Genomic DNA, 57,671 nt, shown 5'->3' with positions numbered 1-57,671 from the left:
CAGTTTAATGATTATACAGTAGAGAATCTACGGTTGTTGCCGGATTCTGTTTTGAATAATCCAGATGCTAACCTACCTATTGCTTCAGATTATGATTACGGAGATCAGCCGTATGTAAGTTTGGAACACCAATACATTGATAACAAACTAGGTGTAAAAAGTAGATTAGGACCTACATTCTGGTCAGGTTTTATGCGTTACAGGTATCAGAAATACCAACAAAGAACGGCTCAAGATTTCCTACCTGTTCCTGTAGATAATCAACTTTTTGTGGGTGGTGATGTTGAATTTTTATTACCGAAAAACCTTGGAGCTGTAACAGGTCATGCTGAATTTGAAATGTTAAATGGGGATGCTTATAACATTAATGCAAAGGTAGATGCTAAGTATTTAAAAGGTGGCTTTACTTTAGAAAGGACTTTAGCTCCTCTTATGGCACAGCATTTTACTACTGTATTTATGTCATGGAATGAGAAAAAGGATCCTATTGCAAAACAGCAGATATATGTGGCTCCTCAACTTCCATTGGGAGAAAGAGGAAATGTGGAAATTTTTGGAGAGCTGAATAATATCAACAACTATATTTACTACGATAAATTTGCTAGACCACAACAGCATAATGAGGCTTTAACTTACAGCCGATATGGTACACGATTCAAATTAAGACTTGGAAGTTTACAACAGATTGCTGAAATCATTTATACTCAAAATTCACATCAGGATGTGATGCCAACACCAGACATCTTCGCCACTTATGAGATTTCTTATTTCAAAGAATTCCGCGAAGGTATGATCAGTGTTTATACTGGTTTGGATACAAGGTTCATTTCTTCTTATTACGGAATGGCATATAACCCTGTGACACAGCAGTACCATATTCAGGATGATTACGAAACTGAAGGGTACATTAACGTGGATTTATTTGTGAACTTCAAAATGAGAAGAGCGATGGTATTCGTTCGTGTTGCAGATATTTTCAACATTATTAATCAAGCTAGTGGATATTGGGCCACACCAGGATATATGGGACCAGGTTTTGGTATTTCTTATGGTGTAAGGTGGTTGATGTTCGAATAAACCTAAAATAACAAATCATGAAAAAGACAATACTTCTGTTTTTCTTATTCTTAACCACTGCCCCACTTTTTGCACAAAAGTTTTTGGCAGTTGATAATTACGGTCGCAATAGAAAAAAAATATATGAAGGTGAGCGAATCATCTTTAAAATGAAAGGAGAAAAAGCGGTGTATAAAGACGAGATTCATGCTCTGAAGGATTCTTCTTTTGTATTATATAAATCTGGAACAGAAATTCCTTTATCAGAAGTGGAAGTAATCAAATTTCCAAGAGCTTATCCAAGAGTACTATTTGGTGGTTTTGGCTTGATTGGTACAGGTTTCTTAATATCTGGAGCTGTTCATCCTGTTGTAGGTGATGCTCAATATGATCAAACCCAACATTTCATTCAAGGTGCTGCATTTTGGGCTTTGGCGTTTGCAATGCGTCCATTTTTCTGGAAAAATTATAAACTAGGGAAAAACAGTCAGGCACAGGTATTGGATGTAACTATTCGAAAATTACCTTGATCCTTTGTGAAAACATTAGTAAGTTAATGTTGAATTTTTTTTAAATCCCTTATGCAAAAAATCAAACTTACAGTCTTACTTTATTTTCTTAGTTTACTTTTAAATTTCGCTCACGCAGAAAAATCAATTCAGATTGATTTTATGACAGAAATTCAAGGATTTAAACTTCTAGAATTAGCCAAAGATTCTACTAACATAAGTAAGTTAAAAGAATTAGGTGCTAATATTTATATTGGTTTGACTGACTTTTCTTCAGAGAGAGTTGAAGCATTGAAAATCTTCCAAAATAATGGAATAAATTGTCATGCCTGGTTACTATTGTCCAAGGGAGAACACTATTGGCCTAATGCACATAATGGATCGGCAGTGCTGAAACGTTATGAAAAGTTTAGAGAATGGACACTTTCCAATCAACTTTCATGGGAGTCTCTAACATTAAGCTTAGCTCCTTATGGAACAGATACAAGAATTGTAGAAAATGGTCCTCTTTCGATTAGTAAAGTAATACTTAAAAGATTGATTAGCGGTTCAGTACAAGAACACGGAGATTTAAATTACGCTCGCTTAAGAGCCCTTTCTAAAGGGGATAATCTAAAATTGGTAAGTATTATATCTCCTTATGAGGTAGATAGCAGAGAAGTAAATGTAGAGACTTGGAAGCAGATTACGGGTACATTCAACATTTTGAATGATCAAGAGGTGTTATCTATTTTTAATTCTTATGAACCTTCATCTTCCTTGACACTTGCTCAGTTAAAAGAATATCAACCTGGTTTTTCAACAATTCTCATTGGATCAGCAAATAAAACAAAACCATTAAGTAATATTGAAAATGACAGGGTTTTGAATTGGGATGAAACCTGCAAGTACATTACGCTTGCCCGTCAATACGATAAAAGTATCATTATTTACGGTCTTGAAGGAGCAATTAAAAATAATATTCTTGATCAGCTTTCTAATCACTTGACAGATGTTAAGCTTCCGAATTTGCAGGAAGCGGAAAAACAAATTGCATTAGAAAGAGAAAATACTCAAATCCTTTTTACAATTTTAGCGAGTCCAGGTTGGGTTGCATTTGCATTTTTCTTTATTGCAGTAACTTTTGGAATTGCAATCTTAAGAACCTTAAAACTAATCATATAATGCATATTAAGGAGCATTTTAAAACTTGTCCAAAATGTCAAAGCAACACTATCCACTTTCAAACTAAACATTTTGTCTGTTCAGATTGTGGTTTTGATTTTTACATCAATGCTTCAGCTGCAGTAGCGGTTCTTATTACAAATCCAAAAGGAGAATTGTTGTTGACGGTTAGAAAATTTGATCCCTTCAAAGGAACCTATGACTTACCTGGAGGTTTTGTTGATATTAATGAAAAGGTTGAAGATGCAGCAATAAGAGAAATTAAGGAAGAATTGAATTTGGAAATTTCTGATCTAGATTATTTCTGTAGTTTTCCAAATACTTATACATATAAAGAAATTGATTACTATACTTTAGATATGGTTTTCAAAGCAAAGGTAAAGGACTTATCCCCTCTTCAAGCCAATGATGATGTGGTAAGTGTAGAATTTATCGCTCCCAAAAAAATAGATACAACAACCATTGGCTTAACGTCCATAAAGGCTATTGTATCTAAATATATTGAGTCAGCAGGTTAATCTAGCCTAGTTGACATGTACTTCTTTAAAATACTGAGCAAAGATATTCTTTGCTTTTTCTATTTCTTCAGCTGTTGGAGGATTGACACCTTCTAAGTCATACTTCAAGCCCAAAGCTTCCCATTTGTGTACACCTAATTTGTGGTAAGGCTGAATTTCAATTTTCTCAACTGTTTTATAGTCTTTGAAAAACTGTCCTAGCTCATGAAGGTACTCTTCTTGATCAGACCAACCCGGCACAAGAACATAACGGATCCACATTGGTTTACCTTGTTTCTCTCTCATTTCAGCAAGTTTTAAAGTTGCTGAGTTAGATACCGTTGTTAATTTATGATGCCAATCGTCATTGATATGCTTCACATCCAACATCAATAAATCTGTGTATTCCAAAAGCTCTTCCACTTCCTTATTTACAAGTCGACCATTTGAATCTAAACAAGTATGGATACCCTGTTCTTTTAATCTTTTGAAAAGTGTAATTAACTTTTTACGATGCAATAATGGTTCCCCACCTGAAACTGTGATTCCACCTTCATCACCAAAATAAGGACGTTGTCTTAATACTCTTTTCTCAATTTCATCTAACTGTATATGCTTTCCTCCTTTTACATCAAAAGTATCAGGATTATGGCAGTAAAGACATCTAAATTGACAGCCTTGTACAAAGACAATAAAACGTATTCCTGGGCCGTCGTGTGTACCGAAAGTCTCAATGGAATGAATTCTTAACAATTCAGGGTCTTTATCATTTAAGATAGATGGATCTTGTTGTGGGAAAGTGCTCATATATAATTTTCGTTTTTTCTAAACAAATTTACTTATTATATATCAGTTTTTAATTACTGAAATCAAATAAAATCTTAAGTATTTCTTAATGATATGAGGTAAACACAGTGTTAGAAAAAGAGGCAAAAGTAATCTTTAATTTCATCCCCAGAAACATTGAATTAGTTCTTACTGTTCCATTGCTTTATGATGTCTATCATATAAGGAATTCCTTCTATGATAGTGGCAGGTCCAGGTTGCAACATGAAAATTGGATCTACTTCATGTATCTCATTATTTTTGAAAAAGGAAATGGATTGAATATTAGGTCTTTTTAGTACAGCTTCTTTATCAAATTTTTTCCCGCACCAGCAAAACAAGCCAATGTCTGGATTTTTCTTTACAACGGGTTCGAAACTAGCCAATACTCTACCTTGAGCACCTTGTTCTTCAGCATGTTCAATAAATGCATCTTCACCACCACAAAGCGTAATGATTTCAGATACCCATTGAATGCCCGTAATAATGGGGTCATCCCACTCTTCAAAATAGATTTTAGGTTTTCTTTGAAGTGATGCACTGAAACTTTTCGCTTCCGCAATTGCACTATTCATGTGTTCTAAAATGACTTTAGCTTTTTCATCAGCTCCAACCATTCTAGCAATCATCATTAACGTGTTGATGATTTCAGAAATCGAACGTTGATTAGTAATTAATGTAGGGATTCCCTCTTTTATAAGTCTTGAAGCTATATCTGCTTGAAGATCAGAGAAACCAATGACTAAATCAGGCTGAGTGGCTAGTATTTTCTTATAGTTTGCACCCGTAAAACCACATACCATTGGTTTTTCTTTTTTAGCTTCTTCAGGTCGGTCTGCAAATGCAGAAATTCCCACTATTCTGTCTTGTTCGCCTAACAGATATAACCATTCGGTGACTTCATCTGTAAGGCAAACAATTCTTTTGGGATATTGATGGTCCATAAATCAAAAAAATATTGTTATTGCTACCCCAATTTAGCACCAATAACTAAAATATCATCAGTTTGTTTGTGATGATTCTCATCAACGTTCATCCAATTATCCAAAGAACGTTCTACAATTTCTTTTTGCAAATCAAGTTCAAGAGCAGTGTTTTCTTCTAACAATCCTCTGAAATTTTTTGATCCAAATTTTCTGTCCTTAGGCCCACCAAATTGATCTTGGTAGCCATCAGAATACATATAAATTGTAATTGGCTCTTCTATTTTAATCACATGTTTTGTAAATGAGACTTGCGGTTTGGTAGAGCCAATTGAGTTTCTATCCCCTTTAATCATTTTGAAACTACCTTTTTCTGTATACACTAAAGGGTTTCGGGCTCCGGCAAACTCCAACTCCTTTGACACATCATCAAAAACAATCAAACTTACATCCATACCATCTTTTAGTTGATAGTTCTCTTGATAGAGACTTTTTAGAATTTGTTGATGTAAAGCCTGTAATATTATTTCTGGTGATGTGATTTTGGTTTTTACCACAATATCTTGAAGCAGATGATAACCCACTAATGACATAAAAGCACCAGGAACACCATGTCCAGTACAATCCACAGCCGCTAATATCTTTTTGTTTCCAACTTTTGCACACCAGTAAAAATCTCCTGATACGATATCTTTAGGTCTAAAAACTAAAAATGAATCGGGAAATAGTGATTGTAAATGGGACAATGAAGGAAGCATAGTCGCCTGAATACGCTTTGCATAATTGATACTAGCTTGAATTTTATCTTTTGATTCAACAAGATGAATTTTTTGCTTTTCAACCATGTCTCTTTGACTTGCAATTTCTTCATTTTGCTGTTCCAGTTCAATGTTTTTATTATTGATTTGTTCAAAGGCTTCTTTCAAAGAATTGGTGTTGAATTCCAATTCAACTTGCTTTTCTTGTAATGCGGCTGTTCTTTCATTTACCTTTTCTTCAAGTTGGGCATTGGCCTGTAATTGTTGCTCTAAAAGCTCTTTTTGAGCATTTTCTTTTTCTCGCTTATAGAGTTTATACTTATCACTTAGTGCCAATGAAAGGAATATTACCTCAATAATACCACCGTATGCCAAAACATTTTTAGTGAAATTATTTTGTTCAATAAAGTTATATTTCATTAAGGCAAAAATAAAGGTTCCAACCAAGTAGGCGGTCCAAGCAAGAATAAAGAAACGTGCAGATTTGTTGCCCTTATACCATATCATCAAGCCTGCAACAAACATTACCAATGAATTCACTAAAGTAAGTTTGCTATTGACTCTCACTGCAAATCCATAACTGCTGATAAATGGTAAAAGTATTCCAACAGCTCCCAAAATCATTGTAACAATTAAAGCAATATCAGCTGGCTTTGAATATTTTTTTGACTGTAAGGAAGATTTAGCATAAAATGAAGAAGTCAAAATCCAAGCGGCTATAGATATCACTGTCACATTGTTAGCGACAGCAGGTGAATTTGGAAATAGGTATTGAAAATGATGTCCGGTTAATGACAGGAAAAAGGTAGAGTTGGCTAAAATTGGAAAGGCATAGTACAGATAATTTAGGTCTTTGAGTGATAAAAATATTAGAATATTATACAGTACCATGACTAGCATTATTCCTATATAAATACCGTATGCTGTTTCCGTTTTTAAGTGATTTATAAAAAATTGAATAGGTGTAGAAATATTCAGCGGTACCTGCAATGCACCATTGGTCTGAATTTTTAAATATAATGATTTTTCAGTGTTAGCATCAATATGAAATGGAAACAGGTTTGTTCTGAATGGAAGTATACGTTCAGAAAAAGGAATTTGATCTCCGAGTAATTGATAATTCGATAGTTCCCCTCCATCTATTTCATAGATTTCAATGATATCAAGGTTGCTGTTGCCAATTTCTAATATGAAGTCTTTGTCTTCATCCAATGCCATATTTACGAGATCAAGTTTTAACCAAAGAGATGCTGCATTAAAACCAATATTTATAATCTCTTGATTATTAGGTGTAAAAGATTTCGCTTGGAGAATTTTCTCAAAGGGAATAGCATTACTAGAGTCTAAAAAAATTTCTACATGTTCAGAAACATTTTCAATGTCAGTAGTGGAAGCATCTATTAAGATTTCATTTTCAGAATATGCAAGACTAATATTTAAAAGTAGTAATATTGTAGTTAAGAGTCGCATAAATAAAATAGTCATTTAAAAAATGGGATATATTATCCCTGTAAAAGTCTGACTAAGTTATAATAAAAAAGTCACATTCCAATATTTTGGAATGTGACTTTTGAGAAGGTCCAAAAAGCAATGATCTAATTACTTTCCTTTGATTGTTTCCATTACTCTACCACAGTGTAACATTTCATCACCGAAGTAAGGGTTTACCACTTCTTTTGTAGCACTTAACCAATCAGCCCCTGTGTTGTTGAAAGCCATTGGACAATGTACCAAGTAAATGTCCATTCCTGCTTCACCTTTTTTAGCAATATCAAGGAAATAAGCGGTTACTGCTTCAAAGCTTTTACGCTGTGCCGCCAAATCTTCTGTATTCGCAATTGCCTCAATAGATTTCATTACTTCCTCAGTGCCTTCAGTAGGCATAACAGATTGTAATCGCTTTGCATATGTTTGAGCAGCTGTAGGATTGCTGGCAATTAAGCACTCCGATAACTTCATATAAGCCTGAGGTGCTTTTGCTTTATCAGCATCATATACTACTGCTGTTAATTTCTCTTCTTCTTTAGCCGTTTCTTGCTTTTGATGAGACTTTTGCTCTCCCCCACAGCTCATTAGGAACGCTCCTAAAATGAATGATAATACTATTGTTCTCATAGGTTTATAATATAATTAAAATAGATCGCTTGATAAATATTTGTCTCCTCTATCGCATACAATAAATACAATGACGCCTTTGTCAATTGTTTTAGCCGTTTCAATTGCTGCATACGCTGAACCACCACTGCTCATTCCAGCAAAAATACCTTCTTCAAGTGCTAGCTTTCGTGTCATTGCTGTTGCATTTTCCTGGCTCACATCAATGGTTTTATCTACTCTTGACGCATCAAATATTTTAGGTAAATATGCTTCAGGCCATCTCCTAATACCTGGAATTCTTGCACCTTCAGCGGGCTGTGTTCCTACAATTGTGATATCAGTGGATTGTTCTTTCAAAAATTTTGAAGTACCCATTATGGTTCCTGTCGTACCCATGGCTGAAACAAAATGTGTGATTTCTTGATTGGTGTCTCTCCAAATTTCAGGACCAGTAGTTTTATAATGGGCCATGTAGTTATTTGGATTGTCAAACTGATTCAACATCAGATGACCACCTTCTCTAACTTTATTCAAAGCATAATCCCTTGCACCTTCCATAGAAACCGCAGCAGGAGTGAGTGTTACTTTTGCACCATAAGCCTTCATTGATTTTACTCTTTCAATTGTAGCACTATCAGGCATTACCAATTCAATTTCAACTCCAAAAAGAGAAGCCATCATGGCCAATGCTATTCCTGTATTTCCACTAGTAGCTTCAATCAATTTCATTCCCTTTTTGAGCTCACCACTTTTAATTGCTTCATTGATCATATTAAAAGCGGCTCTATCTTTCACACTTCCACCAGGGTTTTGTCCTTCCAATTTTGCATAAATTGTAACGTTAGGATTAGGATTAAGCTTTTCAAGCTTTACTAATGGAGTATTTCCTACTAGAGATAATACTGATGACATAATTAATATTTGTTGATAGTTTAGAGATCAAATACAAAGTAATCTTTGAATAATTTGAACAAAGATACACTTACTTTATTTACATTAAATACATCTAAAACAGAAATTTGTTTTTTTAAGTACTAAGTCAAAAAATAAATCATAGTTAATTCTAATATATTTTTTGTAAGCATAACGCTAAAAAACGTATTAATAGTCGTTCTAACAAAAGTTTTTTGAAGGCAGTAATCGCAAAACAATAAATAGCATTAGATAATTTTGAATTTGTACTTAGATTTAAAAATGAATAAAAAAAATGAGCCTACGAATTACGTAGAGCTCATTTCTGATTTAAATTAATAGTAATTGGGTTATTGAAAAATCTTCTAGTACTATTTTATGTGAACAGTGTATTGTAAAAATTTTTTCTTAAGAGATTCACCCGTTCTCCAATTGAACTTGTTTTTTCTTCAGGAACAGGTACAAACTTTTTCTTACTCATTTTTATTCTGCAAATTTTCGCATAATGAGTAATAGAGTTATCAATTCTGATTTGAAGTTCATTTAGTGAGACTGGCTTTTCTATAAATCCAGCTACTCCTTTGTTCAATAATTCTCCTTTCTGAGCCAAATCAAATTGTCCAGAATAAACAAGAATTGGAATATCAGTGTAATTTGGTGATTTTCTTAAGTTGAGGATAAAGTCAAAAGTAGTTTCCTGATCTAGGTTTAAATCAGTAAGCACTAATTTTATTAATTCCTTTTTGAGTATCTGCTTTGCTTCATCTAATGTCTGAGCAGAAAATACTTCATATTTATCTTTTAGCGTGTTAATTGTTAATTCACGCATAAACTGATCGTCTTCTATGATAAGTATAGGGTACTTCATAAATGCTGATTTGGGTTTGTGAGGTTATTTTACTTCTAGAACATCAATAGTATTTTATAAGTTCAATAAATTTTAATATTAACAAATTGATAATTATGCTGATTTTTTGAACTTAATTAAGTTGATGAGCCACCTTCTAAATTGAAATGTATCTTTCTTTTTTTGCATTTTAGGAGGGTTGTCTTGTATGAGAACATCTTTGATTCTGATTTCAAGTTCGTTCATGTTAAAGGGTTTTTGAATATAATCAGCTATTCCATGGTCAATATAATTGTCCTTTATAATAGGGTCTTGGTTGCTTGAAAATACAATAACTGGTATTTCTTTTTCTTTTTTTTGGTGGATGTCATCAAATAGAGATTCACTTGATTCCTTCTCTAATTTTATATCTAATAGAATAAGATCAACGTTCTTATTCTCAATAATATTCCTTGCATTTTCCACGTCTTGAGCTAATAAAATGTCATTGTCTACTCCCAAAACATGTGAAGTGATGTCTCTGATAAATAGATCATCATCTACAACTAAGATTGATTTTCTCATTATGTAAAAAAATGTACTATGGGAATATAACAATCTTAATTGATGATAGTTGTGTCTTTAATATATAAATACAAGACATTTCACAAAAAGTGCTATTATCAATTATTCTAGGTGGAATACCAATGTTAACTCTCAGAAAAATGATGTAAGAATAGAACTTATTTTAGAAGGATTGTGTTGAAACGAATAGCTGGTATAAGGCGTTTTATTAACTCAAATAACCTAATATGTTTAACGAAATATTACTTTTGGATGATGACAGGTTCATGCAAAAGTTTGTTAGAAACCTATTGTCTAAAAAATACACTGTTTATTGTTCAAGTACTATTGAAGAAGCACTATCAATTTTGGATAAGCATCAGATTGATTTGGTGATTACGGATATTAATCTGAAAAATGAATCTGGAATTACGTTTATTGAAACAGTGAAAGATAATCCCCTTAAGTCACATTTACCTATTATCACACTATCAGCAGAAGATGCATCGGCCAAAAAAATACAAGTACTTAACCTTGGTGTTGATGACTATATCTCCAAGCCCTTTAATCCATCTGAACTAGATGTCAGAATCAAAAACGTACTGAACCGTTACAGAAAGTACAAGGAACAAGTGAAAGTGGAGGTAGAGAAAAGGAAAACATTTGCTGAGACTCTAAATTTTATTTATGAAAATAAAAGCCTGATAGGGAAACGTGGATTTGATATTGTGTTTTCTTTATCACTAATGATTTGTCTCTTACCAATTTACCTTCTAATAGCCATTGCTATTTACATTGAAAATCCTGGCCCTATCTTTTATGTCTCAAAAAGAATAGGGAGAGATTATGAGATTATTCCATTTCTGAAATTCAGGTCAATGAAGGTGAATGCTGATCAATTGGTTGAAGGACTAATGAAGGAAAATAGCTACACTGATACTTTTGATGCAAATACAGTTACGGCATCTGGGACTATGATCACAGGTGATGACGGTTTTATGATCGATGAAAAAATTTACAAAGCAAAGAAAAATCAATCTACTTTTTTCAAACTAGAAAATGATCCAAGAATTACAAAAGTTGGATCTATCATAAGAAAAACGAGTTTGGATGAACTGCCTCAGTTGGTCAATGTATTGCTAGGTCAAATGTCAGTTGTAGGAAACAGACCTCTACCATTGTATGAGGCAGAAAAATTGACGACTGATAATACTGTAGAAAGATTCAGTACTCCAGCAGGTATTACTGGACTTTGGCAAATACAAAAATCTGTAGATCCATTTATGAACAGTGATAAACGTATGAAATTGGATAATAAATACGCAGGAACTCGAAATACTATTATGGATTTTAAATTGATATTTAAGACATTACCAGCTATGATGCAAAAGGAAGAGTAAATTAATACTGATGTATTTTAAATAGAGAACCAGCCTCGTTTTTGAAAAAGAAAACGGGGCTTTTTTAATCCAAAATGAGGAAAACATAGGTAGATCTTTAGCATTTTAGCATGGGTAAGATATTCTGTTAGATTAGATCTATTATTATCACGGTTTTGAATGTGCTATAACTTTTTTTTAAAAAGACATTTTCATGATTTATTACTTTTCACATATGATCTATTTTTAGACTAATAAATCAATAATTGGTGTAAGTATATTTTAATACCTTTATTATCTCTCTAATAATAAGAGTGGTATAATGATGATACACCTTGGCATGTCTATGGCCTTTCTGATAAGTAATTGGATAGTATTTCTATAGCCTTTCAATAAATATACTAGAATAAGTATTATTTGTTGTGAAATCATATGCAGTACTATAGAATAATATTGGCACTATAGTACTGCATGAATATTTTTAGTTTATTAGAAGGTATGAAAAAAGACCATCAAATTATGATGGCCTTTCCATTACACATTATGAAACTTGAAATCTATTCTTCAACTTCTTCAAGGTCTAAATACATTTTATCTGTATTTCTATTCCCTTCATCATCGGTATACCAGTTTCTGAAGGATAAACCATTTGAAGTAACAAATCTGACAAAGTTGTTATAAGCTATTGTGATGTCTATATTCTCTTTTGGAGGATGAAACTTGTGTGTAATACTTAAGCCCCAAGGGTGTCCTGAACCAGTTCTATAGTCACCAGCATCAACACCGGCTGTTCTGTAAGCAGTATTAAATTTGATGGTTGGTTCGTGGCCAGGTAAATGGATTTCCCTTGCTCTTTCTTGAGCAAAAATGAATGGGTTGAAATCTGCAAAACCTAATGTTTCTACTGAAATAGGTGAAGTAAAGACCATTTCCATATCAATAGGGTCGCTGAATTTGATGTCTCCTGTATTTTTAACAATGGCATTTTGATTATCAAATACAATAATTACAGGATGATCATCACTCACGCCTGTTTCAGTTCCTTTCCCATTCAATGATACAAGGTTGGTGTTTATTACAGATCCAGTTACTGAGGCTAGAGAATCGATGTGGAATGGCATGGCAATTCCAAAACCAGAATTAAAAGCTGCTTTCACACTTTTAGCAACATATTTTGTTTTTACCTTCACTACTTCATTTCTAGCATTTGTAATATAATTATGTCTGTAGTGGACAATTACATCATTGAAGTCATAGTCACCTTCATTCGGATATAAATCTTCAAAAGCATATGTGCCAAAACCATTTCTACCTGGATAGAAATTATTGAATGCCATTGTTGAATCGTTAGGAAATTCATCAAATCCATCGCTAATACCATCACCATCGGCATCATCACTTACAAAATCATCTTCAGAGCAGATAAATGCCGCTAAATCATTAATATTTCGTGTAAACCTTTTTACAATGGCATATGAGCCATCATTTTTATCCATTCTGATAATTTTGGAATTCTTTCCGTTTGTAGAAACATAAATATTATCAAAGCGATCAATGGCTACACCTGTTAAATAATATGGGAAATTATCAGCACTGATTCTTGTTGCTGTATAAACGGTAGTATCAGAATTCATATCTAATCTGTATAAACCACCACTACATGCTTGATATAAATCTCCTTTCGAGTCAAAAACTAAATCACCACCCGCATTTTTGTTGTCTGGAAGGTTTTGAACAGTGATATTTTTAAGAACAGCACCGGTAGCTGGATCAAGAATAGCGTATGCACCTTTGGTCCCTATGTATAATTTGCCATCCTTTAGTGTCATTCTTGGGTAACCATTATTTAAATTTGTATCAATTGTTCTCATTGTATCGATCAACACAGAAACACCTGTTGATAGTGTATGGCTGTAAAGGTTTCCTTTTACGTCATAATACATGATGTCATTTTCTTGATCGTAAGCCATTGCGTAGCTTTTCTCATAGATATCAGGATATTCTACGAGGTTGTAATCGTTTTCTTGGTGGATAGTAAATGCTTTACCTTTTCCATTTATAGCTACCAAATAATCTTCACAAGCATTTTTTGTTCTTTGGTTGGATGAAAATTGATCATAAGCAAAAGCATCTATCACATTTGAATTTTCATCAAAAGTAAAACTCAAGTAATTGGAAACGACATCTACTTCCTCTTCCCAGATCAAACCAACAGCATTTTTTGTCATGTAAAGTTTCTCTACATAAGAGGGAACTGTGATTTTTGTAAGAAATGCTCCTTCATCACTTGAAACAGCATTTTGAATTTCGACCTTTTGATCGTTGTTGTCTACATAATATAGACGCAACATACTTTTTTTTGGATAGTTTGGTGATGTTACTTTAATATGTAAGTCTCTGTTTGTTTCATAATTGAAACCTTCAGGTACAGTTACGTCAGCAAAGCTTGAATTAGCATCTTGATCGTCATCATCCACTATTGTGGGTGCGTCTTCGTTGATGGTCGTTGTACAAGACCAGAAGAGAAGCAGTGGTAATAGGTATTTCAGATATTGGGTCTTCATAAGGTTATTTTCTAATATTATCGAACACACCTCTAAAACCTTAGTTGAGTAATAATAATTCATCAGAGAGAAATTACTTATGTAAACTGAATCAGTGAATTACCATATAAAATGTTATTGAAACCTCGAAATAGTATTAAAATATTAGATCAGTGCAATTTATTATCCCTATTGTGTATGTAATAAAAGTGTGTACTTACCTCACTTTTAGTCAAAAAAAGACAAAAAAATAAAACTAAAAGGGATGGACCTACTTGAGGTAAAGGTTTGTTTATTGTTTAAAATCAAATTCATCTTACTTAGGCACAGAGCTTTTGGAGCTTTATTAAAGTAAATAATAGAGTTGTAATGAAAATGGGGCTAGTTTAGGTGAAAGCTAGTATGGTCTCAATTATGGAGATCGATAATTTATCTATACAGTTAATTATATATAATTCCAAAACACAAGACTTTCAAATAATTAACTCATTTGAAAGTCTTTTTCATTCAATAGTAACATCCTCTAAGCAGTGCCATATTTATCAAAAATGATAAATAATTACCTATTTAAAAGATACATTTTTACCGTTTCTCTTTTGAAATACCGCTTTTAAAATAAAATTTACCTATTCCTCCTATCCTTCTCGAATAGATTTGTAATAGATACAATTCTAACTTTTTAATTTAATAAGTATGCCGATGTCTAAATACTACCAACTACAACTGATCACAGCTATATTAAGTATTAGCTTAACTTTTTTAACCTCTTGTCATAAAGTAAATCAAAATACTAAAATGAATAAACAAACCATTTCCCTATTGGATCATTGGGAATTTAAACAAGTCGAAAAGTCAGAGTGGATGAAAGCGGAGGTACCGGGAACTGTACACACGGACCTTATGAATAATGGTAAAATTGAAGATCCTTATTACCGCATGAATGAAAGAGATGTACAATGGATTGATAAAGTAGACTGGGAATATAAAACGACATTCAACATTGAACAATCTTCTTTAAATAATCAACATATCCATCTTCATTTTGATGGAATTGATACGTATGGCATTGTCTATATCAATGATCACAAAGTGGGAGAAACTGACAATATGTTTATAGAATGGGATTTTGACATCAAACCATTTATTACAGAAGGTCAAAATACTTTAAGAGTGGTGTTGGAGTCTCCTATTCAAAAAGGATTAGAAGAATTAGAAAAGCATGGTTATGGCCTTCCTGCTGTCAATGATCAATCTGAAATTGGTGAATTAGGTGATAAACAAGTTTCTATTTTCACGCGTAAAGCGGGTTATCATTATGGTTGGGATTGGGGTCCTAGGTTAGTTACCTCAGGTATTTGGAGAGATGTAACGGTTCAGTTATGGGATAATAATAAGATTGACAATGTATTAGTACATCAAAACACAAATCAAGAGAAAGCAGATTTAACCATTATAACGGCATTAGATCAACCTTCAAAAAAGGCATTGAAAGTAGTGGCTAAAATTGATGGTAAAGTAGTGAACGAAACTACATCTGAAGCTAATGCAACTTCTATTTCTCAACAATTTACCATTGAAAACCCAGAGTTATGGTGGCCTGCTAATTTGGGTGAACCACATTTATATCAATTGGAAATTGAGCTTTATGAAGATGCTGAATTATTAGACATTCACAAAGAGAGAATTGGACTAAGAACCATCAAAGTTGTGCAAAAACCGGATGAAGACGGCAAAGGGAAAAGTTTCTATTTTGAAGTAAATGGTCGCCCTGTATTTGCCAAAGGTGCCAACTATATTCCTAATGATTTATTCCTCCCTAGAGTTTCAGACTCTACTTACCATCATATGATTCAGTCTACTTTGGATGCCAATATGAACATGCTTAGAGTTTGGGGTGGCGGTATTTATGAAAATGACATTTTCTATGATTTATGTGATGAAAAAGGTATTTTAGTTTGGCAGGACTTTATGTTTGCCTGTTCGATGTACCCTGGTGACAAAGCCTTTTTAGAAAGTGTGAAACAGGAAGCGATTGATAATGTAAAACGATTGAGAAATCATGCAAGTATTGCCCTTTGGTGTGGTAATAATGAAATGGAAATGGCTTGGGCTCCAGGTCGTGAAGATATGGGTTGGGGTTGGAAACAACAATACACTCCTGTACAACGAAAAGACATTTGGGGTGATTATGAAAAAGTGTTCCATGAGTTATTGCCTGAAGTAGTAGCTGAATATACGGATGATCAATTCTACTGGCGTTCTTCTCCTACTGGAGGTGATGGTGAAATAGCACATTATGAGCATCGTTCTGGAGATATGCACTATTGGGGTGTTTGGCACGGTGAACATCCCTTCTCAGATTTCAGAAAATACATTGGACGTTTTATGAGTGAATACGGTTTCCAATCTTTCCCTGAATTCAAATCGGTGAAGAAATATACTATTCCAGAGGATTATGATATTGAGTCTGAAGTGATGGCATCTCACCAAAGAAGTGGCATTGGTAATTTGAGAATCAAAAAATACATGGAAGATCATTATCAAGTGCCTACTGATTTTGAGGATTTCCTTTATGTTGGGCAACTTTTACAAGCGGAAAGTATTTATTCAGCAATACAGGCACATAGAGAAAAAATGCCTTATTGTATGGGTTCTTTGTATTGGCAACTCAATGATTGTTGGCCTGTAGCTTCTTGGTCTTCCATGGATTTTTATGGTGAATGGAAAGCCTTACAGTATTTTGCTAAGGACGTAAATAAGAATACTTCATTGATTGTGAATCATGATGATGAAAAGCTTTCGGTGAAAATTGCTTCTGATATTGATGTTGCAAATGAATCAGAATTGAATATCAAATTGATGAATTTTGAAGGGAAAATATTATTTGATATTTCGAAAACAATCAAATCTATTAATGCAAATAATACAGCTGAGGTATTTTCAAACCCTATAGCTGAAATCATAAAACAAAGTAAATCTGATGAAATCCTATTGGTGACTACTCTAAAAAATAAAGAAGAGGTAGTAGATACAGATTATCATTATTTTGTATTGCAGAAAGAATTGAATTTACCTCAACCTAAAGTAGAATTTGCATTTACTGAGAAAGGTAATGATTTGTTAGTGACGGTCTCATCTGATCAGTTGGTTAAGAATTTATTTATTGAAGTAAATCAAGAACAAGCAGAATTGACGGACAACTACTTTGACGTCTTACCAAATCAAAAAGTAGAGGTATTAATTTCAAGTCGCAAAAACGAGAAAATTTCAAAGAATAACTTGAGATTTAAGCACCTTCAACAAACTATGGTTGAGGTTGTGAAATAATTTCATCCATCATTCAACCCATCAATAGCCTATAATCTAAAGTATCGGTTATTGGTGGGTTTTGTGATTCAGAGAACTCCTCTTAACTTTGGCTCTCAATAAATAAAAAATGAAATATGAAAATTAAATACTTCACTATCTTACTTACTTCCCTCCTGTTTTTTAGATGTTCTAAACCAAGTGAAAAAGAAAAAGTAACGGATCTGTATGAACAACAAGCCAAGCAACTCATTGGCTTTTTTGATGATCATGCATGGTCTGAAGAGCTAGGAACCTATTATTCTGAAATTGATAATGAAGGAAAGGTAGTTTCCAATAAAGTATATACAGTAGCCACAAGTAGGTTGATCTACGGCCTTTCATTTGCATCAAAATATGATCCTGCCTACTTGGAGAAAGCCCAAAAAGTCGCCGAATTCCAAAAGCAAAATCTTATTGGAAAATCTGATAAGGGATCTTTCTCCCATTCATTTATTGAAGAAGAAAAAGCAGGTATTCAAAGTACTTTAGATGTTTGGCAACAGGCCTACGGATTATGCGGATTGTCAGAGTTATACCGACAAACTAAAAATCCCGAATTATTGCCTATTCTTCATGAACTTCATCAAGGGTTTATTGCTCGATTTAGAGATACAGAAAAAGGTGGTTTATGGGGAAATTATGATGTTGAAAAAGGACAAGTTTCCGGTTCAAAATCATTACAATCTTTGATGTATCCATTGACGGCTTATATGATCAACTTATGGGAAGCTGATCAAGAGCATAAAGAGCTTTATGAAGGTCAGATTAAAGAAAACTTATCTCTTTTGTATCAATACGGATGGAATCAAAATACAGAATGGGTAAATGTGCAACTCAATGATGATTGGTCTCCAAAAATTAAGGAAGATGGGACAATGGATTTTACCGTTACTGTAGGACATAATTTTCAGCTATCCGCTTTATTACTCAGAGCTTCAAAATTTGAATTTTTAGATCATGAAACACAAGAGCATTATAAGAAGCTTGGACAACAAATTATTGATATTACTTTAAAGAAAGATATTTTTAATCAGCAAAAAATACAAAAGGGATTTTATTCAGAATTTGACCCGAACACTTCTAAAGTATTGGACGACAGAAAGACGTGGTGGCAACATGCTGAAGCGATCATAGCACTGTCATTGTATGAAGGAAAATATAGTGACGAAGAACATTTGTTTGAACAATATTTCTTTGATACCTTTGTTGACCGTAAATATGGAGGTGAGTATTTTTATGCTTCAAAAGATGATCAACCGATCACTTCTGAGCTGAAAGGAAGCATAGGAAAATCTACCTATCATACAATAGAAATGATACGATTTTTAAATAAGAAATAATAATTAGACCTATAAATAAAATGATGAAACTAAATGATGGGAATCAAATCCCAAGCCTAGGTTTTGGTACCTATTTATCAAAAGACGAAGAAGTAAAACAAGCGGTATTAGCAGCTTTAAAAGCAGGTTATCGTCACATTGACACCGCTATGATTTATGAAAATGAGGAAGGTGTGGGTCAAGCGATCAAAGAATCTGGTATTCCAAGAGAAGAATTGTTTATCACAACTAAGCTTTGGAATGAGGATATTAGAAATGAGAATGCTGAAGAAGCATTAAAATTAAGTTTGAAAAAACTACAGTTAGATTATATCGATTTATATTTGATCCACTGGCCTGCAAAAGGTTATGTGAAAGCATGGGATCAATTAATTGAATTACAAAAATCAGGTTTAATCAAATCTATTGGTGTTTCTAACTTCAACCCTCATCATTTGAAAGATTTAGAGGAATCTGGAGTTGTTCCTGCCATCAACCAAATTGAAATTCACCCTAAATTACAGCAAGCGGATTTGATTGCTTACTGTAAAGAAAGAGGAATTCAAGTACAGGCTTGGGGACCATTGATGCAGGCGGCTTTATTCCAAGATGAAACGCTAACAGCAATTGGTGAAAAGTACAATAAATCTACTGCTCAGGTGATGTTGAGATGGCACTTACAAAGAGGTGTGAATGCATTGCCGAAGTCCGTTACTCCATCAAGAATTGAAGCGAATTATCAGATCTTTGATTTTGAATTATCAAAAGAAGATATGGATCAAATTGCTGAAATGAACGAAGGTAAACGTGTGGGACCAGATCCTGAAACGTTCGACTTTTAATAGAATATATTGATTGATAACAAAAAATCCACTTCAAATATTGAAGTGGATTTTTTTATAACTTAAACTACTAAATTTATATCTAATGTTATCATAACAACCTAATTGTTTGCTCATTATCCATAGTACAAAAGTAGTAGTTTTGAGAGGGAAATGTTTTACACGAAAGCTTTAAGAGTTTACACAAAAGCTCTAAATTGAAAGAAAATAGGTTGATATGTATAATAAGGAAAAAGAAATACGCTTTAAGGTAAAAGAGGGTGATATTAGAAATTATATTGATTCATTTTTAGAGCACCTAGGTGGAACTTTGAAGGGAAATCATTATATCCTGGATAACTCTAAAGGAAAAATAGATTGGCTGTTGTATGAATTTATCCCTGGTTTTCAATTAGTGATTGGTGATGTGTATATGAAACAATCAACTGTTGTAGAAAGAGAATTAGAAGCCAACACTGATCACTTACATATTGGAATCTTTAAATCTGGTGTTATCCATCATCAATTTGAAGATGATTCTGAAGTATTGGGACCTCAAGAATCTAAAGATATTTTCATTTCTAATGGTCTATTCCCTATTGAAGCCCACTTGCCTACTCATCAATACAGTGCTGTGGGTATAAAAATAAAAAGAGGTACTTTTTCACAGTTACTCCCTCATTCCGATGCTTTGTTGGAAGAGCTTTTTCCAAGCAACACCCCAATGAGATATCACCTCAAAAAGAATAATGAGGTGGAAATGTTGATGGAAAAAATATTCCATTCTATGACTTTAAAGGATTGGAAAAATCCATTAGTGATGGCGAAAGGGTTAGAAATTTTTACTTTTGTCATCCAATCCATTCAAGCATCAAAGGGAAGTGACGAATTATATGGTTTACATATTGAAGACTACAATCGTCTGATTGAAATTAAAGAAAAACTGCTTTCTAATTTTGAGCAGAAAGTGGTTTTGGAAGAGCTAGCAACTGAATTCGGAATAAGCGTATCCAAACTAAAAAGAGATTTCAAAATTTTATTCAATAGTTCCGTCTATCAATATTTTATGAATGCAAAAATGGATGAGGCCTATAGAAGGTTACAGTCTGGTAAATATAGTGTCAGTGAAATTGCCTATGATTTGGGATATAAAAACTTGGCTACTTTTTCTAGGATGTTTAAAAAAGTGAAGGGAATAAGCCCTACGGATGTAACTATAATGAAATAAAACAGCAACCGAATTTCTTCAGCTGCTGCCTTAGTATACACTTAAACAAAAATGATTGAAAAGTTATTTTGCATTGTACCAAATTGGCGATGCATAAGCTCTCTCTTGTGTTTCTAATTTAATACCCTCTCCTACTTCAGAACCGAAGAATACTTTGTCATAAAGTGTCCAACGTGGAGTTGGAATTTCTAAAACTCTTACATAGTAGAATGCATTTTGTGAAGCGTCGAACTCAGGATCTTCCCAGTAAGTTGTTAATTCTTCAGCTCCAATATCGTTAGTATAAGTTGCCTTATCGTAATCGATAGTCGATCCAACATTTGTCTCACAAACACCTGCATTATTAATCTTACGGTTATCTGATACTGCTGCATCAAATACTTTCTCGAAAGTGTTACCATCAGCATCGATCCAACCTTTAATCACTTGAACACGGTCTAAGTTTGCACCGTCAGGGTCTTTTTGAGCTCTGATCATGAAACCTGGAGTTTGACCATTTGCCTCAAGATCACCACCCATTGGTACACCTTTAGAGTAACCGTTATCTACTAAGTTATCAAGATCGTTGTCAGAGAAATCAAATCCACCGAATACACGAACTGACATACGAGTACCAGAAGTAGCATACACTTCTTTACGCTCCATTGCATCGAAGATAGACTCACGGTTGTTTTCTTTTGCCCAAACTGCACAAAGACCACCTGCACCGTTTTCGCCACGGAAAATAGAAAGTTCTTCTTTATAACCTTTTACCATAATACCGTCGCCACGTCCTGGACTTGGCTCCATAAAAGCACCTTTACCAAAGTAGTTCTCATTTCTTTGAGAAGAGATACCACCGTGGGCATCAGTTGAACCAATCATACCAAATTTGTAAGGGTTCACACCAATTTTACGTTCGATTTTAAGGCCTTCTAAGTAAGCATAACGTGCATATTCTTTGTAAAGCATGTCATCCGTTTTTTCAACTGAACCCATCATGTTACCACGAGACATCGTCACGAAATCAGCAAACTGATCATCAGGTGAAATATTAGGGTGAGCTTCAGAATCACCTTTCATCTGTGAAACTTCTACAATCGTTTCAAAACGGCTTCTTGTTTCTACCCATTCTTTCGTTAACTCATGACCTTCGTAAGTCTTATCATCAAACATTAATCCGTTTGAAAAGTTCGGGTTGTGAGGAATAGCCAAAACACGACCTCCAGTTGTTTCTTCATACTCCGCTAAGAATTTCCACATATCTTCTGGATTTCCAGAATCAAAAGCAGAATAAGGGAAGTATTGCAATGCTTCCTCTGCACCGTCTCTAAAAATTAAATTTCTGTGTAAGTTATTTGAGTTTGGTGCTGACGTAAATTCATAACCAATGAATGTAGTAAATTTACCTGGCTCATAGTATTTTTCAGCATTATCAACCACACGTCCCCAAATAGTCTCTACCATTTCTGGTACATTAATTTGATCGGTATTGATATTACGTGCCCATTCTAAATAAGCATTGTAACCTTCACCATTTTTAAACATTTCTAACCAACGCTTACCCGCTTCACTTTTCTGTAAAAGTGGATCTTCGTTACGGATAAAATCTGAAAGACCTAAGTTTTCTGCATGATCAGAAAGTAAAACGAAGTCTAATGGACGAATTAATTTAAATTTAAATCCTGACTGAGCTGTCACTTCTTCACCTCTTGCCGCACGGTATGCAATGTCTGGACCTGGCTCGATACCTAAGAAACCAGCATCTGTCGACCAAAATGTATGGAAGTGAGTGTCACCAAAAAGTGGTTTATCATAATTTTCAGGAAGTGGACCTGGATCAAAATCACCAATATACGGAGAGTATTCTTTAACTTTCTCTTGCTGTACTTCTTGAGCTGTACTAGACAAGAACGTACCTGCAGCTAGTACAAGTGTCAATAATTTTTTCATAATCTATTTGTTTTTGATAATTAGTTTTCAACACGATTTATAAATGATAAATAAATTTTCGTTTATCTCTTTTTATCAATGTTGATATTACAAATGTAGTAGCTGCACACCCCTAATTCTCTTCCAAAAAGACCAGTGTAACTCCCAAAAAGATCATGTTATTTTAATGGATCAGGCTACATAAATAGTTTAACTTTTGTTCTAAAAATAGTCTCCATTATTAAGGAACAATCTATCGTAATTGCCTAAATTAGATTATTCAAAATAATAAGTAATATGGATACATTTAATCTCAACTTTAAAGAAGGCATGACCATTAACTTAGTAGACAATCTACTTCAAGAATTTGGTGGGGAGTTCCTCGATAATCATCAATACAGATATAATAAAGGCAAATCAAAAATTGAACTTGATATTTATATGTATTGGGAAAAGTTTGAGATTCTATTAATTGACTTTCTGTCAGACCTCCACTTTACTACTTCTAGGACCACTGATGAAGATCCCGAGTTATTGCATATTAATCTGATTAAAAATGGAGAAATCAATCATTTCTTTGATGACAAAGAAGAGTTTTTAAAAGCTGATAGTAATAAAAGAGTATTGATGCACAATGGATTATTTGAGATCAATAATTTTGCTCCTGCCAATACAAAAATTCAAACTGTTGGATTTCGTGTTTCTAAAAAAGTAATTAATGAAATTATGCCTGAGTATTTGGAAGAAATAAACCAACTTTTTCCCGAAGATACAGGTATAGCCTATCATACTCCCCTTCCTGCTGAACTTATTATTTTGATGGATGAAATGTTCATCATCAAAGAATCGGCTACTAAGCCAACACCTTTAATACTTGCTAAAGGAATAGAAATACTAAGTAAACTTTTCGACTCTGTCATTTACTTAAATAAGGAAGATGATTTGAATGGATTACATATCAGTGATTATCAACGTTTGTTGGAAATTAGAAAAAAACTGGTCAATCAACTCAGTGAAAAAATTGTCTTGAATGACCTCGCTCAGGAATTTGGCATGAGTGTTTCTAAGCTTAAAAGGGATTTTAAAACCCTTTTCAATACTTCAGTTTATCAATATCATCTTCAAGTAAAAATGGAAGAAGCAATGCGTAGATTGAAAAGTGGGGAATATTCTATTTTAGAAATAAGCCTCGATTTGGGATATGAAACACCTTCAAAATTTTCGCAGATGTTTAAGAAAATCAAAGGGGTGAATCCTAAGGAGATTTTACCATCCAAATAACACATCCTCAAAAACCCATGAATTAATTCATGGGTTTTTGAGGATGAGGGTTTATGGAACACCCTAAACGTGCACCATAGTTAAAACTATGGGCAAGTAATATATAAAACTATCAAGACTAAAGTCTCTCGGTTTTATAACTGAGATATTACTTGAGTGATATTGCACAAAATTTTGAATTTATTATTTCATTGCCATCAACCCAAACTTCTGCTTTTTATAGCTTTTTGAAGTCTTCTTTATAGTTGACCAATTGTCGTTATTGGTTGATTCAATTTCTTCTAGTGAACATTCTGTTCTCTGTTCTTCATTTTTTTGATTCATCTCAATATTTACAATTCCTACAAGAAATAGAATACTGAAAATCAATATATATTTATTACGTAAGTAGCTCATGATTGTAGTATTTATAATTTTCTAACCCAAATAAGTATTCCTGTGATCGGTAGAGAACATCCAATCAAAGTCACAATGAAATAGAATATCACTCCAGGAAGTCCTAGGATTTCACCTGTATGCAAAGGAAGAGAAACTGCTTTAAATTGATCGGATAATGTCAAATCAGAGAACAAAACTTCCTTTTTAAATTCTCCATTTTGGTTATAAGTGATTTTGTCTGGAGCGATAATATTTAACCATCCCTCTTGATTGATTTTAGTAACCTCAATTTCTGTTTTATCATTGATAGCTAATGCGATAGATCTGCTTCCCTTGTAGGGTAATCGCTGATTTACATCTTTAAGAAGTAGATCTATAGAAACGACTTCTGCCATTTCTTCTTGATGCACATTCAATGATTCTTCTAAGAAGGATGCAAATTTATTTGACAGCTCTTCTTGCACCTCTTCTTTATTGGATTCATTTAATACAGGTTGACCTCCCAATGAAACCAAAACTACACTTTTCATCCATGGATAAGCAACATACAAACCTGTAATTGAAATAAACACTAAAGGGAATAAGAAATAGAATCCAATCACTCTGTGTAGATCATAAATTACTCTTGGCAATTTTGCTGACCATTTTATATTCAAACTATTCTTTAGTTGTATCTTATTTTTTGGAAACCAAAGTACAATTCCAGACAACAATAAAAAGACAAAAATGAGTACCGAAACCCCAACAATCTGTTTTCCAACTTCACCTAACAAGAGGTTTTTGTGCAAGGCTTTTACTGTTTGAAAAAAAGAAGCTGTAGATACATACTGTTTTCCTACTACCTCTCCGTTTGATGGATGGATGTAAACGCTTCCTTTTTGATTAAGAGTTGAATTTTGATACGAAACTAAAATATTTCTTTTAAAATCAGCAGGATAGTCTATTGAAATAATTTCAAGTCCTTTACTTATGAAATTATTATTGATATCATCAGGACTCACCCATTCTTTAGCACTCTTATCTTTATTGAAAACAACATCATAATTCAATAATTCAGTGATTTGATTTTTAAAAGCAAACACTGCACCTGTTAAGCAGACTACGATCAAAACGACAATGGAAAGTAGTCCAAGCCACAAATGTGACAAGGACATAAAGTACTTTAACAGTGATTCGTTTTTTCTCTTTTTTCGAAGTAAAGATTTAGAGAGTTTCATTATTTTGATGAGAATTGTCCTCTATAACTTTCCTTCGTTGTCAGTTCAATATATTGAGCGTATTGCTCCTGTGAAAATAACTTTTTCAAGGCATACTTTCTTGATTCGTTATATTGATTCCAGTACATTGAAGCTGTTTGTTTGTTTCCGTGGAACTTGTCATGCGAATCATGGAATGCTTTTACAAATGCATTATTGATAGCTAAATATTGTTCTACCTGTACTGAATCTAAGGCTAATGTTTCGATTACTTCAGCTTTCAATTCATCAGAATAATCCACTACGCCTGGCATATATCTTTTGATAAATTCATGAGCAATTATTTTTTGCTCTTCATTCAAGATATTTTCTAAAACGTGCTCTTGGTATTGATAAGAGATTTGCAAAAGCTTATTTTTCTCTTTCTTAGAATCATTTCCAGTAGCTTCTAAATCCTTTAATAAGGACGCTCTATCTTCTTCAAAATATTTGATAATTTCATAATATTTTAAAGTCTGTTCGACTGATAGATTTAATTCTAATTTTAATTTTTCAAAGTCCATTCCAGACTTTTTAGTTTTCTCTTCTGTACACGAGAATAGTACCGTGATCGTAGTAAGTATAATAAGTATCTTTTTCATTTTGATTGATTTTGAATTGTTAATTTGTTATTTGAATGTCTTTGTGACGTATACCCATGACTGAAGTCATGGGCTTGTGATGCTAACTCCGACTACACTGAAGTGTAGTCTTCGTATTTTGTTGTTTTACTTATAAATTCCTTGGACGTAAATATTCCCTCCGTCTAATTTTGCTCCTTTTTGAGCTTGATTTCCTTCAAATTCCCAAATGTAGGCATCTGAACCGATTGGGCTAACTGCCATATAGAATTTACCTTCATGAACAGCTCCTGATTGATAGAACCACATATTTGATTTTGGTACATCATATAGTATTTCTAGTTCTTGTTTATCAACATCTATATAAGCCATATTATAAGAATTGTTGTGGTCAATGCTGATATCATCGATTGCGAGATAGCCTTTACCATTACCTACATGATGCCAGTTGACCGTTCCAACTGTTTTTCCTAACTGATTGGAGATATTAAAGACGTAATCCTGATCATATTCTCCTTCTCTATTCAATCTTGCAATAACTGCGTCCGAACCTTCTGTAGTCATATTCACCTGATAGACATGTTGATTATGAACATACATTGACTTTCCTCTAAAACCGTAAGTATCTCCTCTTGATACATCAGATGTGACGATTTTAAAACCATCTAAACTAGGGTAATCAACTACTAAAGTTGCCATTTCTGATGGGCGTTCAGTACTTGGTTCACCATTATTAGGTTGGCCTAACAAACGGTATTGTGCTCCGTAGAAGAGTTTATTTCCCATAATTACAGGAGCATCTACTCTATTAATATAGGCATCTCCTATTTTATAAGTTCCCAAATCATGTTCTACAAAATCTGTAGCAACATTAAAGTACAAACCAGGAATACTGATCTTTACAATTTGTAAGGTTACAGTAACTTCTGTGTTTTCATTATTAAAAGTTTCAACAACATTATGTGCCAAAAGCATATTATCACTTACTTCGGCATATCTTGGGTGAGTACCTACCAAATGGCTGATGTCAATCTCACTTACTTTATTATAACTTGAGGCTCCATTATGTTCCAACTCATAAATCTGACCTGTTCCATAATTCAAATTATAGATTCTACCACCTGCGGTTAATACTCTTGCAGAACGTTCACCATCCATTTCATAACCATTATTGATAAACGTTAAAGTAGTATCTGTAACATTAGATGTCGGTTGCATAAAAACAGAAACATTTTCATCTGGGTCAGTTACGTCTGCTGCTACATGAAATACATCTTTATCAATTGGTCTTTCACCTTCATAAGGTTGATCATCCTTAGAGCAAGATGCAAACGTGCTTAAAACTGCCATTGCACCGATGGCTAATTTTTTTGTTGTATTAATTTTAAACATGGATTAATTAGTTATAATTTTCCTATCTATTTTTCTATTCTTAGGTCCCAAGACTGAAGTAATGGGCTATTGATGTTGTTTCTAAAATATCGAGTAGTTTACTTTGAAATAAACTCCTCTTCCAGGTTGTTGAATGGCGAAGTTGTCAAACACCTGTGTATTAAACATATTCTTTAAGTCAAGGCTCAATGCCAATTTATTGTTTGGTAATCTGTAAGAAACACCAAAATCATTAATCAACTGACTTGGAATGATATCCTTGTTGTCACTTCCTATGTTTTCCCAATGTCTGTAGTAATCATAGACATAGCGCATATTCCAAAACATGGTTAATTCCCCTTTTTTGATCCATTGTCTACTAAATCTATATCTTACACTGGAATTAAACTGAAGGAAAGGTTCGTTTTTCAAACGGGATCCATAGTACATATTTTCCCTTCCATAGATATCATAAAGCGACATATACCTTGTGTCATTATAAGCACCTGACAGCGTGATTTCAAACTGACGTTTATAGTCATAATCAATTTGAAAATCAATCCCTTTTGAAATGATTTCACCAAAGTTTTCATTGACAAAAATATCTACACCATCCACTACCTGAGTGCTCTGCTGAATCATATTTGACACCGAGCGATGGAATAATGTTGTAGAAAATGTCATTGAATGCTCATTCCAATAATATTCCCCAAATCGAAGACCTAGATTTACATTCTTACTCACTTCGGATTTAAGGTCAATGGCTGAATGAATATTCTCTGAGAAGTTACCGAACAACTCATCAGGTTCTGGTAGTCTTACTGCTTGTTCTGAAGATAATTGTAACGTAATATCTTTAGTGATATCATAACCTATTGCTAAGCCATATCCATAATTATTATCCGAATTGGAATGATAAACCGGGTGATATTCACCATTTATATATTCATGATCCAACATATTGACACTGTAGTTATAAACTTTACCGAAGACGTTAGTTCTTAATCGATCGTCGAAAGAAGAATTAGAATACGATAAACCCATCAAATTCTTAGACATCTTGGTGTAATTATTACTTGTATCTTGTCCAATTGGAGCCTTTCTGTTGAAAGCTGTTCTTTTGTAATCTGTATGGATTACGTTGAAATTAAATCTATTTTGATCATTGATACTGTAGCTTGCATTGAAACGGTTGATTAATGTTCCTTCATCTGTTGTAGAATGTAAAGGAGTCCCCGCTTCACCTCCACTTGGATTTTGTGCCCAGATATCTCCATGCCAGTTGTATTTATTGGTTGTAGAATCAACTAACGTTCTTGAGTTCATAGCATAGGAAGTAAAGACATCAATCTCTAAACCTTCAGTAAGGAAATCACTTTTCTTATAATGTACACTTGGAACAATATTCCCTTGAGTATAAAACCTTTCTCCGAAAGGCACATTCATTGTTGCACCATGTTGTACTTCTTTATACATATCAGAATAGAGAAAACTTACCATAAATTGATCCGCCCATTTCACATCCGTAAAGCCAAAGTCCAATTTTGTACCCATGGATTCAAATCCGTCATTAAAACGTTCTGCTACTATAGACCTGTCGATACGACCTGTATTTGGATCAACGACATAAACATCATCTCCCCAAACTTTATAATTATTGTCAGAGTAATTATAGAATAATGCCCCTCTAAATGTTAAACCATTATTTTTATTTCTATAATTTCCATTCAATGCCACTTGATGTGTATTAAATGATCCCATCGAATAAGAAAAATCAAGTGTATTTTGTCCTTGATTTTTGGTTTTAATATTTACAGCTCCACCCAATGCATCTGCTCCTAAATTGACAGGCACAACTCCTTTATATACTTGCATTTCTTCAATCAAGGAAACAGGAATAGAGTTTAAAGAATAGGAAGCTCCATAATATTCCATGGGGATACCATCAATGAAAAACCTTACTGAATTTCCACTTAATCCATTAATACTGTATCGTGTTCTTGAACCCAAACCACCTTCATTTCTTACATTAATTCCAGAAGTTTGGTCAAGAATAGCGTTCAATTCTACGGATTGGATCTCAAACTTTTCGGTTGAAATAGAGGTTGAAGAATATCCTTCTTTTTCCATCTTTGTAGCCTCTGATTCACCATAAACTACTACCTCATCTAATTTTACATCCTCATCTTCTAATTGAATAACAATACCTGAATGGTTATTCCTAGAAAGTTGAACACTAACATTAGCTGTCTTATGCCCAATATGATTGACGATTAACTCAACTTCTTTTTGATGTATATTTTTGATTTCAAAACTCCCATCTTCTTTAGTATATCCCCCCTTATCTAATCCTTTCACTACAACTGTACAAAATGGAATAGGCATATCTTCCTGATCTATAACTACACCTTGAATGGTGACCCCTTCCCTGCGTTGCCCGAAAGCAAAGGGAGATACAATAAATATCATTACTAGAGGGAGCAAATATCGATGTAACATAAGGCTGATAGTTTTGTGTTTAATTCAATCGACGTATTTTTATTGCATTACATTATTTTCATTTATGTTATAAATGTTCAGCAATGATCTTAAAAACAACAGTAGTTTTTAATTACAATACAAATGTCGATGGTTACCTTACCTTTTTCTCTCCCGAAAAGATCAGCTCAACTCCCAATAGGGTCACATTTTATTTTTCATAAAAAAACGAAGAAGAAATACAGTGTTTCTCCTCCGTTAAAGCAAATATATATGTGTGTAGTGAATTAAATCGACATCAAATTAACTTCATCATCAGTCCACTACTTTAGTGGGCTGATGATGAAATGATTCGTTTATTTAGGAATTAGAATGTATACCCAACCCCTAATTGAAGGTTCAGATTTCTCATCCAATTTTCTTCAATCGGTGAAGCATTGATATTACTTAAACCTAAGATGGTTCTACCACCAACATGGAAATTAGAGTTAGGAACTTTGTATTGCAATCCCATCGTAAAACTCACTTCTACAGGTCTGAATTCTGTTTGGTTTACTAAATCATTAAAATCATCTGTAACATCAACTTCGGCAGAAACTGATCCGTCTAAATATTCTCTATAAGTTGCAGTTCCATCAAAGTTAATATTTGAACGGGTAAAGAATCCGACGATGAATCCTCCTTCTAACACCCAGTTTCTTTTCTTACCCATAGCGTATTGAGCAACAAGAGGAATAGATAAATATTCTGTTCTAATATTTAATCGACCATCCATCTCAATAGAAAATTTATCGTCTCCTAAGTCTGGATCAAGATCTGAAGCATACATGGATTCATACATGTCCAACAATCCGAATACACCGTGTTGGCCGTATTGAATTTCGGCTTGTAATGCCCAACGGTCATTGATTTTATAATTGGTATATACTCCACCAAATCCACCAAAAAGGAATCCTCCTTCATCAGGATTCGCTACCATAATTGCAGTGGTATTTAATCCCCCTTTTACACCAAAAGTAAAAGGTGATTTTGTTTCTTGTGCCATCAAACTTTGGCTAAATAGTAAGCACAACAATGAAAATAATAAAGTTCTCATAATTAGGTTTTTAGTTTTATGAAATGAAGACCTTAGAAAACTAAGGCCCTCACCCTCATAATTTAATTGATTTAGCTTGGATCAAAACACTAAGCTGTCAAGGCTTATTCTCGACTCCAAATTGTACTACAAAAGTCGTAGTATATTTTAAAAATTTCTTTTTAAAAAAGGTCATCCACTTGCCCAAAAAGGTCAAAATTGAATCAAAAAATGAACCCCGAAAAATGGAATCACTTTTCGGGGTTCAAAACAATTAGCAGATCTATCTTATGAAATAGATATTGTTCTATTAAAAATTACATTGTTTTTTTATTGATCTTATGATCTAAAGCCGGAGTTACATCCATATTGTACCAAGCAAAACCAAAGATGTCTGCATACTCTTCAATGATCATACTTGTTGGTTTTCCTGCACCATGACCAGCATTTGTTGCAATTCTGATCAAAACAGGATTTTTTCCGGCATCTTTTGCTTGAAGTTCTGCTGCAAATTTAAAAGAGTGTGCAGGAACTACACGGTCATCGTGATCTGCTGTTGTGATTAAAGTAGATGGGTAAGCTACTCCTTGTTTTACATTATGATAAGGAGAATATCCTTTCAGATAATCAAACATTTCTTTAGAGTCCTCAGCTGTACCATAGTCATAAGCCCACCCTGCACCTGCAGTAAATTTATTGTAACGCAACATATCCAATACACCAACGGCAGGGAAAGCCACCGCAGCTAAATCAGGACGTTGTGTCATCGTAGCACCTACTAGAAGTCCACCATTTGAACCACCGCGGATCGCTAGCTTTTCGGAAGAAGTATAACCTTCTTTTTTCAAGTATTCAGCGGCCGCAATAAAGTCGTCAAAAACATTTTGCTTATTCATTTGTGTACCAGCCGAATGCCACTTTTCACCATATTCACCGCCACCTCTTAGGTTTGGAACGGCATAGATGCCACCATTTTCTAACCAAACTACATTGGCAACAGAGAAACGAGGTTGTAAGCTTACGTTAAATCCACCGTAGCCGTAAAGTATGGTTGGGTTCTGTCCATTCTTTTCTAAACCTTTTTTATAAGTAATGATCATTGGCACTTTTGTACCGTCTTTTGAAATATAAAAAACTTGCTCGGAAGTATAATCATTCGGATTGAACTTCACATTAGGACGGATATATTCCTTTGACTCACCACTTTCGATAGTATACTCAAAAGTAGTCGAAGGCATGGTGTAAGAAGTGAAAGAATAGAATAATATTTTATCCTCATCATCTCCATAAAAACCAGAAGCTGTTCCTACACCAGGCAATTTGATTTCTCTTTCCTTGTTCCCTTTTAAGTCATATTGATAAACTTGAGAAATCGCATCTTTCATGTATTTAGCAAAGATTTTCTTTCCACAAGTACTTACAGATAACACGTTTTCTGACTCAGGAATTAAATCTTTCCAATTGTCTCTTTGTGGAGAGTTAATCGGAGCAACCACTACTCTACCGTTAGGAGCATTATAGTTTGTTTCAATCCAGAAATTACTCTCATTAGAATAAATGATATTGTGGTCATTCTCTGTATTGTCAACTAATGTTACAATCGGAGCATCCTTTTTAGTAAGATCTTGAATATATAATTCATTACCTGAAGTATTAACCGCTGCAGAAATCACTAAATATTTTTCATCATCTGTTACATAAGCACCAACATATCTTCTTGGTGTTTCTTCACCCCCAAACACTAGCTGATCTTTCTCTTGAGGAGTACCTAATTCATGGTACATCAATTTATGATGCTGTGTCATGCCAGATAGTTGAGAACCGTCTTTTGGTTGATCATATTTACTGTAATAGAAACCCTTACTTTTATTCCAAGCAATATTCGTAAATTTGGCATTTCTTACTGGTTCTTCAATGATCTTTTTTGTTTCAGTATCGATAACATAAATGTCTCTCCAATCCGAACCGCCTGTTGATGTTGCATATGCGGCTAGTTTTCCATCATGTGTAAATTTGATGGTCGATAATGAAGTTGTGCCATCTTCAGAAAAGGTATTAGGATCAAGGAAGACCTCTTCTAACTCAGAGTTAGGTTTCTTTCTGTATAAAACATATTGATTTTGCAGACCATCATTTTTATAGAAATACAACCAATCACCATGTTTTCTTGGTGCAGTGATTTTTTCATAATTCCATAATTCAGTTAAACGATCTTGAATTCCTTTTTTGAAAGGGATTTTTGAGAGAAAAGCCTGAGTAGCTTCATTTTCTGCGGTAACCCATTGAGCAGTTTCTTCTGATTTATCATCTTCCAACCAACGGTATGGATCTGCTACCTTAGTTCCAAAGTATTCATCTTCAACTATTTCTTTTTTAGTTTGCGGATAGTTATAATCCATTTGCTGTTGACAAGCAGTAACAGCAACAACACTCGTTAGTAAGAGAGCCGATGCGACTTTATTGTTCATGTTAAATAATTAAAATGGTTATTGGACTCTAAGTTATCATTGAATTGAAATGTTTTCAAAATTCATTTCTTAAAAAATCTTTATATTCTTGTTTTTAATTCCTTTTCATTTAATAAACAACGGTTTAATACCTCTTTCAATCCTTTCTCGTAAATCATTTGTATATTTAATTAGAATCATCAATAACCCTCTTTTACTATTTCGTTTTAATGAAGAATAAGGATACTCAGTCAAAGTCAGAGATCAAAAAATTTCGTCAGATTACCCAAGGAGCTTATTTGCTAGGTTTCTTTGGGCACATCAACGCATTATTTCTGTTTTGGTATTTAGATATTCCAGAATTGGTTTACTTCAATATTTTCTTTAGTGTACCTGTTTTTGGTTTGGCACTGTATTTAAATTCATCTGCCTGCGAAAACAGTGCTTTTTCACTTGCATGTATTGAGTTGCTGTTTCATCAGGTAGCTTGTACTTATTTTATTGGCTGGGGCTTTGGTGCCCATTTTTGGTTAATTTATTTAGCGGGGCTTAGTTTCTTTAACCCCAATTGGCATCGTTTCCTACAATTTGGATTTTTGGCCCTTATATGTGTTGTCTATGTTTCGATTTCTTACCTTTTTCAAGAAGGAATATACCCTTTATCGGAGGAAATGCAACACTTCTCCTATATGACTAATGCTGTGAGTACGATCTTAATTATTTCTCTTCTGATTAATTTTTATGCAAAAACAACTAAGAAATTAGAGTATGAATTGTTAGAAGAGCAAAAGGTAACGGAGAACTTATTGAGTAAAATTAAATCTTTGTTTGGTCAGCAGATTTCGCATAAAGTAGCCAAACATATCATGGAAAATTATGAAGAAATTAAAACCACTCAGTTCCATGTTTCCATTATGTTTTTAGATATTCGTGATTTCACCGTATTTGCTGACTCTAGAAAACCCTCTGAAGTTGCCAAATTCCAAAATATTGTTTTTGGAGCTTTGATAAAGATTATTAGTGAAAAACACGGGGTTGTATTACAACTTTTAGGAGATGGATTGATGGCCGTTTTCGGGGCGCCTATTAAATATAAAAACCATGAGAAAAATGCTGTTAAAGCGGGTTATGGTATTCTAGAATGCATTAATACATTGATTGAAGAAGATAAGATTCCCCCTATTAAAATTGGTATTGGGTTACATGCTGGAAATATCGTAGCTGGAAATATTGGTAACGAAGAAAGAAAAGCGTATTCCCTCACGGGTAAAAATGTAATTATTGCCGCAAGAATTGAATCCCTTAATAAAGATTTCAATAGTCAGTTTCTTATCTCTAAAAGTATCTATGAAACTATAGATAAAAGTGAATCTGATTCAATTGAAGACCTTGGTGAAGTAAAACTCAAAGGTTTTGGCACTCCAACAAGGGTATATAAATTAATATAAAGCAGCATATATCATGAACGCTCATAATTAACACGTTGTATTACTTCTTCATATTGTTTGAACTGTTCTTCAGAAAAGACCCTTTGTATTGCATTTTTACGAGCGATATACAACTGATTCCAATGAGCAGTAACATGCTGTCTGTAATCGTAATCTGAAGCATTCATATTCGAATAGATCTTATCATAAGTAGCATTAATTAATTTATATTGCCTTTTTTGATAGGAATCAAGAGAAAGTGTTTTAGACAGTTCTTCCCTTATGTCATCTGCATAATGGAATTGTCCAGGCATATGCTTTTTAATAAATTGATGTGTGATTTGCTGTTGACGTTCATCCATCATAAAATAGAGGTCTTTTTCTTGATTCTTGTATGAATTTTTCACTTTACTCAACAATAGGCTATTTCCAGAATCTGTCTTTAAATCACTTTTATAAATCAGCTTTCTCCTTTTAATAATATATTCTTTAACAACCACTTGAAACGCTTTTTCTTGCTGTGGTGTTAAGTTCAATTCTTCTTTAATCGATAAAAAATCTATTTCTAGACTATCCTCATTGAATACACATGAATAAAATGGAAAAAGAAGAGCAATGAGAAATAAATATCGTATCATCATAAATAAGTATTTGTGATTATTTTATGATACAAAAGTAGTGGAAGGGTAATGGGAAGGCTTGCAAAAAAGAGTACAGATGTTGTATAAAAAGGGATTTTCCGTAGGGGCAGACCTATGTGTCTGCCCGCTGTACCACAATCAGAAACACAAAAATCAGTAATGTGTCTACCTACTGTACCACAATCAGGAATACAAAAAATCTGAACATATAAGATAATTAGCACATTGATTTTTATCGATGACAAATATGGTTTTGGCGGTCATATAAATAAAACAAGAACCACAATACTTCAATAATTTGTATTGTGGTTCTTGTTGTGGTTCGGTGGGCAGACACATAGGTCTGCCCCTACGTGGTTCGTGATGTGTTTTTGTAACGAATTATAATTTAATTTTCTCTATATCTCGCTCTTTCTCAGCTATCAATATCTGCAAAATTATTATCCCCATTGATTTTATTGAACATCAAATATCGCTTTGCACTGGTTTGATCGGTATCTGGATAAATTAAATAAAATAAAACCACAACACTCCAATAATTTGTATTATGGTTCGTGTTGTGGTTCGGTGGGCAGACACACAGGTCTACCCCTACGTGGTTCGTGACGTGTTTATGTAACGAATTACAATTTAATTTTTTCTATATCTTGTTCCTTCTTCTCGTCCAATTCCAGATAGATAATCTCCTCTCCTATATTTGAAAAATCAATTTCTTTCAGGTCTATCATTCTTACTCTTCTGTTGTGCTGTGTATGATAGCTGTATTGCAAATCATTGATATTTGCTGCTGAAGTCCAAAGCGTAGTTGAACGTAATGAATTGTCAAAGTGATCTGCATTTGCTCCCTCACCGCCGTCAGGACCTAATGGAAGGTTAAAGTTGTCTAGAATTCTGAATAATTCATAAACGGCTTCCTTAGCATCTGTTGTTTTTCGAGAAGTATGCGCATAGGCAGTCGCTCTTACAAACCTTGAGACTGGAGTATTATCTCCTGGTAAACCTAAGAAACCTGATCCTGCACCAAGAGGTTTGATCGCTATATCGTTGATCTCAACTGGATTTTGAGGATGTGGTGTAAGGTTTAAGTAATTGCTAAGATTGGTTAAATGCCAGTCATAGTTAGGAGCATTTGTAATTACTCCAACATTTGAGTCGTACATTTTCAATTCACCGTTTGTAAACTCAATCACAACTGTAGCTCCAGTGGCATCAGACATCATCCAATGCCCTGGAAGTTCCAATCCTACAGATTCTAGAATAACACCAGTAACATTAACCTCTAATAATCCTTTTTTAACTTCTGCAACATCTTTAAAATTACCGAGCATATAAGTCAATATATCTTGTGCTGAAATTGTGTTGTCAGCTTTCTTTTTATCATAAGCAGGATAATTTGCATAACCTGGGTGATAGAAACCACCTCCTGCTAATCCTGCTTCATTCATACCATCAGCTAACACATCATCACCAAAGGCAGTGACTGCTATAAAACCATATTTTGATTGATAATCTTTTCCATTTCTTCCTTCTGGAGTAAGTCCCTTGAATTGATGACCTTGAGGAACTACGACCATTTTTGAATTGAGGTCAAATGCACCCCATTCTAATGTTCTACCATAAACATAACTTCCATCTTCAGCTTTTAACTTAATGCCTGTACAGGCTTGTGAAAGTGGAGATACATAAATTAATATAGCAATAGATAATACGATAGTTTTTAAAATATTCTTCATATCAATTTTTAATTTTTGTTGATCTTTGAATGATAAAGTAAAGGTAGAAACTAGATCATGCTTCAACGTATCGTCAACGTTCAAGCAATTATCGAATCAGCTCAACTCTCTTTCCCAATCATCAAAAAAGGATTTACTTTGCCACATTGAACCATTACATTACTTTTGTATTGATGAAAGAGAAAGAACAGATCAAAACCTTCAAATTGAAAGAAGGGAATGCTAAGAACTATTTTAAGAGTTTACATGATGTACTTGGAGGTGAATATTCCGACTCTTCTTTTTTATATCATGGGAAACATACCGAATTAAAAATGTCTTCCCTCCAGATTATGCAAGGATTAGAGTTGATTATTTCTCAAGCGAAATTTGGTCACCCTCTAATCATGGAACGTGAACCTGACAACGATTCAGATACAATTCATATCTATATTGTATATAGAGGGAATGTAAATCAAAATTACAATGACCAATTACTGATGTTGGAAGCGGGAAGTATAAATAGTGTATTTATCTATAATGGGTTGTTTCCAACAGTCACTCACTTTCCTGTAAGTTCGAACTATAATTCTATTTCATTAAAATTATCAAAAGATGTATTGATCCAATTATTCCCTCATTCTTCATATGATCTGATAAATGCTTTAATTAATAATGAATCTATCGCTTACCATACAGGTTTACCTATTCAGATGGAAGCACTTATTGATGATATTCTACATTATGAAAATACAAAGTTTGAGCGTATACCCATGCTAATGGTAAAAGGCTTAGAGCTGTTCACTCAGATTATGTTATCTATCAAAGCCCTTATTCAAAACGATAAACTTCATGGATTGCATCAAGAAGACTATAAACGATTGTTGGAAATCAAAAGCTATATTTTATCAAAACTGGAAGATCAATTAGTAGTTGAGGACATGGCATCTGAATTTGGTGTTAGCATATCGAAATTGAAAAGAGATTTTAAAACGCTGTACGATACATCCATATACCAATATTATACACATGCTAAAATGGACGAAGCCTATCGCAGATTAAAATCCGGTAAATACTCTGTAATGGAAGTTGGCTACGATTTAGGTTATACCAGTATTCCTAATTTTTCATCCATGTTTAAAAAAATAAAAGGAGTTAGCCCTAAAAACATCATCCCGTAGGGGCAGACCTATGTGTCTGCCCGCTGTACCACAAACAGAAACACAAAAATCTGTATCTATAAAATAATCATCAACATTGTTTTTTATCGATGACAAATATGGTTTTGTGGTCATATAGATAAAACAAGAACCACAATACTTCAATAATTTGTATTGTGGTTCGGTGGGCAGACACATAGGTCTGCCCCTACGGAACTGTTTAATGTTTCCTATTATTTAGAAATATCGAAAGTTACCTTTTTCAATTTACCTGGTGTAAAGATGAATTTACCTTTGTCTTTGTAGTTTTTAGAAACGATACAACCTTCGTCTCTACCTACATCAAATACATCACCACCGTAAGAAATACCCATTGTACGCTCTAGTTCGATGGTATCAACAAGTTTGTCATCGATGTATAATTCAACTTTTGCTGCACCGTTCATACGTCTCTCAGAAGTAATTGTGTGCTTCAACGTCACTTTATAATCACCTGTAGGAACATCAACACCTTCATTCTCATATAACCAGTAACCTAATACTGAGTTTGTGTAGCGAAGTTTACCATCAAGAACGTATAGTGCGTGACCACCCATCGCTTTACCAATGGCGTAGATAACACCTTCAGTATCTTTATCAGCTCCTTCGATGTGTGCGTTGATTACGTAATCGTTTGACTTCATCTGAGGGGCTGCATTCTCTGGTAATCTGTACACGTTAGGTGTAAGTACCCAGTTTGTTTTTGCGTCCATAGAAGTATTAGACTCAGGTTGAATCACACGACCCATAGCACCACCAATTGGGAATACATCGTACTTCTCAGCCTCTTCCCAGAAGATTTTCTCTAACTCCTTGATTTTCTCAGGATGCTGATCTGCAATATTCACTGATTGAATCGGATCTTCGTCGATGTTGTAAAGCTCCCACTCCATATCAAGAGGCTTCAAATTAGCCAATGCACCTGCACTCATTTGCCAAGGGTATCTGTAAGGCTTACCTGCTAAGCTCCATCCTTCGTGATAAAGTCCCATAAAACCAAGACACTCGAAGTATTGAGTTGGGTGATTTGTTTCTGCTTCTGCATCATTCCATGCATACGTTAATGATTCACCAGGATATTCTCTTCTCTTCTGACCATTTACATAATCTGGAGCAGGTACACCTGTTACTTCAAGAACTGTAGGAACGATATCCGTAACGAATTGGAACTGACGTCTCCACTCCCCTTGTGCTTCGATTCCTTTAGGGTAACGAATTGCCATTGCTGCCATTGTACCACCGAAGTGAGAACCTACTTGTTTTGTCCATTGGTAAGGAGTTGATAATGCGTAAGCCCATCCTGTTGCGAAGTGGTTACTCATATCTTCATTACCCCATTCTTCAAGACCTCCCATACGATCTAACCAATCCAATTGCTCATCCATTGTCAATGGTTCGTATCCATTTTGGAAGAAAAGTTCTTGAATATTACCTGTTGGTGTTCCTTCACCAGTTGTACCATTATCTGCTGTAAAGAAGATCACTAGTGTGTTATCTAACTCACCCATTTCTTCAAGGTGATCAAATACACGTGCAATTTGTGAATCTGTATGCTCCAAGAAAGCAGCGTTTACTTCCATCTGACGGCTTAAGTACTCTTGTCCTCTCTCACTGAAAGTATCCCATGCTGGAATTGATTCTGAAGGCCAATCTACCAACTTCGCATCTTGAGGAACAAGTCCTAATTCTTTCTGATGCTCAAGCATTTGATTACGCATCTCTTCGTAACCTTCGTTGAATTTCCCTTTGTATTTGTTTCTCCAATCTGCTGGTGGCTGGATTGGTGCGTGACAAGCACCTGGTGCATAGTACATAAAGAATGGCTCGTCTCTAACTCCTCTCCAGTTGTCCAACCACTTGATCGCTTTGTCAGTCATATCAGTAGTGAAGTGGTAATCAGAGCCATCCGCATTTTTCTTTGGAATATCCACTGCTGTATTGTTTTCGAATACTAATGGGTGGAACATGTTCATCTCACCACCTACGAAACCGTAGAAGTACTCAAATCCCCAGAAACTACCTGGCCAGTTGTGGAATGGACCTGCAGCAGAACCGTCATCCAATTTTGTGTTATGCCATTTACCGAAGGCAGAAGTAGCATAACCGTTTTCAACAAGGATTTTACCTAATGCAGGTGTAGTATAATCCACCTCATTGTTATATCCTGAATAACCAGTTGAGAACTCACTTACGATACCTGTACCAATTTGGTGCATATTGTATCCTGTTAAAAGTGATCCTCTTGTTGGTGAACAGATCGCATTCACTGCCATGTGTGAATAACGAATACCTTCATCACCAACACGGTCGAAAGCAGGAGTATTAATTGGACCACCATAAGATGAAACTGTACCGTAACCGACGTCATCTAACATAATAATTAAAACGTTCGGAGCATCTTCCGGAGCTTTTTTGGTTTCAATAAAATAAGGTTTTGAATTGTCTATTGTTTTTTCAGCAACACCTTTCCACTCACCAAGAGGGTAAGGAATACTAATCGACTCTTTGTCTGCGCCTTCTTGTGCAAAGCAAGAAATTGAAAGCGCTGAGAATAACATAAAAATTAATTTTTTCATTCTTCTGATTGTAGGTTAATTTTTAGAAATATTTTTTGGTTGAAAGATGAGCTTTCATCTTTGTTGAATTGATGTCATGATGTACCAATCCTACCACAACTAATGTATCTTAGTATAGATTCTACATAAATTTTGTAATGATATGAGAATTAATAGAGGGTAATTATTCGACTATCAATTTGTAAACTTTATGATACAAAAGTAGTGGGTGAAAAAATGGAATTCATGCCCTCACAGATCATTCAGTATCCGTGATAGATCAAGTTTATTTTTTCTGAAAATTTCTTTAAATACAACTTTCAGAAGGTTTTAAAATCTACTTGGATAAGATATCTTTATACTCTAACTAATTGAAAGCAGAGCATGGAGAAGTTTGAACTCACTTTTAAGGAAGGGATGACCTTTAGCGTAGTTGAAACATTATTAGAAAAAATTGGTGGTAATCTGATCAATGAACATCAGTATAGATATAAAAAAGGGAGATCTAAGATTGAGTTTGACTTTTTCAATTTTTGGAATGGGTTTGAAGTGATTCTTATTGACTATTATAATCCAGTTGATGCAAACATTGATAGAATTCCAGATGGAGACCCTGACCTGATACATATCAATATGATTATCAAAGGTGAAGTCGTTCAATTATTTAATAAAAAGCAAGAAGTATTAAAATCCGACTCTGCCAAAAACGTGATCATCCATAATGGTTTATTCCCTATTGATGCCTATGTACCTGCTGACAAACACTATCAATCAGTGGGTGTACGAATCACCAAACAAGTATTCAAAGGAATCATGCCGGAAATATATCATGAGATAGAAAAAATGTTTCCCAATGATGATGGCATCGGGTATCACACCTCTTTACCTGTAGAGTTGATCTCACTCCTTGAACAAATGTTCCTTTATAAAACTAATCAAAAGCTCAAAACTCCTTACCTTCTCTCTAAAGGAATAGAGGTATTGGCCATTTTAATAGAATACGTCATTTCGTTAATTCATAAGGATGAGTTGAAAGGACTTCACTCTAGTGATTACCAAAGACTATTACAAATAAGACAAAAATTGGTCACCAACTTCGATCAGAAAATTTCTTTAAATGAAATTGCGGAAGAATTTGGTGTGAGTACATCAAAGCTTAAAAGAGACTTTAAAACTCTTTTTGATACAAATATTACGCAGTATCGAATTCAAGCTAAAATGGAAGAAGCGTATAAACGATTAAAAAGCGGTAAGTATTCAGTGCTTGAAGTAAGTATTGATTTAGGGTATGAAACTCCTTCAAAATTCTCTACAATGTTTAAGAAAATCAAAGGTGTTAGTCCTAAAGATATTATCCCATAGGGGCAGACCTATGTGTCTGCCCACTGTACCACAATCAGGGCCACAAAAAATCAGTTAAATTATTATGTGAAATGATCAATGACAATCGGATTTTTGGATTGTTATTGATCATTTCATTGGGATTTAATTATGGTTTGTATTGTGGTTCAGCGGGTAGACACATAGGTCTACCCCTACGTGGTATTGGAATTAATTCATGTGTTTCTGAATATACTTCGCCATCTTTTCTACAGCAACTTTAGTTTCAGTTGATTCAGTAGATTTAATTTGGAATACGTGAGGCATTCCTTCATAAATATCCAAAGTTACAGTCTGACCTGCCATATCCATCGCTTGGTATAAACGTACAAAGTTACTTAGGAAGATTTCTCTTGTACCTCCTTGGATTAATGTAGGTGGGAAACCTTTTGTGAAATCGCCATACACTGGAGAAACATAAGGATGCTTTTGATCTTGAGGAGCTGCATAAGCATCAGCAGAAGGACCTAAAACCTTTTCATAAACATAGTTTGATTCTGCATGTTTTAGCGTCATGTATGTATCTCCTGTTTCAGTTATATCCGCCCAAGGAGACCAAAGGACAACAACTGCTGGCATACCAAGACCTTCATCTCTTAATCTCAAAACAGATCCTCCTACAAGCCCTCCACCTGCAGAGTCACCGAAAATACCGATGTTTTCCATAGTGAATCCTTGTGCATTCAAACCTTTGAACACATTCACTACTTCACCTGTAATTTCTTTCCATTGAGCATTTGGTGCGACTGTATAATCAACAGAAATCACTTTCATTCCTGTTGCATTTGCAGCTAGGGCAGCACTTGTAATTGTGTTATCAGCACTAAACATAGTATAGCCACCACCGTGAGTGTAAATCAAACGTTTTCCGTCTTCTTTCCATCCTTTCGGAGTAATCTCTAAAACTCGAACGCCACCAATTTCTTGTTCCTCAACAGTGATTTGATACTTTTCCTTCACATCTGCTTCTCGTCCAAATGCAACTTTAGACATTATGGCATTCAACTGTTTCCAACCTTCAATGTTATCTGCAGTTGGAGCATTAGGTCCCGCTGAAGGATCAGGAGTATTTTTAAAGATATTACCCCAACTTTCAGAAACTGTAGAAGCAGCATAATTTCTAATATCTACTTCTGGTGATTTTGATTCTTGTCCATGTGATATCATAGCAACAAAATTTAAAGCAAATAAAGTTAATACTAATACTTTCAATTGTTCTATTGATTTAAATATTTTTCTCATGTTCTATTTGTGATTTTTTTGATTGTATTGATGCTACAAATTTATATATCCAAGCATCATAATTTACTTCTTATCAGTTCATGCAATGATCCAAAACGCTCAAAATATGTGCTCAGTAAAATGAAAAATCACTATCTATGCAAAACATAAATAGTGATTCATATATTATATTCCTGCAAAATTAATTTATCCTTTATACAGGTAGAACGAAAATGCTATGTTATTTTGACTATTTTTTGATGAACTGAACAACTCTTACTCGAAAGTAAAAGCTGTTCACTATCATTCAACTAATTATCCAATATAGTCTTTTAGGAAATCCAAAATAATTGGATTTAATTTATCAGAAGCGTCCATTGTAATCCAGTGGCTTACACCTTCGAATGTATGATACTTAAAATCGCCGTTTACAAATTCTGCTGTTCCAGCCATTTGTTCTTCAGCTAATGCCATGTCTCCTGTACTCCAAACTGCTTGTACGGGGATTGTTGCATTTGGTAATGGTAGCTCACCTGAGAATGCTGCCATAAAATTGGCTCTATACCAGTTTAAACCAGCTGTCATTCTTCCTGGACGTGAAAGGTCTTTGATCCATGTTTCAGCACCTGGGTGATTTTCTACAAAGGCTCTGAACAATGCCCAATCATCTTTCGCTAACATGGTTTCTGCAATTCCTTCGAATTGATAGAATAATGCATACCATCCTAATTGTTTCTGACGAATACCCGCCTTTGCATAAGAGTTTGGATGACCAACAGATAATGGCATATAACACTCAAAACGATCTGCATGAACAGTGGCTAAATACCAGCCTACAAATGCTCCGAAATCATGGCCTACTAATCTTGCTTTTTGAACCCCTAAATGATCCATCAATGCTAAAGCATCAGCTGCGATTTTATCTATAGTATAATGTTCAACTCCTTCTAATAATTCACTATCACCAAATCCACGTTGATCTGGAGCAATTACTGAATAACCAGCATCTACTAAAGGTCCTATTTGATTTTCCCATAATTCTGCTGAGTCCGGAAATCCATGTAATAATAATACTGCTGGCCCTTCTCCTTCATAAACATACTTAAGGTTAATTCCATTAATAATTTCTGACTTTTTTTGATATTTCATCATGATATATTTTTGGTTTAAAAATTGTTTTCTGTTAAAAGAAGTATCTCGCTTTGATCGTAGGAGCAAATACAAAGTTGTTTGCGGGGTTGAACGATGGGTTCATTACAAACTGTGCTCCTGGCGTTAACCACATATCTGGGAAAAGTAACATTTTCCAATATACCTCTGCTTGCCATTGACCTTCTGAACGTACAGGTCCTAACAAAGTACTTAAGAATTTCTCATCCTCTGTTGTAGGGTTATTCAGTTTATCTACATTTCTAGGGTTAATTCTTGAATAGTTCACTGCAAAGTTTAACTCACCTTGAATATTGAAAGGTTGTAAGAGTGCAACACCTGCAGACGCAACGATATCTGATAAAGTGGCTGCACCTGCTGCACCACCTGTAATATTACTCCAAGCACCATTGGCAAAACCTACCACATTTCCCCATTGCTTACTACCGTGTACTTTCACTGACCAACCTGGCTCAGAAAAATCTGAATATAGTGTTTCTGCAGCTCTATCAGTCCACATTACTGTAGCATGAAGGTGATCAAAATCGTTTGCTCCACGCACCCAATGTTTACCCACTTCTAGACCTGCCACCACAGTTCCGTGTCTTAATCCACCCCAGTCGATGATACCACCAATCTGGTTGTTATCTTGGACAATACCTGAAACATAAAGTTCTGAATCTGCAATTGGTTTCCAGTTAAAAGCGACACCTACTGAAGATGCTCCCATTGGTAAAACATGCCAAGGCACTGTATTGGCACTATTCGAAAAGGCTACCCTGTTATCTTTGAATCGGTTAAAGTCTAACACGCCTAAAGGAGAAATATAACCCGCTCTAATCCATGCACGATCTTTTTTAAATTTTTGTTCCCAGAACACGAAAGGCAAAGTAACGCCGTTCCAAACGTTAGTCATGTCAACTCCACCACCAACACCAGTCGATACTAAAATAAACATTGGTGAGATATCGCCATAACCATGTCTTACATCCATAATCACATTAAGGCTACCTTCCCAATCTTTTCCTTTATTAATTGGAGTCCATTTAAAATCCATGGCAAATACTCCTGCACCTGCAGTGTTACCCATTTGAGGAAATTTTAAATGAGACTTTGGAACAATAGAGAAGACATTGTGATAACTGGCTCCAATTTGAATTCCCGTTTTTTCGTACAACTCTTCTTTCCATTTAAAATAAGGCCCAATCTTCATATTAACGATTGCACCAGGTTCCGGAAAACTATGGTTCAAATCTGTTTTAATATCTCTAGGCTGTTCTGGTGTTAAGCCATCAAGATTAGGATAATGTGGTAGAGTATCTGAGTCGTATCTTATATCCTTTTGTTTGTTTTGAGCATAAGATTGATTGATAAAAGTTCCTGAGACGAATACAGATATCAGCAGAGACTTTATTATTGGTTTTATAATAGATTTCACTTTATTGTTGGTTTATATCTTTGATTTTGTAGGAATATTATATGTAATAAGCTATCCGAATAAATGTAGACGAAGGCTCTTTACATTTTAGTAGATGTATGCGATAGTCTTTGATCGACCATCGCATACTTGAGAAGATCATTTATTAGATTGCATCAAAATTCTTGAATAAAGAAATTGTTGATTGCTCACCTTCTATTTGGATTTTATTGCCTTCTATTAAATCTTCAATTGATTGAGGATTAGTAAAGAAAGCTAGGAATGTTTCCTTATCCATTTTCAAAGTTGTTTCTGTAGAGAACTTATAGTCGTTGATATTATCGATATATTGACAAACTCCTTTTCTTACATGGAAACCTGCTAATTGTTGGTCACTATCTGTAATTTCGATGGCGATAACATGCTCACAGTTCTCTGTGGCTTCAGGATTGATTCTTACTCTTAGAGCATCAATAAACTTGTTCGCATCTTTATCAATCTCAAATGGTTGAGGAGCAATATTCTTAGGCATTGGACCTTTACCAGTCAAACCTCTACCTTGAGATAACAAGAATCCTCTAGCAATCGATGAGGTTTGAGAATAACCTGTTTCGATCATTAATTCTCCTTTCCACTTCAGAAGGTCTTGATTGTTTTCATCCAATACCAACAAGTAGTTGATCAACTCCATACTCCAAAGCAACTCCTTATTTTCTTGTGCTTCTTTTGCTAATTCTACTACTTTATCATAACCTCCTAACGCACGTACTAAACGCTCTGCTCTAGCTTTTGGAGGAAGAGCCAATATTGTTGAAGCATCTCCGTTCCACCATCCCATCGCAATGTTAGCGATATAAGGAGGATACCAAGTTAATGTACCATAGTTTTGAGACAATTCAGGAGTATTCAACATGTGCTCCGGCAATTTGACAAAGTCACGTAACTCTTCAGGACCTTTACCTTGAAGCATACCTCTTAATGTCTGATCCATCACCAAACGTAAGAAGTCACCATAAGCACTCAAACGCTTTGCAATCTCTTCTTTTCCAACAACTGCTCTCGCATTTACGTTGATCAAGATTTCAGGAGATAATTCCTCTAAAACATCGATTGATTCTACCCAGAATGCTGGATCTCTGTAGTCCGCACCACGAGGAGTGTAAAGGTTAGGCATCATTGGAGCAAAATTGTTTGTGAAAGCAATATTTCTCGATGGTACCCAAAGTGTCAAACAATCATCTGTATCACTTCCACCTTTAGTAAAGAACTGAAGATCAAGTCCTGCGATGTTCATCATCTCACCATTCTCTACTTCTTTCGTAACAGGTTGGAATCCACCTGGCTCATAATTTAATGAGAATCCTACTGCACTATCATCTCCTTCTTTTGGAAGGTACATTTGTACTTGCTGGATTAATCTACCCCATTGTAATGGCTGAAGCTCTGGGAAGCTACCGCCTGTTCCTCCACTGTTAGCCATGTTGTAGTTTACTTTTGGGTGACCGATGATCATTACATCTTCTTCACCATCAGTAATATATTTTGTGCCATGTACATAATGAGAGTGACTATAAATTACCGCTTTAATAGGTTTGTCGGTTACCTTACGAATTTCTTCTTTATATCTGATGCCGTCTTCGCTATTTTCCCCAGCATCGTAAACAATAACACCCTCAGGGGCTACGATAAATGAAGCATTAAGACCTACACCAGTAATTACATAGAAGTCTTTGGCAATTTCAATAGTCTCTTTCTTTTGATAAAAAACTTCTTCTAATTCACTGAATACTTGCTTATGGGCTTTACCTCCATTGGCTCCCTCACCATATTCTACATCTATTCCCATTGCATAGTTTAAAGAAGGATCTTTAAATTTCCCCTCTTTATCTTGGGCATTTACATTGTTCATAAATACAAAAGCGGAAAGCACAGTGGCTGCTAATACGTTTCTTCTTGTTGGTTTCATTTTCTTGTTCTATTTGTAATTTGATAATACAAAAGTAGAGCAAGAATAGCCGGTCAGCTACTCTGATAAGTTCATGTGACAATCCAAAAAGTTCAAGAGGATATTTTATTTGAATCTTTACAGAAAAAGGGACTATTACATCTTATAAACAATAAGAAGACAATGGAATGCTTATATTGTAATTCATAACATTATTATCTTTTTTATGCTTGAATTAGTCTATCAGGAAGCGAATATTGAACAATTATTTGAAGTATTGACAAAGGAATTAAAAAGAGATGCTAGAGAAGGAAATCACTTTCTTTACTCTCATGAAGACTCCTTTATTCACTTCTATTTCTATAAATTGATAGAAGGGTTTGATGTCTTTATCTCAAATTGCAAATACAAGGAGGATATTCATACACAGAGATTACCTGATAATGACCCCGATCTTATTTTTATCAATATTGTCAGAATCGGAGATGTTTCTCATGAATTGGTTGATGAAGAAGACCAAAAACATCTAGATGCCGAAAGTCAAAAAAGAATATTGATTTACAACGGCATGTACCCTATCGAAACGCTCTTTAAGGCCAATACACACTTCCAATCCTTGGGCTATTATGTTTCCAAAAATGCATTTACACAATTAATGCCCGATCATAAATCTGTTTTCCGTCAGTTGTTTCCTGGTACAGAAGGTTTGGCATACTATACTTTCCTTCCAATAGAACTGAACCCTTTATTGGATGATGTATTTCATTTTAGAGAAAAAGTGATTGGTTCCAATCCTCTTATTTTAGCACGTGCATTGGAGATTTTTGCTTTGTTATTCCAATCTATTATCGGGATGCTAGATAAAGACGACTTGAATGGACTGCATTATGATGATTATCAGAGACTATTAAAGATAAGGACAGTACTTAGCGGTAATTTTGATCAGAAAATAGTTATTGATGACCTTGCAAAAGAGTTTGGGGTTAGTGTTTCTAAGTTGAAAAGGGATTTTAAAACACTCTTCAATTCGAGTATCTATCAGTATCACCTCAATGAAAAAATGGAGGAAGCCTATAGAAGACTAAAAGAAGGCAAACAGTCTATCACCGAAATCAGTATGGATATGGGTTATGAAAATCCTTCCAAGTTTTCGGCTATGTTTAAAAAGATCAAAGGGCTAAGTCCACATGAAGTGATTCCTAGTCATTAAATAGGATAATTGGATGTATTCCGCCCGTAGGGGCAGACCTATGTGTCTGCCCGCTGTACCACAATCAGAAACACAAAAACCAATTAAATGATGATTTGAAACTATTAAATGCAATTGGGTTTTGGATTGTATAATATGGAATTTAATAATATTTCGTTATAATTCAATTGACAGGTGGTTCGTAATGAAAATGAATTTGGTTCGTGTTGTGGTTCGGCGGGCAGACACATAGGTCTGCCCCTACGTGGTTCTTGGAATAAAATTTGTTGCGGTCATGTGAAACGAACTATTCATTTAATCTTAACGATTCATCATGTTAAAGCAACTAACATCTCGACGTTCTATACGTCTGAAAGGCTATGATTATTCTCAATCTGGACTTTACTTTATCACTATATGCGTTCAGCATAAAAAGCACTTATTTGGGAAAATTGAAAACCATGAAATGATATTGAATGATGCTGGTATTATGATCAAGCAATGGTATCAGGAGCTAGAATGTAAATTCATTAATATCGCTTGTCAGGAAATGATCATTATGCCCAATCATTTTCATTGTATTATTGAAATCAAAGAAGATTATAATTCCATACCTATTGGCTCAATTGTTCAATGGTTTAAGACAATGACAACCAATGATTATATCCATGGTGTTAAAACCAAGAAATGGAAAGCATTTGATAGACGTTTATGGCAACGTAATTATTGGGAACATATCATCAGAAATGAGTATGAGCACGAAAAGATAGCTAAATATATCATCGATAATCCATTATGTTGGGCTGATGATAAACTAAATGTCACCCTTCCGTAGGGGCAGACCTATGTGTCTGCCCACTGTACCACAATCAGAAACACAAAAAAACATCAGGTAATTGATCACAATACAATAATCAATCATTGGATTTTGTAAGATGATATCTCTTTATGGGATTTAATTTTGGTACGTGTTGTAATTCAGTTGACAGATGGTTCGTTATGAAAATGAATATGGTCCGTGTTGTGGTTCGGTGGGTAGACACATAGGTCTACCCCTACGTGGTTCGTGATGTGGTATTTATCAATTAATTTTATCCAAAAATACAATTTCTTGGCAACCATTAAATACTTTAAATCTTTCTAACTCCTCCATTAAATCAATATGAAATGCATTTTGGTCGTTCATGTTTTCTTCTAAATGAAGACTAATTACATTCAAAATACCCTTTTTTCTATCCACCTTACAATCTATTCTTGCCACAAGGTTGTCGTGCCATAATATAGGCAGGGTGAAATAACCATATTTTCTTTTGGATTGTGGCAGATAGCATTCCAATAGGTAGTCGTACTCAAAAAGGGCTTTTATTCTTTGGCGTTGAATCAAGAAATTATCAAATGGAGATAAAATCTTAACCTTTAGTGAATGCTTATGATTACCAAGGTTATCAATTGTTGAAGTTAATGTATAATAACTTTCCCCCTCAATTTCTATGATAGATAATTCTCCATCTTCTACCATATTATGAAGTGTTTCTTGTAAGATTAATTTGATATTTTTCTTCAATAAGAAACCAATTTCAGGTAATTGGGCAATGCCTTGATTGTTCAAATACCTTCGGGTAAGGTACTTTGCATATTCAGTATCCGTTGGAGTAGAAGTATCAACAGAGTTTGGCAATACCCTTTCAGTCAAATCATAGACTTTATGAAAATTTCTTCTTTCAGAGATCATTAAATCACCCTCCATAAATAGCATTTCTAAAGCTTGCTTATAAGGTGCAGATTTCCAAGCGGAAGAATTGGCTCCTTCAGATTTAAAATCTTTAGCCATCAATGGTCCTTCAGTCTGAATACGTCGCTTGACCTCATTCATTAGCGTTTTATTTTTTTGGTGCCAATGTTTCTCTTTCCCAGCTTTTAAAGCATTTTTCTTGGGTAAAGAGTACCTGAAATCTTTCATTGGAAGATAAGAAGCGGCATGTGACCAATATTCAAATACTGATTTATTTTGAATAAGTTGATCAATATGTGATGTCTGATAGTCTGTGTTACGTGACCAAAATATATGATGATGGGCTCTTTGAATGACAGCTATTGTATCTATTTGAATGTAACCTAAATGCTCAATGACCTTTAAAGTAGAATTCAGTTCATTATTAGTTAATGGGAAATTGAACTGACGATCAAGGATTATTTGTTTTGCTTCAGCTTTGGAAATTGCAATTTTTTTCATGGGTTAAAGCTACATAATTTATCGTGCTTAGAGAATATAAAAATGCTATACATTAAAGAAGTTCATAAGTGTATCAAAACTACTTTTAATTAGCTTCTAAAATGACCTTGACAGATTTAGGTGAGAGAATATTTCACTAAAATGAGGTCATTATTTTTACTTTCTAAAGATTGAATTGAAAGAAATCACTTATTTCTGTAACACATTGCATTTTTATGAAAATAGAGTGGTCTGTCTATAGGTTATTATTCAATCTAAAAACTTGACATAAAATGTAAAACAAACACTATAAGTATTGAAAACAGCCAAAATAACTAATCATTATTGAAATATTGGAGGAAAAATCAAAACGATATCATTATCATATTTCTATTAAATAATATACAGTTTTTGTCTAGTGTTGATTGTTGGGGATGTAATTCTTTACCGCGTATTTGGGTTTGAAATGAGATGCTATTTATCTACATGTAAACTTAAATCAAGCCCATACCAAATGGGCAGTATTAACTAATTCAAAATGAAAAACAATTATCTATTAATCTTATTTTTCTTCTTTTTAGGAAATGAGATTAATGCTCAAGAATGGAGCAACATTCCTGTACCAGCTTATGCAGGACCAGGCAACACATGGGAACTTCAGGGCAATCTCTCTGATGACTTTAACTACAATTTCAACGCAGTAAATTACAAAACTAATTTTGGTAACGGGAAATGGTATAACTTCTATCATAATGCTTGGGATGGACCAGGTACAACCTATTGGAAACACAATAGAGTGAAAGTGGATGGTGATAACCTCGTTATTACTGTTGCAAAGACAAACAACACTACAAAAATGGGAATTCCGGGTGTTTTATCTGGGTGTGTAACATCTAACAACCGAGTAACTTATCCTGTTTATGTGGAGTCAGCCATTAGTGTGGCCAATATTTCTTTGGCTTCTTGTTTTTGGCTTTTAAGTCCTGATGACACACAGGAAATTGATATTATTGAAAACTATGGTAATGTGCCTTGGTTTAAACAATTTACACATATCAGTCACCACTCGTTTATTCGTTCGCCATTTACCGATTATCAGCCGAAAGACTGGAACAGTTGGTATCAAGATAGCCGAGTGAATGGTAATTATGGATGGGGTGATTGGTGCTGGAATAATGGCAACAGAAGATATATGAGAATGGGTGTCTATTGGGTTGGTCCAGAGCACTTTGAATATTATATTGATGGGCAATTAGTAAGAGTGATGTACAACAATGCTACTGCTACAAAGGTAGATGGTACTTGGCAATATCAGTATTTCAACTCAATGTCTGGGCAATTTCCAACAAATAATTCTAGCGGATATACAGCGGTAACTACCTATGCAACAAGCTCGAATTATAACTTCTCAACGCTTCAAGCGGCAAGTAATAATTCTAATGGTATCAGCGTAGTAGATCCAGGAAATTTCCAAGGTGGAAGAGGTTTTACAAAAGCAATGGATATCATTATCAATGTAGAATCACAACAATGGTTAGCACTTAACCACACTCCTTCTGATTCAGATTTAGCTAGTTCTGCTAGAAACCAAATGAAGGTGGATTGGGTGAGAGTTTATAAGCCTAAATCATCTTCTGGGAGTGGTAGTTCTAACGGAACGACTTGTGCGGATGCTCCTTCCTATAATGGTAATTCTAATAGCTATTCAGCAGGTCAATATGTAATTAATGGAGGTATTTTATACCGAAAGCGTTCTGATGGACAATGGGATTATATTGCCAACTGTGGAAGTAATTCAAGAATTTCGGACGCAGTGGTAGAAAATCTTGCTTATGAGAGAATCAGTCTTTCACCAAATCCTGCTAAGAATTTTGTAAGAATCTCAGGATTGGCAGAAGGTGACTTCGAAGCGGTTATTGTTTCTTTACAAGGCAATGTGATTTCAAGTCAAATAGTCAATAAGGAAGCCAATACCCTTTCTACTACACATCTTTCTCCTGGAGTCTACATCATTAAAGTAGCAGGAGAAGCTCAAAAACTTCTAATCAATTAATCAAATTGTATTTAAATAGCATCTTGTTTTATGGGAGTTCCAAACGAATGGAACTCCCCTTTTTGATATAGGATGCTTACATTTAATTACATCATCAAAAAAATCAACTTATTTCTTTATATCAAAAGTAACTTTCTTCAACTGTCCTGAAGTGAATTTAAATTTCCCTTTGTCTTCATAATGATGACTGACTGGCATTCCTTCGTCACGACCAATATCAAATGTTTCGTGTCCTCCATACATTAAACTTACAGTATGACCGATTTGTACTGTCTCCACCAATTTGTCATTGATTAATAATTCAACTTCAGATGCACCGGTAATTTTACGTTCCTTGACGGTATGTTTCAAAGTAATTTTCAACTCACCATGGGGAATCTCAACTCCTTCTGATTCATAGGTAAAGTAACCTAAAGTTTGGTAGGTAAACATTAACTTTCCATCCAAAATATAAAGAGATTGTCCACCCATGTGTTCACCTAAAGCATAAATGATACCTTCCGTTGTTTCGTCTGCTGTGATGAAAGCATTTACCTCAAAATCATTTGTTTTCAATTCCGGTCCAGCCATTTCAGGAACTCTATACGTATTGGTTGTGAACTCCCAATATTTCTTCGCTCCTTTTGCCGCACTTGATTCAGGTTGAAGCAAAGTACCCAATCCACCTCCAACTGGGAAAACATTATATTTTTCGGCTTCTACCCAGAATAATTTTTCTAACTCTTTTACTTTCTCAGGATGCTGGTCTGCGATATTTTTGGATTGAATAGGGTCTTCGTCGATGTTATATAACTCCCATTCAGTAGCCAGAGGATCCATATTTGCCAAGGCTTGTGCATCGAACATCCAAGGAACACGGTAAGGCTTCGCCGCCAAACTCCATCCTTCATGATAAATACCAATGAACCCAACTGTTTCAAAATATTGCGTGGTATGATTTGTTTTTGCTTCAGCATCGTCCCAAGCGTAGCGCATAGAAACACCAGGATAGTCTATTCTTTTTTGACCATTTACATAATCTGGAGCAGGTACGCCGGTTACATCCAAAATAGTTGGTACAATATCCGTTACGTTTTGGAATTGACGTCTCCACTCTCCTCTTGCTTCAATTTCTTTCGGGTAACGAATTGCTGTAGAAGTCATTACACCACCAAAATGAGAAGCCATTTGTTTGGTCCACTGGAAAGGAGTTGATGAAGCATACGACCAACCTACAGCATAATGGTTTGCCATATTAGGACCTCCCCATTCTTCTAATCCTCCTAACTTTTCTAACATATCCAACTGCTCTTTCATGGTAAACTCAGGGAAACCATTTACGGTTAAAAGTTCAGAACAAGATCCTGTTGGAGTACCTTCTGAGCTACAGCCATTGTCTGCGGTCAAGTACATGACAAAGGTATTGTCCAATTCTCCCATTTCTTCAAGGTGAGTAATTACACGCCCGATATGGAAGTCTGTGTATTCAAGAAACGCTGCATTTACCTCCATTTGACGGCGTAAATATTTCTTGCCTTCTTCACTAAATGAATCCCATGCTGGAATAGAACTTGGCCAATCTACCAACTCTGCATCTTGAGGCACTAATCCAATTTCTTTTTGCTTAGCAAATTGTTCCAAACGTAATGCTTCGTAACCTTCATCATAACGCCCTTTGTATTTACCTCTCCAATCTGCAGGAACATGAATTGGCGCATGTACAGCACCTGGAGCATAATATATAAAGAAAGGATCATCTCTTAAACCTTTCCAGTTATCTAGCCATTTTATGGTTTGATCCGCCATATCTGCTGATAAGTGATAGGTAGAACCGTCCGCATTTTGAGTAGGTGTGTCGATTGGTGTAGTACCTTGATAGAGCAATGGGTAAAACTGATTGGTCTCTCCTCCCATAAAACCATAAAAGAAATCAAACCCCCAAATACCTGTTGGCCATCCTTCAAAAGGGCCTGCAGGAGAAGCTTCTTCCAACTTGGTATTATGCCATTTACCAAATGCGGCAGTAGCATATCCATTGTCTTTTAGGATTTTGGCTACGGATGGTGTCGTATAATCAATTTGCGAATTGTAACCTGGGTAACCTGTTGCCGCCTCATTGATCACGCCAGTACCTATTTGATGCATATTATAACCTGTCAGCAAAGAACCTCTGGTTGGTGAGCAAATAGCATTGACAGACATGTGTGTATAACGTAAACCTTCTTCACCAATACGATCAAATGCTGGCGTATTCATTGAACCTCCAAATGATGTAGCACTAGAGTAGCCTGTGTCATCGAGCATAATCACCAAAACATTGGGAGCATCTTTTGGTGCTTTTTTAGAACTTATAAATGCAGGTTTTGACTCTTTTAATGTTTTCCCTTGCACACCTTTCCACTTCTCTAATGGATAAGGGATGGCATTCATTTCTGAGGTGGATTCTTGTCCAAACACAGAACAGCTTGCAAGAAGTAAACCTATTAGTAATTTTAAACTTTTCATGATTGATAATTTTTCTATTATGGGTGATAAAGTATTTCTCTTTTCGTATCTATTTGTATTAGAAATCCTCTACCTGATCATTTCAATCACAAATTTATTTTAACTAAATATGCTATAAAGACATAAAAAGGAGTTTTATTTGCATAAAACGACAAAACAACCCTATGAATCATTATCAATTTGAGTATTCTGAAGTCACGAAGGAAATTGTAGAAGCAACTTCACATTTTGAAGAAGGAAAATGGGTGGACAATCATTTTCATTTAGATAATCGTGAAGGTAAAGTAGATATATGGCTTTATGATTTATTTGACCATCAAGTTCACATTATGATCGGTGATTTTTTGATGGAAAAGGATTTGATTTTAGAGGAAAAACCCATCAACAAAGAATTGCTCACTTTTCGGTTTGTTACTGATTCAGAAATCACACAAGAGGATTATGTGTTTGGGAAGCATCATCAAGAAGGAGCCGTCTTGTATAATTCTTCTCACCCCTCAAAAATTCACCTAAAAGCCAATAATCCTTTTAAGGGTGTGACCATAAGAATAGATAAAAGGTTTATTCAGCATGTGGAGGATGAAAAATGGAATGCTTTTGAAAAGCATATTAATCAAAATGATTACTGGTTGTTCTTTGAAAAAATCACTCCCGAAATGGATTTTTGCATCAAGGAATTATTTCAAATTCAGCAACAAGAGTTAGGCCAACAAGGATTAAGTTTTTCTGTTTCATTCAAGTTAGTCGCCCTTTTTCTTGTAGAGTTTTATAAGCATCGGATATTAAATCAAAAAATAACCCTCTCTAAAGAATTAATAAATACCATTTACCAAATAAAAAATCAGTTGTCAGAACAATTAGTTCAGCCACCAAGTATAGAAGAACTTAGTGTTCAATATGGAATGAATGTTCAGAAAATCAGGAAAAGCTTTCAACTTGTATTTGGAGCCTCTCCCCATCAATATGTTATGAAAGAAAGGGTTTTCAGAGCAAGAAATCTGGTTTTAAATACAAACCTGCCAATGTCAGAAATTGCAGATGAGCTGGGTTTTTCACATTCTTCTCACCTCACTCGACTGTATATTAAGGAATATGATATATCGCCCCTGAAAGAAAGAATGCTTAATAAATGATGTTTAGGCGTCACTGCCTTATGTGATGATGTGTCCCCTTATAATGTGACACATCATCACCTTATAAGGGGAAAGGCTTCACCCTTACCATGTGGCACTCTTCACCCTTATAAGGTGGCAGACCTCACCCTTATAAGGGTGAACATCCCACCCAATTAATTGTGAGGACTAAAGCTCTTTTTTATAATTAAATCAGTTCAATCTCACTAGGCCTCCAAGTTTGATCGAACCACTTTTCAGTTGGACCAAACATTCGCAACATGACAAACCAACTTTTATTTGGAATGGTCTGCAACCAATTATTTTCATACCCTTTTGGTGCTTTTGGTCCGAAATAGATGAGATATGATCCATCCTCTTCCATTCTCATGTTTGCCAACTGACTTCCAATAGTAGGTGTTGGTTGATCCGTTTGCAACATCGATCTT

General features: G+C 34.7%; 43 protein-coding genes (1 of these 43 running past the window's edge). 17 read left to right on the top strand and 26 right to left on the bottom strand.

Features of this window, described 5'->3' with window-relative positions:
* The 4 genes in view from AVL50_RS11880 to AVL50_RS11865 are tightly spaced (at most 51 nt apart) and all read left to right on the top strand, a layout consistent with a single transcriptional unit that may run on beyond the window.
* Nucleotides 1-1,077: the 3' portion of a putative porin gene (locus tag AVL50_RS11880; RefSeq protein ID WP_172826824.1), read on the top strand. Its footprint begins 942 nt before the window's first position; only the last 1,077 of its 2,019 coding nucleotides appear in the window; its start codon lies beyond the left edge, outside the window; it ends in the stop codon at nucleotides 1,075-1,077.
* A 17-nt stretch (nucleotides 1,078-1,094) separates the two neighbouring features.
* Entirely contained in the window at nucleotides 1,095-1,586 is a 492-nt protein-coding gene (locus AVL50_RS11875) for a hypothetical protein (protein WP_157491297.1), read from the top strand.
* A 51-nt stretch (nucleotides 1,587-1,637) separates the two neighbouring features.
* On the top strand, nucleotides 1,638-2,729 hold the full coding sequence (locus tag AVL50_RS11870; RefSeq protein ID WP_062616723.1) for a hypothetical protein: 1,092 nt from the start codon (nucleotides 1,638-1,640) through the stop codon (nucleotides 2,727-2,729).
* On the top strand, nucleotides 2,729-3,247 hold the full coding sequence (locus AVL50_RS11865) for an NUDIX domain-containing protein (protein ID WP_062616722.1): 519 nt from the start codon (nucleotides 2,729-2,731) through the stop codon (nucleotides 3,245-3,247). The genes AVL50_RS11870 and AVL50_RS11865 overlap by 1 nt, the downstream gene beginning before the upstream one ends.
* A 6-nt stretch (nucleotides 3,248-3,253) precedes the next feature.
* Here AVL50_RS11865 and pflA read toward each other — a convergent pair whose 3' ends face one another.
* The 7 genes from pflA to AVL50_RS11830 form a co-directional block, all read right to left on the bottom strand.
* The gene (pflA, locus tag AVL50_RS11860) at nucleotides 3,254-4,033 is read right to left on the bottom strand and encodes a pyruvate formate-lyase-activating protein (RefSeq protein WP_157491296.1); all 780 of its coding nucleotides are present in this window, start codon (nucleotides 4,031-4,033) and stop codon (nucleotides 3,254-3,256) included.
* Nucleotides 4,034-4,194: 161 nt separating this feature from the next.
* The gene (locus AVL50_RS11855; protein WP_062616721.1) at nucleotides 4,195-4,995 is read right to left on the bottom strand and encodes an ABC transporter substrate-binding protein; all 801 of its coding nucleotides are present in this window, start codon (nucleotides 4,993-4,995) and stop codon (nucleotides 4,195-4,197) included.
* 23 nt (nucleotides 4,996-5,018) lie between these two features.
* On the bottom strand, nucleotides 5,019-7,202 hold the full coding sequence (locus AVL50_RS11850; protein WP_062616720.1) for a 7TM diverse intracellular signaling domain-containing protein: 2,184 nt from the start codon (nucleotides 7,200-7,202) through the stop codon (nucleotides 5,019-5,021).
* A 129-nt stretch (nucleotides 7,203-7,331) separates the two neighbouring features.
* Nucleotides 7,332-7,847, bottom strand: coding sequence for a DUF3347 domain-containing protein (locus AVL50_RS11845; protein WP_062616719.1), 516 nt, complete (start codon nucleotides 7,845-7,847; stop codon nucleotides 7,332-7,334).
* Between the two features lie 15 nt (nucleotides 7,848-7,862).
* Nucleotides 7,863-8,741 carry a cysteine synthase CysM gene (cysM, locus tag AVL50_RS11840; RefSeq protein ID WP_062616718.1) on the bottom strand — a complete coding sequence of 293 codons (879 nt, stop codon included), beginning with the start codon at nucleotides 8,739-8,741 and terminating at the stop codon, nucleotides 7,863-7,865.
* Nucleotides 8,742-9,117: 376 nt separating this feature from the next.
* The gene (locus tag AVL50_RS11835; RefSeq protein WP_082795779.1) at nucleotides 9,118-9,609 is read right to left on the bottom strand and encodes a PleD family two-component system response regulator; all 492 of its coding nucleotides are present in this window, start codon (nucleotides 9,607-9,609) and stop codon (nucleotides 9,118-9,120) included.
* 93 nt (nucleotides 9,610-9,702) lie between these two features.
* Complete coding sequence (locus tag AVL50_RS11830) at nucleotides 9,703-10,152, bottom strand: response regulator (RefSeq protein ID WP_062616716.1); 450 nt, start codon at nucleotides 10,150-10,152, stop codon at nucleotides 9,703-9,705.
* Nucleotides 10,153-10,379: 227 nt separating this feature from the next.
* On the opposite strand from AVL50_RS11830, the gene AVL50_RS33635 reads away from it, so the two are divergent.
* Nucleotides 10,380-11,531, top strand: coding sequence for a sugar transferase (locus tag AVL50_RS33635; protein WP_082795778.1), 1,152 nt, complete (start codon nucleotides 10,380-10,382; stop codon nucleotides 11,529-11,531).
* A 536-nt stretch (nucleotides 11,532-12,067) separates the two neighbouring features.
* On the opposite strand, the gene AVL50_RS11820 is transcribed toward AVL50_RS33635, so the two are convergent.
* Nucleotides 12,068-14,074 carry an LruC domain-containing protein gene (locus AVL50_RS11820; RefSeq protein ID WP_172826823.1) on the bottom strand — a complete coding sequence of 669 codons (2,007 nt, stop codon included), beginning with the start codon at nucleotides 14,072-14,074 and terminating at the stop codon, nucleotides 12,068-12,070.
* Nucleotides 14,075-14,848: 774 nt separating this feature from the next.
* Between AVL50_RS11820 and AVL50_RS11815 the strand changes: the two genes are divergently transcribed.
* The 4 genes from AVL50_RS11815 (at nucleotide 14,849) to AVL50_RS11800 (ending at nucleotide 20,769) form a co-directional block, all read left to right on the top strand.
* Nucleotides 14,849-17,380, top strand: coding sequence for a glycoside hydrolase family 2 protein (locus tag AVL50_RS11815; protein WP_172826822.1), 2,532 nt, complete (start codon nucleotides 14,849-14,851; stop codon nucleotides 17,378-17,380).
* Nucleotides 17,381-17,496: 116 nt separating this feature from the next.
* A complete protein-coding gene (locus AVL50_RS11810) occupies nucleotides 17,497-18,741 on the top strand; it encodes an AGE family epimerase/isomerase (RefSeq protein WP_062616712.1) in 1,245 nt (414 codons plus the stop codon).
* A 20-nt stretch (nucleotides 18,742-18,761) separates the two neighbouring features.
* Nucleotides 18,762-19,562 carry an aldo/keto reductase gene (locus AVL50_RS11805; protein WP_157491295.1) on the top strand — a complete coding sequence of 267 codons (801 nt, stop codon included), beginning with the start codon at nucleotides 18,762-18,764 and terminating at the stop codon, nucleotides 19,560-19,562.
* A 217-nt stretch (nucleotides 19,563-19,779) separates the two neighbouring features.
* Complete coding sequence (locus tag AVL50_RS11800) at nucleotides 19,780-20,769, top strand: AraC family transcriptional regulator (protein ID WP_062616710.1); 990 nt, start codon at nucleotides 19,780-19,782, stop codon at nucleotides 20,767-20,769.
* A gap of 63 nt (nucleotides 20,770-20,832) precedes the next feature.
* Here the strand turns inward: AVL50_RS11800 and AVL50_RS11795 are convergent, their stop codons facing one another.
* Nucleotides 20,833-22,701, bottom strand: a complete 1,869-nt coding sequence (locus AVL50_RS11795; RefSeq protein ID WP_062616709.1) for a DUF3604 domain-containing protein — start codon at nucleotides 22,699-22,701, stop codon at nucleotides 20,833-20,835.
* 276 nt (nucleotides 22,702-22,977) lie between these two features.
* Here AVL50_RS11795 and AVL50_RS11790 point away from each other — a divergent pair, with 276 nt between their 5' ends.
* Nucleotides 22,978-23,961 (top strand): AraC family transcriptional regulator, encoded by a 984-nt coding sequence (locus AVL50_RS11790; protein ID WP_062616708.1) that lies wholly within the window; start codon nucleotides 22,978-22,980, stop codon nucleotides 23,959-23,961.
* A 183-nt stretch (nucleotides 23,962-24,144) separates the two neighbouring features.
* On the opposite strand, the gene AVL50_RS11785 is transcribed toward AVL50_RS11790, so the two are convergent.
* The 7 genes from AVL50_RS11785 to AVL50_RS11755 all read right to left on the bottom strand — a co-directional run bounded on the left by AVL50_RS11785 (nucleotide 24,145) and on the right by AVL50_RS11755 (nucleotide 33,547).
* The gene (locus AVL50_RS11785; RefSeq protein ID WP_062616707.1) at nucleotides 24,145-24,357 is read right to left on the bottom strand and encodes a hypothetical protein; all 213 of its coding nucleotides are present in this window, start codon (nucleotides 24,355-24,357) and stop codon (nucleotides 24,145-24,147) included.
* Nucleotides 24,358-24,368: 11 nt separating this feature from the next.
* A complete protein-coding gene (locus AVL50_RS11780) occupies nucleotides 24,369-25,556 on the bottom strand; it encodes a PepSY domain-containing protein (protein WP_082795775.1) in 1,188 nt (395 codons plus the stop codon).
* Complete coding sequence (locus tag AVL50_RS11775) at nucleotides 25,556-26,176, bottom strand: hypothetical protein (RefSeq protein ID WP_157491294.1); 621 nt, start codon at nucleotides 26,174-26,176, stop codon at nucleotides 25,556-25,558. Before AVL50_RS11775 ends, AVL50_RS11780 begins: the two co-directional genes overlap by 1 nt.
* Before the next feature lie 126 nt (nucleotides 26,177-26,302).
* Nucleotides 26,303-27,547 (bottom strand): hypothetical protein, encoded by a 1,245-nt coding sequence (locus tag AVL50_RS11770; protein ID WP_062616704.1) that lies wholly within the window; start codon nucleotides 27,545-27,547, stop codon nucleotides 26,303-26,305.
* An 81-nt stretch (nucleotides 27,548-27,628) separates the two neighbouring features.
* Nucleotides 27,629-29,995 (bottom strand): TonB-dependent receptor, encoded by a 2,367-nt coding sequence (locus AVL50_RS11765; RefSeq protein WP_062616703.1) that lies wholly within the window; start codon nucleotides 29,993-29,995, stop codon nucleotides 27,629-27,631.
* Nucleotides 29,996-30,371: 376 nt separating this feature from the next.
* Nucleotides 30,372-31,100: a porin family protein gene (locus AVL50_RS11760; protein ID WP_082795773.1), complete on the bottom strand. Its 729-nt coding sequence runs from the start codon at nucleotides 31,098-31,100 to the stop codon at nucleotides 30,372-30,374.
* A gap of 296 nt (nucleotides 31,101-31,396) precedes the next feature.
* Nucleotides 31,397-33,547 (bottom strand): prolyl oligopeptidase family protein, encoded by a 2,151-nt coding sequence (locus tag AVL50_RS11755; RefSeq protein ID WP_062616701.1) that lies wholly within the window; start codon nucleotides 33,545-33,547, stop codon nucleotides 31,397-31,399.
* Between the two features lie 209 nt (nucleotides 33,548-33,756).
* On the opposite strand from AVL50_RS11755, the gene AVL50_RS11750 reads away from it, so the two are divergent.
* On the top strand, nucleotides 33,757-34,974 hold the full coding sequence (locus AVL50_RS11750) for an adenylate/guanylate cyclase domain-containing protein (RefSeq protein ID WP_062616700.1): 1,218 nt from the start codon (nucleotides 33,757-33,759) through the stop codon (nucleotides 34,972-34,974).
* Nucleotides 34,975-34,985: 11 nt separating this feature from the next.
* On the opposite strand, the gene AVL50_RS11745 is transcribed toward AVL50_RS11750, so the two are convergent.
* Together AVL50_RS11745 and AVL50_RS11740 are read right to left on the bottom strand one after the other, a co-directional pair.
* Nucleotides 34,986-35,594: a hypothetical protein gene (locus tag AVL50_RS11745; RefSeq protein WP_062616699.1), complete on the bottom strand. Its 609-nt coding sequence runs from the start codon at nucleotides 35,592-35,594 to the stop codon at nucleotides 34,986-34,988.
* A 623-nt stretch (nucleotides 35,595-36,217) separates the two neighbouring features.
* Nucleotides 36,218-37,327 (bottom strand): linear amide C-N hydrolase, encoded by a 1,110-nt coding sequence (locus tag AVL50_RS11740; RefSeq protein ID WP_063850682.1) that lies wholly within the window; start codon nucleotides 37,325-37,327, stop codon nucleotides 36,218-36,220.
* A 173-nt stretch (nucleotides 37,328-37,500) separates the two neighbouring features.
* On the opposite strand from AVL50_RS11740, the gene AVL50_RS11735 reads away from it, so the two are divergent.
* Nucleotides 37,501-38,487: an AraC family transcriptional regulator gene (locus AVL50_RS11735; protein WP_062616697.1), complete on the top strand. Its 987-nt coding sequence runs from the start codon at nucleotides 37,501-37,503 to the stop codon at nucleotides 38,485-38,487.
* 212 nt (nucleotides 38,488-38,699) lie between these two features.
* On the opposite strand, the gene AVL50_RS11730 is transcribed toward AVL50_RS11735, so the two are convergent.
* Complete coding sequence (locus tag AVL50_RS11730; RefSeq protein ID WP_062616696.1) at nucleotides 38,700-41,081, bottom strand: arylsulfatase; 2,382 nt, start codon at nucleotides 41,079-41,081, stop codon at nucleotides 38,700-38,702.
* Nucleotides 41,082-41,444: 363 nt separating this feature from the next.
* On the opposite strand from AVL50_RS11730, the gene AVL50_RS11725 reads away from it, so the two are divergent.
* The gene (locus AVL50_RS11725; RefSeq protein ID WP_062616695.1) at nucleotides 41,445-42,422 is read left to right on the top strand and encodes an AraC family transcriptional regulator; all 978 of its coding nucleotides are present in this window, start codon (nucleotides 41,445-41,447) and stop codon (nucleotides 42,420-42,422) included.
* A 189-nt stretch (nucleotides 42,423-42,611) separates the two neighbouring features.
* Here AVL50_RS11725 and AVL50_RS11720 read toward each other — a convergent pair whose 3' ends face one another.
* The 4 genes from AVL50_RS11720 to AVL50_RS11705 form a co-directional block, all read right to left on the bottom strand.
* Nucleotides 42,612-43,682, bottom strand: a complete 1,071-nt coding sequence (locus tag AVL50_RS11720) for an alpha/beta hydrolase fold domain-containing protein (protein WP_062616694.1) — start codon at nucleotides 43,680-43,682, stop codon at nucleotides 42,612-42,614.
* Between the two features lie 294 nt (nucleotides 43,683-43,976).
* Nucleotides 43,977-44,813 carry an alpha/beta fold hydrolase gene (locus tag AVL50_RS11715; protein WP_062616693.1) on the bottom strand — a complete coding sequence of 279 codons (837 nt, stop codon included), beginning with the start codon at nucleotides 44,811-44,813 and terminating at the stop codon, nucleotides 43,977-43,979.
* A gap of 31 nt (nucleotides 44,814-44,844) precedes the next feature.
* The gene (locus AVL50_RS11710; RefSeq protein ID WP_062616692.1) at nucleotides 44,845-46,248 is read right to left on the bottom strand and encodes a carbohydrate porin; all 1,404 of its coding nucleotides are present in this window, start codon (nucleotides 46,246-46,248) and stop codon (nucleotides 44,845-44,847) included.
* A gap of 145 nt (nucleotides 46,249-46,393) precedes the next feature.
* Nucleotides 46,394-48,193, bottom strand: a complete 1,800-nt coding sequence (locus AVL50_RS11705) for an alkyl sulfatase dimerization domain-containing protein (protein WP_062616691.1) — start codon at nucleotides 48,191-48,193, stop codon at nucleotides 46,394-46,396.
* A 205-nt stretch (nucleotides 48,194-48,398) separates the two neighbouring features.
* Here AVL50_RS11705 and AVL50_RS11700 point away from each other — a divergent pair, with 205 nt between their 5' ends.
* Together AVL50_RS11700 and AVL50_RS11695 are read left to right on the top strand one after the other, a co-directional pair.
* Nucleotides 48,399-49,382: an AraC family transcriptional regulator gene (locus tag AVL50_RS11700; protein ID WP_062616690.1), complete on the top strand. Its 984-nt coding sequence runs from the start codon at nucleotides 48,399-48,401 to the stop codon at nucleotides 49,380-49,382.
* A gap of 313 nt (nucleotides 49,383-49,695) precedes the next feature.
* Entirely contained in the window at nucleotides 49,696-50,196 is a 501-nt protein-coding gene (locus AVL50_RS11695; RefSeq protein ID WP_062616689.1) for a transposase, read from the top strand.
* A gap of 246 nt (nucleotides 50,197-50,442) precedes the next feature.
* Here AVL50_RS11695 and AVL50_RS11690 read toward each other — a convergent pair whose 3' ends face one another.
* Entirely contained in the window at nucleotides 50,443-51,594 is a 1,152-nt protein-coding gene (locus AVL50_RS11690) for a winged helix-turn-helix domain-containing protein (protein ID WP_062616688.1), read from the bottom strand.
* 517 nt (nucleotides 51,595-52,111) lie between these two features.
* On the opposite strand from AVL50_RS11690, the gene AVL50_RS11685 reads away from it, so the two are divergent.
* Nucleotides 52,112-53,626, top strand: coding sequence for a T9SS type A sorting domain-containing protein (locus AVL50_RS11685; RefSeq protein WP_062616687.1), 1,515 nt, complete (start codon nucleotides 52,112-52,114; stop codon nucleotides 53,624-53,626).
* A gap of 108 nt (nucleotides 53,627-53,734) precedes the next feature.
* On the opposite strand, the gene AVL50_RS11680 is transcribed toward AVL50_RS11685, so the two are convergent.
* Nucleotides 53,735-56,110: an arylsulfatase gene (locus AVL50_RS11680; RefSeq protein WP_082795772.1), complete on the bottom strand. Its 2,376-nt coding sequence runs from the start codon at nucleotides 56,108-56,110 to the stop codon at nucleotides 53,735-53,737.
* A 164-nt stretch (nucleotides 56,111-56,274) separates the two neighbouring features.
* Here AVL50_RS11680 and AVL50_RS11670 point away from each other — a divergent pair, with 164 nt between their 5' ends.
* Nucleotides 56,275-57,243, top strand: coding sequence for a helix-turn-helix transcriptional regulator (locus AVL50_RS11670; RefSeq protein ID WP_062616684.1), 969 nt, complete (start codon nucleotides 56,275-56,277; stop codon nucleotides 57,241-57,243).
* Nucleotides 57,244-57,430: 187 nt separating this feature from the next.
* On the opposite strand, the gene AVL50_RS11665 is transcribed toward AVL50_RS11670, so the two are convergent.
* The coding region (locus tag AVL50_RS11665; protein ID WP_157491293.1) for a DUF1214 domain-containing protein at nucleotides 57,431-57,671 on the bottom strand (241 nt) is incomplete at its 5' end.

The sequence above is a fragment of the Flammeovirga sp. SJP92 genome (assembly GCF_001583495.1).
Taxonomy (GTDB): domain Bacteria; phylum Bacteroidota; class Bacteroidia; order Cytophagales; family Flammeovirgaceae; genus Flammeovirga.
The sequence above is the reverse complement of the archived record's forward strand: the minus strand, read 5'-3'. Positions and strand labels throughout refer to the sequence as shown.

Bases quoted from the DNA above. Each gene is read 5' to 3' on its own strand.
- AVL50_RS11875 (WP_157491297.1), top strand. From the start codon at position 1,095: ATGAAAAAGACAATACTTCTGTTTTTCTTATTCTTAACCACTGCCCCA.
- AVL50_RS11870 (WP_062616723.1), top strand. From the start codon at position 1,638: ATGCAAAAAATCAAACTTACAGTCTTACTTTATTTTCTTAGTTTACTT.
- AVL50_RS11865 (WP_062616722.1), top strand. From the start codon at position 2,729: ATGCATATTAAGGAGCATTTTAAAACTTGTCCAAAATGTCAAAGCAAC.
- pflA (WP_157491296.1), bottom strand. From the start codon at position 4,033: ATGAGCACTTTCCCACAACAAGATCCATCTATCTTAAATGATAAAGAC.
- AVL50_RS11855 (WP_062616721.1), bottom strand. From the start codon at position 4,995: ATGGACCATCAATATCCCAAAAGAATTGTTTGCCTTACAGATGAAGTC.
- AVL50_RS11850 (WP_062616720.1), bottom strand. From the start codon at position 7,202: ATGCGACTCTTAACTACAATATTACTACTTTTAAATATTAGTCTTGCA.
- AVL50_RS11845 (WP_062616719.1), bottom strand. From the start codon at position 7,847: ATGAGAACAATAGTATTATCATTCATTTTAGGAGCGTTCCTAATGAGC.
- cysM (WP_062616718.1), bottom strand. From the start codon at position 8,741: ATGTCATCAGTATTATCTCTAGTAGGAAATACTCCATTAGTAAAGCTT.
- AVL50_RS11835 (WP_082795779.1), bottom strand. From the start codon at position 9,609: ATGAAGTACCCTATACTTATCATAGAAGACGATCAGTTTATGCGTGAA.
- AVL50_RS11830 (WP_062616716.1), bottom strand. From the start codon at position 10,152: ATGAGAAAATCAATCTTAGTTGTAGATGATGATCTATTTATCAGAGAC.
- AVL50_RS33635 (WP_082795778.1), top strand. From the start codon at position 10,380: ATGTTTAACGAAATATTACTTTTGGATGATGACAGGTTCATGCAAAAG.
- AVL50_RS11820 (WP_172826823.1), bottom strand. From the start codon at position 14,074: ATGAAGACCCAATATCTGAAATACCTATTACCACTGCTTCTCTTCTGG.
- AVL50_RS11815 (WP_172826822.1), top strand. From the start codon at position 14,849: ATGAATAAACAAACCATTTCCCTATTGGATCATTGGGAATTTAAACAA.
- AVL50_RS11810 (WP_062616712.1), top strand. From the start codon at position 17,497: ATGAAAATTAAATACTTCACTATCTTACTTACTTCCCTCCTGTTTTTT.
- AVL50_RS11805 (WP_157491295.1), top strand. From the start codon at position 18,762: ATGATGAAACTAAATGATGGGAATCAAATCCCAAGCCTAGGTTTTGGT.
- AVL50_RS11800 (WP_062616710.1), top strand. From the start codon at position 19,780: ATGTATAATAAGGAAAAAGAAATACGCTTTAAGGTAAAAGAGGGTGAT.
- AVL50_RS11795 (WP_062616709.1), bottom strand. From the start codon at position 22,701: ATGAAAAAATTATTGACACTTGTACTAGCTGCAGGTACGTTCTTGTCT.
- AVL50_RS11790 (WP_062616708.1), top strand. From the start codon at position 22,978: ATGGATACATTTAATCTCAACTTTAAAGAAGGCATGACCATTAACTTA.
- AVL50_RS11785 (WP_062616707.1), bottom strand. From the start codon at position 24,357: ATGAGCTACTTACGTAATAAATATATATTGATTTTCAGTATTCTATTT.
- AVL50_RS11780 (WP_082795775.1), bottom strand. From the start codon at position 25,556: ATGAAACTCTCTAAATCTTTACTTCGAAAAAAGAGAAAAAACGAATCA.
- AVL50_RS11775 (WP_157491294.1), bottom strand. From the start codon at position 26,176: ATGAAAAAGATACTTATTATACTTACTACGATCACGGTACTATTCTCG.
- AVL50_RS11770 (WP_062616704.1), bottom strand. From the start codon at position 27,547: ATGTTTAAAATTAATACAACAAAAAAATTAGCCATCGGTGCAATGGCA.
- AVL50_RS11765 (WP_062616703.1), bottom strand. From the start codon at position 29,995: ATGATATTTATTGTATCTCCCTTTGCTTTCGGGCAACGCAGGGAAGGG.
- AVL50_RS11760 (WP_082795773.1), bottom strand. From the start codon at position 31,100: ATGAGAACTTTATTATTTTCATTGTTGTGCTTACTATTTAGCCAAAGT.
- AVL50_RS11755 (WP_062616701.1), bottom strand. From the start codon at position 33,547: ATGAACAATAAAGTCGCATCGGCTCTCTTACTAACGAGTGTTGTTGCT.
- AVL50_RS11750 (WP_062616700.1), top strand. From the start codon at position 33,757: ATGAAGAATAAGGATACTCAGTCAAAGTCAGAGATCAAAAAATTTCGT.
- AVL50_RS11745 (WP_062616699.1), bottom strand. From the start codon at position 35,594: ATGATGATACGATATTTATTTCTCATTGCTCTTCTTTTTCCATTTTAT.
- AVL50_RS11740 (WP_063850682.1), bottom strand. From the start codon at position 37,327: ATGAAGAATATTTTAAAAACTATCGTATTATCTATTGCTATATTAATT.
- AVL50_RS11735 (WP_062616697.1), top strand. From the start codon at position 37,501: ATGAAAGAGAAAGAACAGATCAAAACCTTCAAATTGAAAGAAGGGAAT.
- AVL50_RS11730 (WP_062616696.1), bottom strand. From the start codon at position 41,081: ATGAAAAAATTAATTTTTATGTTATTCTCAGCGCTTTCAATTTCTTGC.
- AVL50_RS11725 (WP_062616695.1), top strand. From the start codon at position 41,445: ATGGAGAAGTTTGAACTCACTTTTAAGGAAGGGATGACCTTTAGCGTA.
- AVL50_RS11720 (WP_062616694.1), bottom strand. From the start codon at position 43,682: ATGAGAAAAATATTTAAATCAATAGAACAATTGAAAGTATTAGTATTA.
- AVL50_RS11715 (WP_062616693.1), bottom strand. From the start codon at position 44,813: ATGATGAAATATCAAAAAAAGTCAGAAATTATTAATGGAATTAACCTT.
- AVL50_RS11705 (WP_062616691.1), bottom strand. From the start codon at position 48,193: ATGAAACCAACAAGAAGAAACGTATTAGCAGCCACTGTGCTTTCCGCT.
- AVL50_RS11700 (WP_062616690.1), top strand. From the start codon at position 48,399: ATGCTTGAATTAGTCTATCAGGAAGCGAATATTGAACAATTATTTGAA.
- AVL50_RS11695 (WP_062616689.1), top strand. From the start codon at position 49,696: ATGTTAAAGCAACTAACATCTCGACGTTCTATACGTCTGAAAGGCTAT.
- AVL50_RS11690 (WP_062616688.1), bottom strand. From the start codon at position 51,594: ATGAAAAAAATTGCAATTTCCAAAGCTGAAGCAAAACAAATAATCCTT.
- AVL50_RS11685 (WP_062616687.1), top strand. From the start codon at position 52,112: ATGAAAAACAATTATCTATTAATCTTATTTTTCTTCTTTTTAGGAAAT.
- AVL50_RS11680 (WP_082795772.1), bottom strand. From the start codon at position 56,110: ATGAAAAGTTTAAAATTACTAATAGGTTTACTTCTTGCAAGCTGTTCT.
- AVL50_RS11670 (WP_062616684.1), top strand. From the start codon at position 56,275: ATGAATCATTATCAATTTGAGTATTCTGAAGTCACGAAGGAAATTGTA.